This window comes from Silanimonas sp. (assembly GCF_027530345.1).
Lineage (GTDB): Bacteria > Pseudomonadota > Gammaproteobacteria > Xanthomonadales > Xanthomonadaceae > Silanimonas.
On the sequence record NZ_JAPZQK010000013.1, the window covers coordinates 1 to 57,671 of the forward strand.

At 68.6% G+C, this 57,671-nt stretch carries 47 protein-coding genes and 2 tRNA genes (1 of these 49 running past the window's edge); 18 read left to right on the top strand and 31 right to left on the bottom strand.

What is annotated here, in order from left to right; translation table 11 throughout:
* Positions 1–168: 168 nt before the first annotated feature.
* Positions 169–963, bottom strand: a complete 795-nt coding sequence (locus O9255_RS07490) for an alpha/beta hydrolase (RefSeq protein ID WP_297866233.1) — start codon at positions 961–963, stop codon at positions 169–171.
* A 523-nt stretch (positions 964–1,486) separates the two neighbouring features.
* On the opposite strand from O9255_RS07490, the gene O9255_RS07495 reads away from it, so the two are divergent.
* Both O9255_RS07495 and O9255_RS07500 read left to right on the top strand, forming a co-directional pair.
* The gene (locus O9255_RS07495) at positions 1,487–2,656 is read left to right on the top strand and encodes a hypothetical protein (RefSeq protein WP_297866234.1); all 1,170 of its coding nucleotides are present in this window, start codon (positions 1,487–1,489) and stop codon (positions 2,654–2,656) included.
* Positions 2,657–2,698: 42 nt separating this feature from the next.
* Entirely contained in the window at positions 2,699–3,910 is a 1,212-nt protein-coding gene (locus tag O9255_RS07500; protein ID WP_297866235.1) for a DUF1566 domain-containing protein, read from the top strand.
* A 30-nt stretch (positions 3,911–3,940) separates the two neighbouring features.
* Here O9255_RS07500 and O9255_RS07505 read toward each other — a convergent pair whose 3' ends face one another.
* Positions 3,941–4,543 (bottom strand): TetR/AcrR family transcriptional regulator, encoded by a 603-nt coding sequence (locus O9255_RS07505; protein ID WP_297866236.1) that lies wholly within the window; start codon positions 4,541–4,543, stop codon positions 3,941–3,943.
* A gap of 61 nt (positions 4,544–4,604) precedes the next feature.
* Here O9255_RS07505 and O9255_RS07510 point away from each other — a divergent pair, with 61 nt between their 5' ends.
* A complete protein-coding gene (locus O9255_RS07510; RefSeq protein ID WP_297866237.1) occupies positions 4,605–5,672 on the top strand; it encodes an efflux RND transporter periplasmic adaptor subunit in 1,068 nt (355 codons plus the stop codon).
* Positions 5,669–8,785 carry an efflux RND transporter permease subunit gene (locus O9255_RS07515; protein WP_297866238.1) on the top strand — a complete coding sequence of 1,039 codons (3,117 nt, stop codon included), beginning with the start codon at positions 5,669–5,671 and terminating at the stop codon, positions 8,783–8,785. The genes O9255_RS07510 and O9255_RS07515 overlap by 4 nt, the downstream gene beginning before the upstream one ends.
* Before the next feature lie 61 nt (positions 8,786–8,846).
* On the opposite strand, the gene O9255_RS07520 is transcribed toward O9255_RS07515, so the two are convergent.
* Positions 8,847–9,701 (bottom strand): NAD(P)H-binding protein, encoded by an 855-nt coding sequence (locus tag O9255_RS07520; protein ID WP_297866239.1) that lies wholly within the window; start codon positions 9,699–9,701, stop codon positions 8,847–8,849.
* 101 nt (positions 9,702–9,802) lie between these two features.
* On the opposite strand from O9255_RS07520, the gene O9255_RS07525 reads away from it, so the two are divergent.
* Both O9255_RS07525 and O9255_RS07530 read left to right on the top strand, forming a co-directional pair.
* Positions 9,803–10,756 carry a LysR family transcriptional regulator gene (locus O9255_RS07525; protein WP_297866240.1) on the top strand — a complete coding sequence of 318 codons (954 nt, stop codon included), beginning with the start codon at positions 9,803–9,805 and terminating at the stop codon, positions 10,754–10,756.
* Between the two features lie 134 nt (positions 10,757–10,890).
* On the top strand, positions 10,891–11,088 hold the full coding sequence (locus O9255_RS07530) for a YjfB family protein (protein WP_297866241.1): 198 nt from the start codon (positions 10,891–10,893) through the stop codon (positions 11,086–11,088).
* On the opposite strand, the gene O9255_RS07535 is transcribed toward O9255_RS07530, so the two are convergent.
* Both O9255_RS07535 and O9255_RS07540 read right to left on the bottom strand, forming a co-directional pair.
* Positions 11,079–13,187: an FAD-dependent oxidoreductase gene (locus O9255_RS07535; protein WP_297866242.1), complete on the bottom strand. Its 2,109-nt coding sequence runs from the start codon at positions 13,185–13,187 to the stop codon at positions 11,079–11,081. The genes O9255_RS07530 and O9255_RS07535 overlap by 10 nt on opposite strands.
* A gap of 6 nt (positions 13,188–13,193) precedes the next feature.
* Positions 13,194–14,249, bottom strand: coding sequence for an aromatic ring-hydroxylating dioxygenase subunit alpha (locus O9255_RS07540; protein ID WP_297866243.1), 1,056 nt, complete (start codon positions 14,247–14,249; stop codon positions 13,194–13,196).
* Positions 14,250–14,348: 99 nt separating this feature from the next.
* Here O9255_RS07540 and O9255_RS07545 point away from each other — a divergent pair, with 99 nt between their 5' ends.
* Both O9255_RS07545 and O9255_RS07550 read left to right on the top strand, forming a co-directional pair.
* Complete coding sequence (locus tag O9255_RS07545; protein WP_297866244.1) at positions 14,349–16,052, top strand: tetratricopeptide repeat-containing sulfotransferase family protein; 1,704 nt, start codon at positions 14,349–14,351, stop codon at positions 16,050–16,052.
* A gap of 49 nt (positions 16,053–16,101) precedes the next feature.
* The gene (locus O9255_RS07550; RefSeq protein ID WP_297866245.1) at positions 16,102–18,525 is read left to right on the top strand and encodes a TonB-dependent receptor; all 2,424 of its coding nucleotides are present in this window, start codon (positions 16,102–16,104) and stop codon (positions 18,523–18,525) included.
* Positions 18,526–18,685: 160 nt separating this feature from the next.
* Here the strand turns inward: O9255_RS07550 and O9255_RS07555 are convergent.
* The 4 genes from O9255_RS07555 to O9255_RS07570 all read right to left on the bottom strand — a co-directional run bounded on the left by O9255_RS07555 (position 18,686) and on the right by O9255_RS07570 (position 20,263).
* A tRNA-Glu gene (locus tag O9255_RS07555) sits at positions 18,686–18,761 on the bottom strand.
* A gap of 23 nt (positions 18,762–18,784) precedes the next feature.
* Positions 18,785–18,860 (bottom strand) — tRNA-Ala (locus O9255_RS07560).
* Positions 18,861–18,906: 46 nt separating this feature from the next.
* Positions 18,907–19,407, bottom strand: coding sequence for a DUF1249 domain-containing protein (locus O9255_RS07565; RefSeq protein ID WP_297866246.1), 501 nt, complete (start codon positions 19,405–19,407; stop codon positions 18,907–18,909).
* Positions 19,408–19,444: 37 nt separating this feature from the next.
* A complete protein-coding gene (locus O9255_RS07570; RefSeq protein WP_297866247.1) occupies positions 19,445–20,263 on the bottom strand; it encodes a pyruvate, water dikinase regulatory protein in 819 nt (272 codons plus the stop codon).
* 139 nt (positions 20,264–20,402) lie between these two features.
* On the opposite strand from O9255_RS07570, the gene ppsA reads away from it, so the two are divergent.
* Together ppsA and O9255_RS07580 are read left to right on the top strand one after the other, a co-directional pair.
* Positions 20,403–22,790 (top strand): phosphoenolpyruvate synthase, encoded by a 2,388-nt coding sequence (gene ppsA, locus O9255_RS07575; RefSeq protein WP_297866248.1) that lies wholly within the window; start codon positions 20,403–20,405, stop codon positions 22,788–22,790.
* A 5-nt stretch (positions 22,791–22,795) separates the two neighbouring features.
* Positions 22,796–23,722 (top strand): mechanosensitive ion channel domain-containing protein, encoded by a 927-nt coding sequence (locus O9255_RS07580; RefSeq protein WP_297866249.1) that lies wholly within the window; start codon positions 22,796–22,798, stop codon positions 23,720–23,722.
* 33 nt (positions 23,723–23,755) lie between these two features.
* Here O9255_RS07580 and O9255_RS07585 read toward each other — a convergent pair whose 3' ends face one another.
* Positions 23,756–26,701 (bottom strand): ligand-binding sensor domain-containing diguanylate cyclase, encoded by a 2,946-nt coding sequence (locus O9255_RS07585; RefSeq protein WP_297866250.1) that lies wholly within the window; start codon positions 26,699–26,701, stop codon positions 23,756–23,758.
* Between the two features lie 36 nt (positions 26,702–26,737).
* Positions 26,738–27,307, bottom strand: a complete 570-nt coding sequence (gene orn / locus O9255_RS07590) for an oligoribonuclease (RefSeq protein WP_297866251.1) — start codon at positions 27,305–27,307, stop codon at positions 26,738–26,740.
* A gap of 123 nt (positions 27,308–27,430) precedes the next feature.
* Here orn and O9255_RS07595 point away from each other — a divergent pair, with 123 nt between their 5' ends.
* Positions 27,431–27,904 carry a DUF2721 domain-containing protein gene (locus tag O9255_RS07595; RefSeq protein ID WP_297866252.1) on the top strand — a complete coding sequence of 158 codons (474 nt, stop codon included), beginning with the start codon at positions 27,431–27,433 and terminating at the stop codon, positions 27,902–27,904.
* Position 27,905: 1 nt separating this feature from the next.
* Here the strand turns inward: O9255_RS07595 and tadA are convergent, their stop codons facing one another.
* Both tadA and O9255_RS07605 read right to left on the bottom strand, forming a co-directional pair.
* A complete protein-coding gene (gene tadA / locus O9255_RS07600) occupies positions 27,906–28,391 on the bottom strand; it encodes a tRNA adenosine(34) deaminase TadA (RefSeq protein ID WP_297866253.1) in 486 nt (161 codons plus the stop codon).
* A gap of 811 nt (positions 28,392–29,202) precedes the next feature.
* Positions 29,203–30,213, bottom strand: coding sequence for an AraC family transcriptional regulator (locus O9255_RS07605; RefSeq protein ID WP_297866254.1), 1,011 nt, complete (start codon positions 30,211–30,213; stop codon positions 29,203–29,205).
* Between the two features lie 175 nt (positions 30,214–30,388).
* Between O9255_RS07605 and O9255_RS07610 the strand changes: the two genes are divergently transcribed.
* Genes O9255_RS07610 through O9255_RS07620 form a run of 3 tightly spaced genes read left to right on the top strand, consistent with a single transcriptional unit; the run spans position 30,389 to position 32,157 of the window.
* Positions 30,389–30,925: a hypothetical protein gene (locus O9255_RS07610; RefSeq protein WP_297866255.1), complete on the top strand. Its 537-nt coding sequence runs from the start codon at positions 30,389–30,391 to the stop codon at positions 30,923–30,925.
* 9 nt (positions 30,926–30,934) lie between these two features.
* Positions 30,935–31,624, top strand: a complete 690-nt coding sequence (locus tag O9255_RS07615) for an NAD(P)-binding oxidoreductase (protein ID WP_297866256.1) — start codon at positions 30,935–30,937, stop codon at positions 31,622–31,624.
* The gene (locus O9255_RS07620; RefSeq protein WP_297866257.1) at positions 31,621–32,157 is read left to right on the top strand and encodes a cytochrome b/b6 domain-containing protein; all 537 of its coding nucleotides are present in this window, start codon (positions 31,621–31,623) and stop codon (positions 32,155–32,157) included. Before O9255_RS07615 ends, O9255_RS07620 begins: the two co-directional genes overlap by 4 nt.
* A gap of 164 nt (positions 32,158–32,321) precedes the next feature.
* On the opposite strand, the gene guaA is transcribed toward O9255_RS07620, so the two are convergent.
* The 15 genes from guaA to ndk are packed head-to-tail and all read right to left on the bottom strand — an operon-like array spanning position 32,322 to position 48,481.
* Positions 32,322–33,890: a glutamine-hydrolyzing GMP synthase gene (gene guaA / locus O9255_RS07625; protein ID WP_297866258.1), complete on the bottom strand. Its 1,569-nt coding sequence runs from the start codon at positions 33,888–33,890 to the stop codon at positions 32,322–32,324.
* A 3-nt stretch (positions 33,891–33,893) separates the two neighbouring features.
* Entirely contained in the window at positions 33,894–35,348 is a 1,455-nt protein-coding gene (guaB, locus tag O9255_RS07630) for an IMP dehydrogenase (protein WP_297866259.1), read from the bottom strand.
* Positions 35,349–35,388: 40 nt separating this feature from the next.
* Positions 35,389–36,675 (bottom strand): TRAP transporter large permease subunit, encoded by a 1,287-nt coding sequence (locus O9255_RS07635; protein ID WP_297866260.1) that lies wholly within the window; start codon positions 36,673–36,675, stop codon positions 35,389–35,391.
* The gene (locus O9255_RS07640) at positions 36,672–37,166 is read right to left on the bottom strand and encodes a TRAP transporter small permease subunit (protein ID WP_297866261.1); all 495 of its coding nucleotides are present in this window, start codon (positions 37,164–37,166) and stop codon (positions 36,672–36,674) included. Before O9255_RS07640 ends, O9255_RS07635 begins: the two co-directional genes overlap by 4 nt.
* A complete protein-coding gene (dctP, locus tag O9255_RS07645; RefSeq protein ID WP_297866262.1) occupies positions 37,163–38,176 on the bottom strand; it encodes a TRAP transporter substrate-binding protein DctP in 1,014 nt (337 codons plus the stop codon). Before dctP ends, O9255_RS07640 begins: the two co-directional genes overlap by 4 nt.
* A gap of 13 nt (positions 38,177–38,189) precedes the next feature.
* Positions 38,190–39,083 carry a TRAP transporter TatT component family protein gene (locus O9255_RS07650; RefSeq protein WP_297866263.1) on the bottom strand — a complete coding sequence of 298 codons (894 nt, stop codon included), beginning with the start codon at positions 39,081–39,083 and terminating at the stop codon, positions 38,190–38,192.
* Between the two features lie 9 nt (positions 39,084–39,092).
* On the bottom strand, positions 39,093–39,983 hold the full coding sequence (folD, locus tag O9255_RS07655; RefSeq protein ID WP_297866264.1) for a bifunctional methylenetetrahydrofolate dehydrogenase/methenyltetrahydrofolate cyclohydrolase FolD: 891 nt from the start codon (positions 39,981–39,983) through the stop codon (positions 39,093–39,095).
* A gap of 57 nt (positions 39,984–40,040) precedes the next feature.
* A complete protein-coding gene (moeB, locus tag O9255_RS15265; protein ID WP_345781367.1) occupies positions 40,041–41,831 on the bottom strand; it encodes a molybdopterin-synthase adenylyltransferase MoeB in 1,791 nt (596 codons plus the stop codon).
* 15 nt (positions 41,832–41,846) lie between these two features.
* Positions 41,847–43,244, bottom strand: a complete 1,398-nt coding sequence (der, locus tag O9255_RS07665) for a ribosome biogenesis GTPase Der (RefSeq protein ID WP_297866265.1) — start codon at positions 43,242–43,244, stop codon at positions 41,847–41,849.
* A 4-nt stretch (positions 43,245–43,248) separates the two neighbouring features.
* Positions 43,249–44,466 (bottom strand): outer membrane protein assembly factor BamB, encoded by a 1,218-nt coding sequence (bamB, locus tag O9255_RS07670; RefSeq protein WP_297866266.1) that lies wholly within the window; start codon positions 44,464–44,466, stop codon positions 43,249–43,251.
* 3 nt (positions 44,467–44,469) lie between these two features.
* Positions 44,470–45,120 carry a tetratricopeptide repeat protein gene (locus O9255_RS07675; protein ID WP_297866267.1) on the bottom strand — a complete coding sequence of 217 codons (651 nt, stop codon included), beginning with the start codon at positions 45,118–45,120 and terminating at the stop codon, positions 44,470–44,472.
* Between the two features lie 57 nt (positions 45,121–45,177).
* Complete coding sequence (locus O9255_RS07680) at positions 45,178–46,095, bottom strand: RodZ domain-containing protein (RefSeq protein ID WP_297866268.1); 918 nt, start codon at positions 46,093–46,095, stop codon at positions 45,178–45,180.
* Entirely contained in the window at positions 46,092–46,874 is a 783-nt protein-coding gene (pilW, locus tag O9255_RS07685) for a type IV pilus biogenesis/stability protein PilW (RefSeq protein WP_297866269.1), read from the bottom strand. Before pilW ends, O9255_RS07680 begins: the two co-directional genes overlap by 4 nt.
* Positions 46,861–48,048 (bottom strand): 23S rRNA (adenine(2503)-C(2))-methyltransferase RlmN, encoded by a 1,188-nt coding sequence (rlmN, locus tag O9255_RS07690; RefSeq protein WP_297866270.1) that lies wholly within the window; start codon positions 48,046–48,048, stop codon positions 46,861–46,863. The genes pilW and rlmN overlap by 14 nt, the downstream gene beginning before the upstream one ends.
* 7 nt (positions 48,049–48,055) lie before the next feature.
* Positions 48,056–48,481 (bottom strand): nucleoside-diphosphate kinase, encoded by a 426-nt coding sequence (gene ndk / locus O9255_RS07695; RefSeq protein ID WP_297866271.1) that lies wholly within the window; start codon positions 48,479–48,481, stop codon positions 48,056–48,058.
* A gap of 247 nt (positions 48,482–48,728) precedes the next feature.
* On the opposite strand from ndk, the gene O9255_RS07700 reads away from it, so the two are divergent.
* From O9255_RS07700 to O9255_RS07710, 3 genes are all read left to right on the top strand, one after another.
* Positions 48,729–49,352: a TetR/AcrR family transcriptional regulator gene (locus tag O9255_RS07700; RefSeq protein ID WP_297866272.1), complete on the top strand. Its 624-nt coding sequence runs from the start codon at positions 48,729–48,731 to the stop codon at positions 49,350–49,352.
* 119 nt (positions 49,353–49,471) lie between these two features.
* Positions 49,472–51,841, top strand: a complete 2,370-nt coding sequence (locus tag O9255_RS07705) for a 3-hydroxyacyl-CoA dehydrogenase/enoyl-CoA hydratase family protein (protein WP_297866273.1) — start codon at positions 49,472–49,474, stop codon at positions 51,839–51,841.
* A gap of 20 nt (positions 51,842–51,861) precedes the next feature.
* Complete coding sequence (locus tag O9255_RS07710; RefSeq protein ID WP_297866274.1) at positions 51,862–53,058, top strand: acetyl-CoA C-acyltransferase; 1,197 nt, start codon at positions 51,862–51,864, stop codon at positions 53,056–53,058.
* A 68-nt stretch (positions 53,059–53,126) separates the two neighbouring features.
* Here O9255_RS07710 and O9255_RS07715 read toward each other — a convergent pair whose 3' ends face one another.
* The gene (locus O9255_RS07715) at positions 53,127–54,431 is read right to left on the bottom strand and encodes an FAD-binding oxidoreductase (RefSeq protein WP_297866275.1); all 1,305 of its coding nucleotides are present in this window, start codon (positions 54,429–54,431) and stop codon (positions 53,127–53,129) included.
* Positions 54,432–54,522: 91 nt separating this feature from the next.
* Here O9255_RS07715 and O9255_RS07720 point away from each other — a divergent pair, with 91 nt between their 5' ends.
* Positions 54,523–54,885: a hypothetical protein gene (locus O9255_RS07720; RefSeq protein WP_297866276.1), complete on the top strand. Its 363-nt coding sequence runs from the start codon at positions 54,523–54,525 to the stop codon at positions 54,883–54,885.
* 9 nt (positions 54,886–54,894) lie between these two features.
* On the opposite strand, the gene galU is transcribed toward O9255_RS07720, so the two are convergent.
* Both galU and O9255_RS07730 read right to left on the bottom strand, forming a co-directional pair.
* Entirely contained in the window at positions 54,895–55,776 is an 882-nt protein-coding gene (gene galU / locus O9255_RS07725; protein WP_297866277.1) for a UTP--glucose-1-phosphate uridylyltransferase GalU, read from the bottom strand.
* On the bottom strand, positions 55,773–57,671 hold the 3' portion of the coding sequence (locus O9255_RS07730; RefSeq protein WP_297866278.1) for a nucleoside-diphosphate sugar epimerase/dehydratase. 6 nt of this gene lie beyond the right edge of the window; the window shows 1,899 of its 1,905 coding nt (coding positions 7–1,905); its start codon lies off the right edge, out of view; the stop codon is at positions 55,773–55,775. The genes galU and O9255_RS07730 overlap by 4 nt, the downstream gene beginning before the upstream one ends.

Below are 57,671 nucleotides of genomic sequence, written 5' to 3' on the forward strand. Positions count from 1 at the left end.
GAGCAGAGCAAGCAGGGAATGGAAATCAGCGATGAACCAGTTCGCGATACTGTACGAAGACCGCTTCACCCTCGCGCCGCGCTGAGCGGAACGAGGACACATTCGGAAAACCGCCTCACACACAAAAATTCAGACAGCCCCCAATGCGGAGTCGGCTTGCTTGAATTGTCAGGCGCTACATGCCGCCAAGAATGGCTGTACTTCTTCCAGAAACAGTTCTGGCACCTCTGCAAATGAAGCGTGGCCACATGGCAGAGCTTTGAACTGCGCTGAAGGCATGCACCGCGCTGCCACCCTTCCGTCTCTTCCGGCTGGAATCACGGGATCGCGTTTGCCGAAGAGCAGCAATGTAGGCGCCTTGATCTTCGGCGCAACGGTTCGAAGGTCGTTGTCCGGCGTGGCGAAGCCACGCCAGACGGCACGATTGAGGATGATCTGTGGTGCTTCGGCCTGTGTTGTCGACGCGCGCTCCAGCATGGCCCGTGTCGTGGCCGTGCGGTGTTTGAGATACAGACTTGCAAAACAACGGGGCGGAAGAGAAAACCGGCTGCCCTGCAGCTTGCAGAAGTTGCGCGAAACCAGACCCGGGGTTGTGAATCCCCCCGGAGCAACCAGCACCAGACCGCGGACAAGTTCGTGTGACTCTGCGGCGAGACGCGCAGCGGCATTGCCGCCAAGGGAGTTTCCAATGAAGCAAGCGGGCGGCAATGCCAACGCTGCCAAGAACTCACGCAGGACTTGGTAGAAGAACAACACCCCGACCGTTTCGGGCTGTTGTGGAAGAGCCGATTGACCGTACCCCGGCCAGTCAAGTGCGAGAACGCGGTAGGTTTTTGAGAGTGCGGGAACAACGGCCTCAAAATCTTTGCTGTCGCCGGGGTTGGCGTGGAGCAAAACAAGCGGCACACCCTGCCCATGCTCGGTGTAGTGAACGGAGCCCGCAGGTAGCTTGATCGATGGCATGCCACCTCCTCAGGGAACGCCCGAACAACGCCGCCACTTTCGGCGAGGATGGGCCATCGCTTCAAGGGTGAGCCGGAGACTCGGCGAGAAGCCTCCCGACCCTATCGGTCGATCAGCGTCACGCTGGGCGTGCTGCGCCAGCCCTAGGCGCGCAGGGTGCGCGGCAGCGGATCGCCGTCGTCATGGGCGTCGACGAACACCGGGTAGCCGATGAGGTACTCGTGCAGGAACACGGCCAAGGCCTCCGGGTGCATGGCGGCGCGGTGCCGTAGTCGCAGCGCGAGGTCGGGGTTGTCGACGGGAATACCCTACAGCCGGATCAGCACCTCCCCGCCGAGGACCCCGGGGACGGGAAGCAGGTGGACAGGGCGACAAGGAGCAAGGCGGCGGAAGAGACACGGGACATCATGGCGGCAGATCCACGAACGCCCTGCCTGTCCCGGAAGTCACACGGGCATCAGGCACGGGCGCCGCGGGGCCCGGGTGAGCAGGATGGACGCCTGATCGCCAAGGAACGTTCCGGATGCGCCTCGCCCCGCTGGTCCTCGCCCTCGCCCTGTTCGCCCCCGCCCTGCCCGCCCTTGCATCCAATGACAAGGCAACGCCTGCGGCGACCTCGCCGATCCGCGTGGACGCACGCTGGCAAGCACTACCGACCGAGGCGTATCGCGGCAAACAGGACGACATCGTCTTCGTCGACGCCGAGAACGGCCTCTACGCGAACGGCCTGGGTCGCATCTTCCGCACGAGCGACGGCGGTCGTCACTGGGAGAAGGTGCACGACACGCCGGGCACCTATTTCCGCGCACTGGGCATGATCGACAAGCAGAACGGCTTTGCCGGGAACATCGGCACGGACTACTTCCCCGGCGTCACCGACACACGCCCGCTCTATCGAACCTCGGACGGCGGGCGCACATGGACGTCGATCGACGACCCGGTGGTGCTGGCGATGCGCGGTGTCTGCGCCATCGACATCGTGCATGAGCCTTTCGTCAACGCCGGCGAGTTGGGCCATCGCGCCGTCGTTCATGTGGGCGGCCGCGTCGGCGGCCCGGCCCACCTGCTTCGCAGCCTCGACGGCGGTGCCACGTGGTCGATGATCGATCTATCTGCTCAGGCCGGGATGATCGTTGACGTGAAGTTCTTCGACGCCCAGCGCGGGCTGGTGTTCGCTGCGACGGATGCGGCCATCGAGAAGGCGAACGCGCTCATCCTGAGCACCGAGGACGGCGGGGCGACGTGGACGCCGGTGTACCGTTCGATGCGCGGCTTCGAGATCACCTGGAAAGTCGCTTTCCCGACGCCCGAGGTCGGCTACGCGACGATCCAGTCCTACGACCCCGACCCGGCAACGTCGCAGCGCTACGTCGCCAAGACCACCGACGGCGGTCGCACGTGGACCGAGGTGTCCCTCGTGGACGATGCCGGTGTACGCGCCTTCGGTGTGGGCTTCCTCGACGCCGAGCATGGCTGGGTTGGCACCAACAAGGGCGGCTTCGAGACCCGCGACGGTGGCGCCACCTGGACGCCGGTGGACCTCGGCCGCGTGGTCAACAAGATCCGCGTACTGCACACGCCGGACGGACCGCTCGCCTACGCCGTCGGTGCCGACGTGTACCGTTTCGGTCCGCCCCTGGCCGACCTGCCGGCGCCGCCTGCCCCGAATCCTGCGCCGGTCACCAAGCCCTGAAATGAGCCACGTTGTGCGGGAAGTCCGCCGCCGGAGACCGCCATGCCCAAGCAAGCCCTTCGCCCGCTCGCCGCCTTCCTGGCGTCGGTGATCGTGTCCATCGCCTCGGCCGCCCCGGGCTATTCCATCGTCGGCACGCAGCAGGACCGCTGCTATGACATCGACGGGCGAACCATCCCCTGCCCCGTACCGGGGCAGGCGCTGGCCGGCCAAGATGCCGCGTCTGGCGGTGTTGCGGCGTCTTACGTCGACCATGGCGACGGCACCGTGTCCGACGCGGTCACGGGCCTGATGTGGGCGAAGGCGCCGATCGAGGACGTGGCCTTCGCGGATGCGGCCGCGATGGCAAAGGCGAGCCGATTGGGCGGACACGACGACTGGCGGGTGCCGACCGTGCGTGAGCTCTACTCGCTGATCGACTTCCGTGGTGGATTCACCGGCAACCCCGTCACGTCACGACCGTACATCGACACCCGGGCCTTCACCTTCGCTTACGGCGCCGGCACTGGCCTGGGCGATGCCGCTCGTGGACGAAGGCCGATCGACGTGCAGGAATGGACCTCGACCCGCTACGTGGGCCGGACGATGGGCCGCGACGAGACGGTGTTCGGCGTGAACTTCGCCGATGGCCGGATCAAGGGCTACCCGGTGATGGACCCCGCGAACCGGATGCTGACGCCGCATCGCCTGGCGCTGCGCCTCGTCCGTGGGCCGGCGTACGGGGCCAATGATTTTCATGCCCACGGCGAGATGGTCGAGGACCGCGCTACCGGACTGGCGTGGCAGCGCGGCGACAGCGGCACGGCCGTCTCGTGGGCCAAGGCCCTCGAGATCTGCGACCGGCTCGTGCTTGGTGGCTACGACGACTGGCGCCTGCCCACGGCGAAGGAACTGCACTCGATCATCGACACCACGCGTGTGCCGGCACTGGATCCGGTGTTCGACCTGTCCGATACGGCGGCTTACCTGTGGACATCGACCACCCATCTCGAGAGCCCGCCCCCGGCGGCGGAGACGGCGCCCTTCCATGCGCGGGGCGAGCTGGCCATCTACATCGCCGCGGGGCCGGCCCTCGGCAAGGTCGAATCGCCACCCGGTTCGGGGCGACGCGTCTGGATGGACGTGCATGGCGCCGGCGCCCAGCGCAGCGACCCGAAGACCGCGACGCCGGGCGTCTGGACGGAGGGCTTCGGCCCGCAGGGCGACGACATCCGAGGAGCGAACCTCGCGAAGTGCGTGCGACGGGCGCACTGAAGGGCGGATCGAGGCCTGCGCGCCTTGGCGTCACCAAGCTCGCACGACCGGCGCGACGATGTCCGCGGCCGGCGCGAAGGCGCCCGGGGGTTGGAAGTCGGTCATGCCGTCGATGGCAAGGCGCGACCAGCCGTGGACCACGGTCCAGATCGCGTTGGCGCGCTTGAGCAGGTCGATTTCGTCGAGGGTCGCCGGGGCCGAGGCCGCGGCCGTGGCTGCGACAAGGGAACCGAAACAGGCCATCGCCGCCTCGTGCAGGGGCGGGTGCTCCATGAGCGCGGGTTTCTCGATGCCGAACATCACCCGGTAGAGATGTGGGTACTCCACCGCGAAGCCGGTGTAGAGGTCGCAGAGCCGGATCAGGCGTTCCTTGGCATCGGGCTCGTGATAGGCGTCGAAGCGCCTCGTCATCTGGACGAAGCCACCGGCCGCGACCTCCGCGAGGATCTCGTCCTTCGAGGCAAAGTGCCGATAGGGCGCGTTGGCCGTCACCCCGGCCCGCTTTGCCAGTTCCCGGAGGCTCAAGGATTCATAGGCGCCCTGGTCCAGCGCCTTGCGGGCGACCTGCAGGATGGCCTCGCGGAGGTTGCCGTGGTGATAGGCGTTTCGGGGTTTCCGGACGAGTGTCGACATGGCTTGACGATAGCGCGAAACCGTAGTGTACACTATCCACATTGTGTACACGGGATACTTTATGCGCCAGCGTGCCCTGCCCCATCGATTCGCCCCGTGGATCGTGGCCGCCCTTGTCATGGCAGGCTGCTCCGCCGATGCAGACCGTCGCGCCGAGGCGTCGGCTCCGGTCACGGTCGTGGTGCAGGCGCCGCGGCCCGCTTCAACGTCGCTCCCGGTGCCGGCGATCGGCCGCCTCGAACGTGCCGAGGAATCGACGCTGGGCTTCCTTTCCGGCGGCGTGATCGATCGCATCGACGTGGACATCGGCGACCGCGTCCGACGCGGCCAGGTGCTCGCGACGCAGACCCCGACGGCCGTCGATGCCGTCCTCCAACAGGCGCAGGAGCAGCAAGCCCAAGCCCGCCGCGACCGGGAGCGCGCCGCCGAGCTGGTGCAGAAACAACTGCTGCCCCGCCAGGTTCTCGACGATGCCACCACCCGACTCATCGTGGCCGAGGCCCAAGTGCGAAGCGCGACGTTCGCCGCCCGGAACGCGCGGATCGTCGCCCCGGCGGACGGCGTGGTGCGGCAGCGGCTGGTCGAGCCCGGCGAAGTGGTCGGCGCGGGTGCGCCCGTCCTCGTGGTGAGCGGCGGTGATGCAGGATGGCGACTGCGGGCGACGGTCGCGGACCGCGACGGCCTCCGCCTCCGCATTGGCGATCAAGCGAGCATCCGCATCGACGCGATCGGCGGCCTCCCTTGGCCGGCCACCGTGGCGCGGATCGGCGGCGAGGCGGACGCGGCCAGCGGCGGCATCGTCGTGGACCTTGCCCTGACGGCACCGGACGGTGTGGACGCCAGGGCCCTGCGCAGCGGCCTCGTTGCCAGCGCGAGGATCGAGGCCACCTCGGATGCCGGATTGGCCGTGCCGACCTCGGCGCTTGTCGCCGTCGAGAAGGGGCGTGGGCGCGTCTTCGTCGTTCGTGAGGGGCGAGCGGTGCCGCTCGATCTCCTGCTCGGCGACGTCGGGTCCGAGCACGTCCGCGTGCTCGACGGCCTTGGCGCGGACGATGCGGTGGTCGTTGAAGGGGCTGCCTACCTCGCTGAGGGCACACCGGTCGCGCTTGCCGGCGAAGGTGCGCCGTGAGTCCCTGGTCCTTCGCCGTCCAGCGCTGGCAGTTCACCAGCGTCGCCCTGCTCTTGCTCGTGGCACTGGGCGCCTTCGCGATGGCGTCCATCCCCCGTCAGGAGGACCCGACCTTCCCGATTCCGCTCACCACCGTGATCGTGGCCTATCCCGGCGCCGACCCGGTGGACGTCGAGCGCCTCGCGATCGATCCCATCGAGGACGCCCTCGCTGAACTGGAGGACGTCAAGGAAATCCGTTCGACCAGCGAAAGCGGGCTGGGCGTGATCCAGGTCGAGTTCGAGTGGACGGTGACGCCGGACGACAAGTACGACGAGGTGGTCCGCGAGGTGAACGCCCTGCGCGGCACCCTGCCGGCCGGCGTGCGGGAGATCACGTTCCGCAAGGCCAACCCCGGCCTCGTGAACATCCTGCAGGTCGCGCTGGTCGCGCCGGCCGTCGATGGCCGCCGCCTCAAGCAGTTGGCCGACGATCTCGAGGAATCGCTGGAAGGCGTGCCCGGCATCCGTCGCGCGGAATCCTGGGGTTTCCCCGCGCCGGAGGTGCGCGCCACGCTCGATCTGCCCCGCATGGCCGCGCTCGGCATCGACGTGGCGACCGTCGATGCGGCGGTGGCCGGCGAAGGCGCGAGCGTCCCCGGTGGCGCGGTCGACGTCGGCCAGCGCCGCTACAACCTCAAGGGCACCGGCGACTACGCCAGCGTCGAGGCCGTCGCGAACACCGTGGTCGCGACCCGCAACGGCCGCCCTGTCCTGCTGCGCGACATCGCCGAGGTGCGTTGGGCCACTGAAGAACCGACGCATCTGGCGCGCTACAACGGCGAGCGGGCGGCCTTCGTCACCGCGAACATGAAGGACGGCTTCAGCATCTTCGACGTCCAGGACGGGCTCGACCGGCGTATCGCCGACTTCCGCGCCACCCTGCCCCCGGGCGTCCGGCTCGAGGTCGGCTTCGAGCAGGCCGACAACGTCGCCCATCGCCTGAACCGCCTTGGCCTCGATTTCGGCATCGCGCTGGCACTCGTCTCGATCACCCTGCTCCCCCTCGGGTTCCGCGCGGCCGGCATCGTCATGGTCGCCATCCCGCTGTCGCTGGCCATGGGCGTGGCCGCGCTGTGGTTCCTCGGCTTCTCGCTGAACCAGATATCGATCGCGGGTTTCGTGGTGGCGCTCGGCCTGCTGGTCGACGACGCCATCGTCGTGGTCGAGAACATCGCCCGCCACCTGCGCGAAGGAGCCGACCGCGTGCGCGCCGCGATCGAGGGCACGCGGCAGATCGCGCTGGCCGTGCTTGGCACCACGGCCGTGCTGATCCTCGCCTTCCTTCCCCTGCTCAACCTGCCCGAGGGGGCGGGCAAGTTCACGCGGGGCCTGCCGCTGGCCGTGGTGATGACCGTGGCCGCCTCGCTGCTGGTGGCGTTCACGGTCGTGCCCTTCCTTGCCAGCCGTTTCCTGCCGCGCGAATCGCACGGCGACGGCAACGCGCTGCTGCGCGGCCTGAAGTCGGCCATCCACCGCGTGTACGCCCCGGTGCTGGTGCAGGCCTTGGCTGCCCCGCGGCGTGCGCTGCTGCTCTGCACCGCGCTGTTCGTCGCGTCGCTGGCACTGGTGCCCTTCCTCGGGTTCTCGCTGTTCCCGGCCGCCGACAAGCCGCAGTTCCTCGTCAAGATCGACGCCGCGGAAGGCGCCTCGCTGGGCTCGACCGATCGCGCCTTGCGCTTCGTCGACGACGTGCTGGCCGAGACGCCGGGCGTGGTCCATCGCATGGCGAACCTCGGCCGCGGCAACCCGCTGATCTACTACAACGAGTTTCCCGAGGAAACGAAGACCACCGTCGGCGAAGTCTTCGTCTCGCTCGAGCGCTGGGACGGTGCCCGCTCCGAGGCCCTGCTCGAAGACCTCCGCCATCGCCTTGCGTCCTACCCCGACGCACGGATCACCGTCTCGCAGTTCCAGAACGGCCCACCGATCGAGGCTCCCATCGCCGTACGCGTGGTGGGCCCCGACCTCGCGACGCTGTCCGCATTGGCCCGCGAGGTCGAGACGGCACTGGTGGCCGTGCCCGGGGTCCGCGACGTCGATAATCCCTTGCGCCTGCCACGGATCGACCTCGACCTCGGTTTCGACACCCTGGAAGCGGGGCTGTTCGGCGTGCCCAGCCTCGACCTCGACCGCATGACGCGCCTCGCCACGTCAGGGGTCGAGAGCGCGCGCTTCCGCGACGAACGCGGCGATGACTACGCCGTGCAACTGCGCCTGCCGAGCGGCCCCCACCCCACGCCGGAGGTGTTGGACGATCTGTACTTCACCAGCCGCAGCACGGGTGCGGCCATCCCTTTCCGCCAGTTGGCCGAACCGCGGCTCGTGAGTGGCCCGAGCGAGATCCAACGCCTCGACCGCGAGCGCATGGTGACGGTCACGGCCCATGTGCGGCAGGGCTTCGTGTCGGGCGATGTCTCGGCGGCCGTCTACGACGCCCTTGGTGCGAAGGACTGGCCATCGGGCTACCGCATCGAGGCAGGGGGCGAAGCGGAAGCCGCCGCCAGCAGCCTCGGGGGACTCGGCACCGCGATCATCATCGCCACCTTTGGCATCCTCGCCGTGCTCGTGCTGGAGTTCGGCAGCTTCCGCAGCACGCTGATCGTCCTCGGCGTCGTGCCCTTCGGCATCCTGGGTGCCCTGGTCGCGCTGTTCGTCGCCGGCTATCCGCTCAGCTACATGGCGATCATCGGCTTCGTCGCCCTCGTCGGCATCGAGACCAAGAACAGCATCCTGCTGGTGGACTTCACCAACGAACTGCGCCGCGGCGGCATGGCGCTTGATGCTGCGATCGCCAAGGCCGGCGAACAGCGCTTCCTGCCGGTGGTGCTCACCTCGGTCACGGCCATCGGCGGCCTGCTCCCCTTGGCCGTGAGCGGATCGGCACTCTACGCCCCCCTCGCCATCGTGCTGATCGGCGGCCTGGTGAGCTCGACGGTGCTTTCCCGCGTGGTCACGCCCTTGATGTACAAGCTGCTGCCGCCGGCCATCGACGTCGACGTCGACGTGCCGCCGATCCTTTCGTCCCCACCGACGGCGGGCGTGGCTTCGGGGCGCTCGGACCCGACGGGCTGACGGAAGGCGTGCCCCGGCCGGCCGGGGCCACCCCACTGCGGGCGCGCGATCTTCCTTGGCGTCAGCGCCAGACGTGGGCGTGCCCGCGGACGAAGTCGGCGAACCGCAGGGGCGGACGTCCGGTCAGGGTCTGCACGCCGTCGGCGAGGCCCGCGCCCCAGCCGTTGCGCACGATCGCGTTCAGGCTGGTCAGCCAGTCGACGACGGCGGGCGGCATGCCTGACGTCGCCATCGCATCGCGGGCGGTGTCCAGAGGCACGTCGACGTACTGCACGGGACGACCGAGTTCCTGCGAGATGAGCGCCATCTGCTCCGCCTCCGTCAGCGCCTCGGGGCCGGTCAGGTCGTAGGTGCGTCCTTCGTGCGGGGCCGGGTCGGCCAACACCACGGCTGCAGCCGCCGCGATGTCGCGGACATCGACCACCGCCATCGCGCCTTCGCCGTGCGCGGCGTAGAGCGTGCCGGCGCGGATCGCCCCGGCGTTGAAGTTCACGTGGTTCTGCATGAAGAAGGTCGGCCGGAGGATCGTCCACGGCAGCCCGCTCTGCATGACGAGACGGTCGATCTCACCCTGCACACGGGCGATCGCCATCGGACTGTCCGGGTCGGCGCCCGCGCCCGAGGAACGCACCACGTGACGGATGCCCGCGTCACGGGCGGCCTTCAGCGCGTTGGCGGCCCACGCGAGCATGTCGGGCGCCAAGGGCAGCAGAAGGAACAGGGTGTCGAAACCACGCATCGCCTCGGCGAGCGTGTCCGGACGGGCGAAGTCGCCGACCACCACGGGCACGGGCGAGGCCTCGCTGGAGGGCTTCGAACGGAGCGCCGTGACGTCGGCGCCTTGGCGGAGGAGTTCGGCCACGAGGGCCGAGCCGATGGTGCCGGATGCGCCGGCGACGAGGATGCGATGGCTCATGACGATGTCCTTGCGGGTGTTGGGGTGGCAGGCATCCTGATCCGCGCGGGAAAAGACAGAAAGCCATAGAATGGAAACTCATCTTCAACCTGAATTTGAAAATGAGCGCCCCCAAGCTCCAGCGACTGGTTGCCTTCGTCGAGTCCGCGGCGAACGGCGGGTTCAGTGCGGCCGCACGCCGCCTCGACCTCACGCCCGCGGCCGTCAGCAAGAGCGTGCAGCGGCTCGAGGACGAGCTTGGCCTGCGCCTGTTCAAGCGTTCGACGCGCCAGCTGCGCCTGACTCCGGAAGGCGAACGCTTCCTCGCGCAGGTCGCCCCCGGCCTTCGACAGCTCGATGAGGCGGTGGCCGAGATGGCGCAGGACGCCAGCCTGCCGCGGGGCCGCGTGCGCATCTCCGCGCCGCCGGGGTTCGGGCGCCGCTATGTGCTGCCCTGCCTGCCGTCCCTCGCCGCGCAACACCCGCAACTGGACATCGAACTGAGCCTCGAGAACCGCAAGGTCGACCTGATCGGCGAGGGCTTCGACATCGGCGTGCGCGGCGGAACCCTCGAAGATTCAGGACTTGTCGCACGCCGTGTCGCACGCTTGCCCCTCGTGCTGGTGGCGTCGTCCACCTACCTCCACCGGCACGGCGCTCCGCCTTCCGCCGACGCCCTTTCCAGCCATCAGTGCATCGGCATACGCCTCGATGGCGGCGCCGAGATTCCGTGGCGGTTCCGCCGCGGCGGCCGCAGCCACGATCTCCGCCCTCGGGGTGTGCGCCTGTGGCTCTCCGACCCCGAGGCCGCGCTCGACCTCGCGCTGGCCCACGGCGGCATCGCCCAGGTGGGCCTGCACCACGCGATGCCCGGCCTGCGCAGCGGGCGGCTGAAAGCCTTGCTCATCAACGAGCATGACCCCGGCGACCGCGAGATCGCCGTGCACTACGCCCACCGGCAATACCTCGCCCCGCGCGTCCGGGTGGTCGTCGATGCGCTCCTGGACGCCCTCGCCGGCCACGACGATCTGCAGGCCGCACCCGGGCAACTCCCTGGTGCCTGGGTCGCGGGTTGAGCGCCGGTCGGGACAACCTGCTCATGCGCTGCGCCGTGAAGGCGAGCGCGTGAACCCGCGAGGCTTGGCATCGGCGGTCAAGTTTCTGCCGGCTCGGCCGATTCAGACTTCGATCCGAGAGGAACCATGACGACATGGACCCGATTTCCGCTGCCATCGTCCGCAGCGCGACGGCGCTCTCACAGGCGCAACTCAACCAGCAGGTGAGCTATGCCGTGCTTCGGAAGGCGATGGATGCCGAAGCCAGCACCGCCGCGATGCTGTTACAGGCCATTCCGCAACCGCCCCCGATGAACGGCACGAGCGGCGGCCTGGTGGACACCTACGCCTGATCGTGGTGGAAATGCCGGCGGAAGGCCACCTCGCTTTCGCGTGGCGCGCCAAGTTCCTGCGCGTGCCGGTGACCGGCGTAGACGGCGTGAACGATCATGCCTGGGCACTGGGCGTCGCCGATGCAATCGACCGTCAGGATGCCTGCATCGCGCCATTCGGGCTCGCGCTCGCGCAGCGCCAGGTACAGCGCATCCTCGGGTGAACGTGCGGTGACAAGCAGCACCGCGTCGCAGGCGAGGTGCTCATGACGACCTGTCCAGACGTCTTCCACGGTGACGCGGCCGGACTCGGCGGCGACGAGGTTGACCGACACCCGGGTTGCCACATCGAGGGCTGCCAGTCGCTTTCGTACGTGGCGGTACTCGAGGGTGTGACCACCCCAAGCGCCAACCACATCGTCAGGCGTGGCCAGAACGACAGGGTTGCCGCGTGCACGCAGGGCCTCCGCGGCCACGCCGGCGTAGTAACCGTAATCGTCATCGAAGACCAGCACGCGACCCTCGGGCCAGCGGCCATCCATGAGGTCATCCAGCGTAAACACCGGCGGATGTGCCGACACCGCAAGCTTCGCCGCGACAGGATCGGCCACGCTGATCGCGCCGCCCAGTGCGGCGATGCCCAGACCATTGCTGCGACCGTAGCCGTCACGGCGCCAATGGCAGCCGGTGGCGATCACCACGTGTTCGGCGCCGAAATCCAGCACGTCCTGCGCCGTCATCGGGGAATCGAGGTAGGTGGCCACGTTCGGCATTTTGCGGATCTGCCCGACCCGCCAATCGCGCACGCGGGCCCATTCGGCCAAACCCGGCAGCCGCGCCTCGCGCGTCACCCGTCCACCGAGCTCTCGGCGCGCTTCGGCGAGGTTGACCTCGTAACCGCGCTGGCCCAGCGCTCTCGCCGCTTCGAGGCCGGCCGGGCCGCCGCCGACGACGAGCACCCTCGCCTCGCGGTGCTTCGGCGCGATGCGCTCCGGGTGCCAGCCCTTGCGCCATTCCTCGCCCATGCTGGGATTCTGCGTGCAGCGGATCGGCGAGATGGTGTTGTCGCCGGAGACGCACACGTTGCAGCCGATGCATTCGCGGAGGTCGTCGAGGCGGCCTTCCTCGATCTTCCTCGGCAGGAAGGGGTCGGCGATCGAGGGCCGCGCGGCACCGATGAAATCGACGATCCCGCGGCGGATCTGCGAGACCATCGTGTCCGGCGAAGTGAAGCGCCCGACGCCGACCACCGGCTTGCTGGTGGTGCGCTTCACGAAATCGACGAAGGGCTCCTGCGCGCCCTCCCCGGCGAACCGCGAGGGCACGGAATCGTTGTACCAGGCCGCAACGTTCACATCCCAGAGGTCGGGCAACTCGGCCAGCATCGCGACGATGTCGCGAGCCTCGGCGAGTTCCACACCCTCGGGGCCCAGCATCTCCTCGGTGGCGAAGCGCAGGGCCACGCCGCAGCGGTGGCCGACGGCCTCGCGGGTGTCCTCGAGCAGTTCGCGCAGCAGCCGAACGCGGTTCTCGAGCGAGCCGCCGTATTCGTCCGTCCGATGGTTGCGGCGCCGCTGCAGGAAATGCATGGCCAACGAAAGGTCGTGCGCGGCGTAGACGTAGACCACGTCCATGCCCGCCCGCATCGCCCGCACCGCGGCCTCGCGGTGCCAGCGGCGGTAGTCGCGGATGTCGGCCTTGTCCATGGCCCGCGCCTGCGTGGGGTAGCCGTACTTCGAGGGCTGGTGCGAGGGCGCGATCAGCACTTCGCGCGAGAACAGGTTCGAGGCCGTGGGGCCGTTGTGCGTCAGCTCGATGGCCGCCAGCGCGCCGTGGGCGTGCACTTTGTCCGCCATCAGGGCCAGCGCGGGGATGTCGCGGTCGTCCCACAGCCGGGCTTCGACGAAGGGCGTGAGGTCGCCGCTGGGGTGGATCTCGCATTCCTCGGTGCTGATTACCGCCCAGCCGCCTTCCGCCTTCACCTCGCGCATGGCCGCGTGGGCCAGCGGCATCGCGTGGCCCATGCCGTTGCAGTGCGGCACCTGGAAGAAGCGGTTTTTCGCCACCACCGGGCCGATGGCCATCGGGGTGAACAACACGTCGTAGCGCGGGTCGCGCATCCGGGCTCAGTCCTCGCCGGCTGCGGCGTAGGCGGCACGCAGCAGGTTCTGGAAGTGCCACACCCCGCTCTCGCGCTTCGGGCACAGGCGGCCGGCCTCGTAGGTGCCGGAGGCGAGGCCCTTCTGCACCGCCTCGCAGATGCCGATGTCCTCCTCCTGCACCTCGTGGCTGAAGTCGCGGTCGGCGGCAATGCGCGCCTGCGCCTGCTCGTCCTCCAGATAGTAGTAATCGAACTCCACGCGGCAGCGGTCCGGGCCCAGCGGCAGGATGCGGTTGGTCTGCAGGCGCCCCGGCATGATGTTCAACATCACGTTCGGATAGACGAAGTAGTAGAAAGCGTCGCCGTCGCCGTACATCGCGCCGCCGTCGCGGATCGGCGAATGCTGCAGCGAGTGCCAGGCACCGAGCTCGGTGTCGTAGGCGCGGTAGTCCAGCACCTTCGACAGTCCCGGGTGGACGTGCGGCAGGTGGTAGCCCTCGAGGAAGTTGTCGACATACACCTTCCAGTTGCAGGCGATGTCGTACTGCTCGCGGCGCAGGAAGCGCATGGCCGAAAGGTCGATCGGGGCGATGCGTTCGGCGATGCCGGCGTACACCTCGTCGAACGGCGGTGTGGCGGGATCGATCGCCACGAACACCAGGCCCTGCCATTCGTGCACCCGAAGCGGCGGCAGGCGGATGGCCTTGACGTCGAAGTCCTCCGCGCCCTGCATCTCCGGGGCGGATTTCAGCTGACCGTCGAGCCCATAGCTCCAGCCGTGGTACTTGCAGTGCAGTGCACGCGCGCCCTTGCCGTTGCAGAAGGCCAGCGGCCCCGCGCGGTGCCGGCAGACGTTCGGGAAGGCACGAAGCACCCCGTCCGCGCCACGCACCACGAGCACCGGCACGTCGCCCACCTGCTCAACGACGTGGTCGCCAGGCTCGGCCAGCAGGCCCTGATGGGCCACGAGCTGCCAGCTGCGCGCGATGACCGCTCGCTGGTCACGGCGAAGCGCCGCTTCGCCCGCGTAGTACGTGGCCGGCAGTGCGCTGGCGCGCGCCAGCACCGCGTTGGACTCCATCCCCATCCTCCCCCCATCAGTCATGCCCGGTCCCGGTGGACGGCCATGCTCGCATGCCGTTAGATTGCCGTGACGAAAAAATGAAAGGCACGGCAGGCGATGCCAGCAGAGCCCCACGCGACGAGCGTACCGCAGGCCCCCAGCCGGCCCGATGCCGGCGTCGCCGCGTCGCCGCCGGGCCGACTCGCCCGACAGCTCGACGCCGCCAAACGCAACCCGCGATTGATCGCCGCGGCCAGCGCCTTGCAGACCAATGCCCTGCCCGACGCCGAGACCCATCTGCGCGAGCACCTGGCTATCGCGCCCGACGACGTCGCCGCGCTGCGGATGATGGCGGAGCTCGCCGCCCGCCTCGGCCGCCAGGAAGACGCCGAAGCCCTGCTCGAACGCTGCCTGGCCTTGGAACCCGGCTTCGACGCCGCCCGGCAGAACTACGCGATGGTCCTGCATCGCGGCAACAAACCCGAGCAGGCGCTGGCCGAGATCGAACGCCTGCTCCGCACCCAACCCGGCAACGCGCACTACCGCAACCTCAAGGCCGTGGTGCTGTGCCGCATCGGTGATTACGCCCCGGCGATCGCCCTGTACGAAGGCATCCTCCGCGAGCATCCGGGACAGTCCCGCCTCTGGCTGAGCCTCGGGCACGCGCTGAAAACCCACGGCGAGACGGCCCGGGCCATCGAGGCCTACCGCCGCGGCCTCGCCCTCGAGCCCGGCCACGGCGAGACCTGGTGGAGCCTCGCCAACCTCAAGACCTTCCGCTTCAGCGACGAGGACGTGGCAACGATGCAGCAGCAGCTCGCCCGGCGCGACCTCTCCGAGGACGACCGCCTGCAGCTGCATTTCGCGCTCGGCAAGGCCCACGAGGACCGCGCCGAGCCCGCCCTCGCCTTCGCCAACTACGACGAGGGCAACCGCCGCCGGCGCGCCCAGCTGCACTACTCGGCCGACGACACCACGGCACGCGTCGCCCGCATCGAAACCACCTGCACCGAAGGCTTCTTTGCCTCGCGCCGGGGTTTCGGCAGCGCGGCGCGAGATCCGATCTTCATCGTCGGCCTGCCCCGCTCCGGATCGACGCTGATCGAGCAGATCCTTTCCAGCCACTCGCAGGTGGAGGGCACCATGGAGCTCCCCGAGGTGATCTCCATCACCCGCGAGCTCCGCGGCAAGGGGCCGGACGGCCGTCCGCAGCCCTACCACGAGGCCTTGGCCGCGCTCGGCCCCGACCGGCTCCGCGAACTCGGCGAGCAGTACCTCGAGCACACGCGCATCCACCGACGCAGCGACGCGCCGCTGTTCATCGACAAGATGCCGAACAACTTCCAGCACATCGGCCTCATCCACCTGATGCTGCCGAACGCGACGATCATCGACGCCCGTCGCCACCCGCTGGCCTGCTGCTTCTCCGGCTTCAAGCAGCACTTCGCGCGCGGCCAGGCGTTCACCTACTCGCTGGAGGACATCGGCCGCTACTACCGCGACTACGTGCGCCTGATGGCGCATTACGACGCCGTGCTGCCCGGCCGCGTGCATCGCATCCACTACGAGTCGATGGTGGAGGACACCGAAGCCGAAGTGCGCCGGCTGCTGGATCACTGCGGCCTGCCTTTCGAGGACGGCTGCCTGCGCTTCTTCGAGAACACCCGTCCGGTTCGCACCGCGAGTTCCGAGCAGGTGCGTCAGCCGATCTACCGGGAGGGCGTCGACCACTGGCGCCACTTCGAGCCGTGGCTCGAGCCGCTGAAGGCCGCCCTCGGTCCGGTGCTCGACACCTACCCCGCCGTTCCCCCGTTCCATTGAGCCGCCACCCACCACCGCGTCAGCTATGCACGTCCACAGGGAGTCGACCATGAGTCATCGCATCCAACCTTCCGGCGCCAAACGGCCTCGGCCCTTGCCCAACCGCGGGCGGCTTGCCGTCGCGATCTATCTCGCCTTCGGCTCCGCCGCCTTCGCGCAGGCCCCCGAGCCGGAACGCACCGCGACGCTCGATGCGATCACGGTCACCTCGCAGAAGCGCAGCGAGAACCTGCAGGACGTGCCGATCAGCTTGCAGGTGCTCGACGCGCAGAAGCTCGACGAGCTCAACATCACCAATTTCGAGGACTACGTGAAGTACCTGCCCTCGGTCTCTTACGAGACGGGCGGCCCGGGCTTCGCGAAGATCTACATGCGCGGCGTGGCCAGCGGCGGCGACGGCAACCACTCCGGCTCGCTGCCGAGCGTGGGCGTGTACCTCGACGAGCAGCCGGTGACCACCATCCAGGGCCCGCTCGATATCCACGTCTACGACGTCGAGCGCATCGAGTCGCTGTCCGGCCCGCAGGGCACGCTGTACGGCGCCAGCTCGCAGGCCGGCACGCTGCGCATCATCACCAAGAAGCCGGACACCGCGGGCTTCGAGGCCGGTTATTCGGTCGGCGTGGACAAGACGACCAGCGGCGGCTCGGGCCACGTGGCGGAGGGCTTCGTGAACCAACCGCTCGGCGACAGCGCCGCGCTGCGCGTGGTCGCGTGGAAGGAGAAGGAAGCCGGCTTCATCGACAACGTGCGCGGCACGCGCACCTACCCGTCGTGGGATGCCGACTCCGGTGGCAATGGCACGGAAAACAACTTCGACCTCGCGCGAGAAGACTACAACAGCCTCGACACCGAGGGCTTCCGTGCCGCGGCGCGCTTCGAGCTCGGCGACCGCTGGACCATCACCCCCACCGTGATGCACCAGCGCCAGGAATCGCCGGGCTTCTTCGCCTTCGACCCGCAAGTGGGTGACCTCGCCGTCACGCACTTCAACCCGGAGGGCGGCGAGGACCGCTGGACGCAGGCCGCACTGACCATCGAAGGCAAGATCGGCAACTTCGACGTCACCTACGCCTACGCCAACCTCGACCGCGACGTCGACACCGAATCCGATTACAGCGATTACGCGTTCTGGTACGACACCCTCGCGGGCTACGGCGCGTACTTCTACGACAACGACGGCGCGCTGGTGAACCCGTCGCAATACATCCAGGCGCAGGACCGCTACAAGCGCGACAGCCACGAGATCCGCTTCAGCTCGTCGCAGGAGGACCGCCTGCGCTTCGTCGGTGGCTTCTTCTTCCAGCAGCAGGACCACGACATCCAGCAGCGCTACAAGATCGACGGCATCGCCGATTCCCTCGCCGTCACCGGCTGGCGCGACACGCTGTGGTTGACCAAGCAGTTCCGCCAGGACGACGACAAGGCGGTGTTTGGCGAAGTCGCCTTCGACATCAACGACCAGCTCACGGCGACGCTCGGTGGCCGCCACTTCCGCGTGGACAACCGGCTGAAGGGCTTCTTCGGCTTCAGTGCGGGCTACAGCAGCCGCACCGGCGAGGCCGCATGCTTCGACCAGACCGACTTCAACGGCGCGCCCTGCATCAACCTCGACAAGGGCGTGAAGGAGTCGGGGAACATCGGCAAGGCCAACCTGAGCTGGAAGATCGACGACGACCGGATGCTCTACCTCACGTGGTCGGAGGGCTTCCGTCCCGGCGGCATCAACCGCCGCGGCACCTTGCCGCCCTACCTGTCGGACTACCTGACGAACATCGAGTTCGGCTGGAAGACCACGTGGTTCGAGAACCGCCTCGCATTCAACGGCTCGCTGTTCCGGCAGGACTGGGAGGACTTCCAGTTCAGCATCCTCGGCGCCAACGGCCTCACCGAGATCAAGAACGCCAACCAGGCGCAGATCGACGGTCTCGAGATGGACCTGAACTGGGCCGCCACCTACAACCTCAACCTCAGCGCGGCGGTCGCGTTCTACGACGCCAAGCTGACCGAGAACTACTGCGGCTTCACCAACGCCAGCGGCGTCCCGGTCACGAACTGCCCGACGCCGGAAGCACCGAAGGGCACGCAGCTGCCGGTGACGCCCGAGTTCAAGGGCACGGCGCAGGCGCGCTACAGCTTCGACCTCGCCGACGGCGAGGCCTACTGGCAGCTGGCAGCGTCCCGCGTCGGCGAGCGCACTTCGGACCTCCGCCTCCGCGAACGCGCGATTCTTGGCAACCTCGCCGCGTACACCACGATCGATTTCTCGATGGGCTACCGCCGCAACGACTGGTCGCTGGACCTTTACGCCAGCAACATCGCCGACGAGCGCGCCGAGGTCTCCAAGTTCACCGCCTGTGCCGAGACGGTATGCGGTGCGCAGGGCGTGGTGCCGGAATACCCGAACGGTCAGGTCTACACCAACACCATTCGGCCCCGTTCGATCGGATTGCGCTTCTCGCAGTCGTTCTGATCGACGCAGGCTCACGGTGATCGCGTGAGAAGACGCCCCGGCTTGCCGGGGCGTCTTTTCTTCGCCGGGCACGTCGCGGCAGATCGGCGGCGTGGAGCGCCGGAAAGCGCGCAAAGACAAACGGCCCGCATTTCTGCGAGCCGTTGGAATCAGCCTGAGCTGGCGTCCCCACGGGGATTCGAACCCCGGTCGCCTCCGTGAAAGGGAGGTGTCCTAGGCCTCTAGACGATGGGGACGTTTAGAGGGTTCAACGAAGAAGTGGTGGAGCTAATCGGGATCGAACCGATGACCTCTACAATGCCATTGTAGCGCTCTCCCAGCTGAGCTATAGCCCCACCGATTCAGGAGAGGCGCGCATCATATTCAGCAGGATCGGCCGCGTCAAGCATCTGTCATCGACTGATTCGCTTCGACGTCATCTTCGGCCTGACGGAGCAGCGTTGAACGGGCGTGGCCGAGGCTTTCCAGGTAGCCCAGCCACTTGCTCAGGAAGCTGTTCATGCGCAACCGGTGGCCCATCATCACCTTCGGCGAGGGGCGCAGGCCGAGCACATCCTGCCAATGGCGCCCCACGTAGCAATTGGTGGCTTCCGCCTGCCGGGAATCGAGGTAGGCGCGCAGCACGGCCGACGGGTCCGGCGCGCCGGTGACGGGGTCCGTCATCGCGTAGGACAGCCGCAGTTCAACCGTGTGCGCGTGCCGCGCCAACAGCTCGATATGGACATCCAGACCATCGCCCACCCGTGAGACATGGCGGCCGACGGGCGCCTGCTTGAGGTCGATGATCCGGGCGATGCGCTCGAAGTTCTCGCCGTACAGGCCCATCAGCCACGCGAAGCGGCCGATGGCGGGGTACGGGAGCTCGCTGCGGTTCTGGCGCATTGCTGGAATGTAGAGGCGCCCTGCCCGGCCTTCAACCTCAGAAATGGCTGCGCTGGAAACCGAACTTCGCGACGATCTTCGAGGCGATCTCCTCGATCGACGTGTGCGTCGTGCTGAGCACCGGGATCTGCTCGCGCTTGAACATACCCTCGGCGATCGAGACCTCGCGGCGGCAGACCTCCAGCGTCGCGTAGCGCGAGCCGGGTTTGCGCTCCTCGCGGATCTTCTGCAGCCGCTGCGGGTCGATGGTGAGCCCGAACAGCTTGCGCCGGTGGCGGCGCAGCTTCTCCGGCAAGCGGTCGGAATCGAGGTCCTCGGGCGTGAGCGGGTAGTTCGCCGCGCGCAGGCTGTAGTGCAGCGCGAGGTACAGGCAGGTCGGCGTCTTTCCCGAGCGCGACACGCCGACGAGGAGCACATCCGCCTCGTCGTAGTCTAGGTCGGTCCCGTCGTCGTGAGTCAGCGCGAAATTGGTGGCGTCCATACGGCGCTCGTAGGCGTCGGGGTCGATGAGCGCGTGCGCCTGGCCCACTTTCGGCTGCCGCTTCTGGCCCAGCTCCGCCTCCAGCGGCGCCATGAAGGGTGCGAAGACATCGAGGATCAGTCCGCCGCTATCCGCCAGGGCGCGGGCCAACTCGCTGTCCACGACCGTATTGATGACGATCGGCCGGCTGCCGTGGCGCTCGCCGCCCTCGCGGATGGCCATCGCCGCCTGCCGGGCTTTCTCGAGCGTGTCGACGAAAGGCAGGCGCTGGCGCTCGAAGGGCTGCCCGCTGAACTGGGTCAGCAGGCTGTTGCCGATGGTTTCGGCGGTGATGCCGGTGCCGTCGGACACGAAATACACGGGGCGGGTCGCCATGGGCAGCGGTTCGGCTGGGGTGTGCCCTCGATTCTGCGTGGAAATCGGCCGGAAATCGCAGGAAAGGAAGGTCAAGCTTGTCCGCGGGGCGCCGCGCCCGGAAAATAGGCGTTTCCCCTCGCGGTGTGCCGGAGCTGCCTTGAACGCCCACGTCCTTTGGCTGAACGCCCTTCGTCTGACCGATCTTCCGCAGGTGGGGGGCAAGAATGCCTCGCTCGGCGAAATGATCGGCAACCTCGCCCAGCTGGGCGTCTCGGTGCCGGGCGGCTTCGCCACCACCGCCGACGCGTTCCGCGAATTCATCGCCGAGAACCACCTGCACGAGCGCATCTACTCGAAGCTCGGCACGCTGGACGTCGAGGACGTCGACGCCCTCGCGGCGGCCGGCAAGGAGATCCGCGGCTGGGTCATCGACGCGCCGCTGCCCAAGGCCCTCGACGCCGCGATCCGCGACGCCTACGTGCGCATGTGCCAGGAAGCCGGCGCCGCCGAGATCTCGGTGGCCGTGCGCTCCTCGGCCACCGCCGAGGACCTGCCGGACGCCAGCTTCGCCGGCCAGCAGGAGACCTTCCTCAACGTCACCGGCGCCGACGACGTCGTGCACAAGGTGAAGGAAGTCTTTGCCTCGCTCTACAACGACCGCGCCATCGCCTACCGCGTGCACCACGGCTTCAAGCATGAGGACGTGTTCCTGTCGGCCGGCGTGCAGCTGATGGTGCGTTCCGACGTCGGCGCCTCGGGCGTGCTGTTCACGCTGGACACCGAATCGGGCTTCCGCGACGTCGTATTCGTCACCTCGAGCTACGGCCTCGGCGAGACGGTCGTGCAGGGCGCGGTGAACCCGGACGAGTTCTACGCCTACAAGCCGAACCTCGAAGCCGGTCGCCCGGCCATCCTGCGCCGCACGCTCGGAAGCAAGCAGATCCGCATGGTGTATTCGAAGGCGGCGGGTGAGCGCGTTCGCACCGAAGACACGCCGGCCGAGCTGCGCGGCCGCTTCTCCATCAGCGACCACGACATCGAAGAGCTGTCGCGCCAGGCGCTGGTCATCGAGAAGCACTACGGCCGTCCGATGGACGTGGAGTGGGCGAAGGACGGCATCACCGGCAAGCTCTATATCGTCCAGGCCCGCCCGGAAACGGTGAAGTCGCGCGCCCGCACCACCCAGATCGAACGCTTCCGCCTGCAGCAGCGCGGCGAAGTGATCGCCCAGGGCCGCGCCATCGGCCAGAAGATCGGCACCGGCATCGCCCGGGTGATCCGCAGCGTCGCGGAGATGAACAAGGTGCAGCCGGGCGACGTGCTCATCGCCGACATGACCGACCCCGACTGGGAGCCGGTGATGAAGCGCGCCGCCGCCATCGTCACCAACCGCGGCGGCCGCACCTGCCACGCCGCGATCATCGCGCGCGAGCTGGGCGTGCCGGCCGTGGTCGGAACCGGTGATGCGTTGAAGGTGATTCCGGACGGCACGCCGGTCACCGTGAGTTGCGCCGAGGGCGACACCGGCTTCATCTATGCCGGCCAACTGCCGTTCGAGCGGGTCGTGGCCGACCTCGACAAGATGCCGCCCGCGCCGCTGAAGATCATGATGAACGTGGGCAACCCGGAGCGCGCCTTCGACTTCGCGCAGCTGCCGCACCAGGGCATCGGCCTCGCCCGCCTCGAGTTCATCATCGCCCGCCAGATCGGCGTGCACCCGCGCGCCCTGCTCGAGTACGACAAGCAGCCGGCCAACATCCGCGCGCAGATCGATCCGCTGATCGCCGGCTATGCCGACCCGGTGAGCTTCTACGTCGAGCGCCTCGTCGAGGGCATCGCCACGCTGACGGCAGCCTTCGCGCCCTACCCCGTCATCGTCCGCCTCTCCGACTTCAAGTCGAACGAGTACGCCAACCTGATCGCCGGCGCGGCGTACGAGCCGCACGAGGAGAACCCGATGATCGGGTTCCGCGGTGCCTCGCGCTACATCCACCCTGACTTCAAGGACTGCTTCGCGCTCGAATGCCGCGCCGTTCGCAAGGTCCGCGACGAGATGGGCCTGAAGAACCTGTGGGTGATGATCCCATTCGTGCGCACGCTCGAGGAAGGCCAGGCTGTCATCGACACGCTGGCCGCCAACGGCCTCGTGCAGGGCAGCAAATCGGGCAACCCGGACGGCCTGAAGGTCATCATGATGTGCGAAGTGCCCTCGAACGCCCTGCTGGCCGACGAGTTCCTCGACATCTTCGACGGCTTCTCGATCGGCTCGAACGACCTGACCCAGCTCACGCTGGGCCTTGACCGCGATTCCGGCATCGTCGCCAACCTGTTCGACGAGCGGAACCCGGCGGTCAAGAAGATGCTGTCGATGGCGATCTCGGCGGCTCGCGCCAAGGGCAAGTACGTCGGCATCTGCGGCCAGGGCCCGAGCGACCACCCCGACCTCGCCGAGTGGCTGATGGACCAGGGCATCGAGTCGGTGTCGCTGAACCCGGACACGGTCGTCGACACCTGGCTGCGCCTCGCCCAGCACAAGAAGGGCTGAGCGCGGTGACACCGATCCTGCCGACCTCGACCGCGGAAGCGGTCGGGCTCTGGGCCAAGCTGCAGTCGCGCTTCGAGAAGGCGGACTGGATGGGGCTGCTTGAGGCCTGGGGCCTGAAGCTGCTCTCGGTCCTCCTGATCCTCGTCGTCGGCGTCTGGATCGCGCGCAAGCTCAGCAACGGCCTCGCCCGCGTGTTGGAGCGCTCGAACGCCGATCCGATCCTGGTCGGCTTCCTGCGCAACATCGCCTACTTCGGCCTGCTGATCGTCGTGATCATCGCGGCGCTGGCACAGGCGGGCGTGAACCCCGCCTCCCTGCTGGCGGTGCTCGGTGCGGCTGGCCTCGCCATCGCGCTGGCATTGAAGGACTCGCTGTCGAATTTCGCGTCGGGCGTGATGCTGATCCTGCTGCGGCCATTCAAGGCGGGCGACTACGTCCAGATCGCCGGGCTGGAAGGCACCATCGAGCAGGTCCGCGTGTTCCAGACGCAGATGCGCACCATCGACAACCGCGTGATCGTGCTGCCCAACAGCCAGATCACCACGGCGCCGATCGTGAACTTCACCGGGCGCCCGACCCGCCGACTCGACCTCGTGGTGGGCGTCGGCTACGACGACGACCTGTCGGCGGCACGGGCGGCGCTGCTGGACGTGGCGAACGCCAACGAGCGCGTGCTGAAGGATCCATCCGCCGACGTGCTGGTGTCCGCGCTCGGCGAGAGCAGCGTGCAACTGACGCTGCGGGCGTGGGTGGCCACCAGCGACGTGCTGGCGGCGAAAAGCGAGCTGCTGGAGGGCCTCCATCGCGAGCTCCGCCAGCGTGGCCTGTCGATCCCGTTCCCGCAGCGCGACCTGCACGTGTACCACCACGGCACAGAGCCTTCGGGCCTTCCGAAAGCGGTGCAGGACGCGCTGGACGACGGCGACCGCTGAGTCGCCGCCGTCCGCCGGGCATCGCCCGGCGGCTCAGGTCTCGACGCGGTTCCGTCCGGCGCGCTTCGCGGCATACAGCCGCTCGTCGGCGCGATAGATCATCCGCTCGTGGTGCGTGAACCCCGTGCGGCTGGCCAGGCCGATGCTCGCCGAGGCGCGCGCACCGGGGGCGAAAGCACTGGTGTCGATGGCTTCGATGCGTCGGCGGATGCGTTCGGCGGAGTCGGCGGCCTGTTCAAGCGTGGCGTCGACGAACAGCAGGGCGAACTCCTCGCCACCCCAGCGCGCGAGGTTGTGGTCGCCGCCCATCACGTCCGACATCACTCGCGCGACCTCCTGCAGCAGCTGGTCGCCGGCCGCATGCGAGAAGTTGTCGTTGATGTCCTTGAAGTGGTCGAGGTCGAGCACGCCCAGGCACAAGGGCTTGCCGTCGCGCTGTGCCTCCGCGAAGCAATCCGCGAGACGTTCTTCCATGTGCCGGCGGTTCGGCAAGCCGGTCAAGGCATCCGTGCGCGCCTGGAGCTCGTAGGCGCTGCTCTGCTCGCGAACGGTCTCCGCGAGACGCTCCAGCTCGGTGTTCTGCCGCGTCAGCGTCTGCGTACGTTCCTCGACCATACGGCTGAGTTCCCGCTCGCGCTGTTGCAGGGCGTCCACCCGGAGTGCATAGCCCCAGTACAGGCCAAGGGCGAGCAACAGCCCGCCTAGCACGAGGAAGAGCGGCTGCTCCCAGAAGCGCGGCTGCACTTCGACATCGATGCCGATGACATCGCTGCTGGTGCCGCTACCGCGGGTTTCGGCGCTGACTTCGAACCGGTATTTGCCGGGCGGAAGGTGGTTGAAGCGCGCCGAACGCACCGCGCCGCTGTCGGTCCAGCCCTCGTCGAGACCCGCCATGCGGTAGCGGTAGCGGATCTGCTCGGGCATGCGGTAGCTGAGGCTGGCGAAGTCGATCTCGAGCCGGCTCTCCGCCGGGCTCAGCACGAGGCGCCCATCGGCCGGGCGGGGCTGCGTATCGACGCGGATGCTTTCGATGATCACCGGCGGCGGGGGGCGCTGGTAGCGCGCCAACTGGTCCGGCTGCACCACGCTGACGCCACGCGCGGTGGCGATCCACAGGCTGCCGTCGTCCGCGCGGATGGCGGCCGGGCCGGCACCCCCATTGCACTGCGCACTGGCGAGGCCATCGGCCTCCGCGAAGCTGAGCGCATCCAGCCGCTCGCGCCGCCCCGCGATCACTTCTTCCAGCTGCTGCCTCGGCACCTGCAACACGCCGCGGTTCGAGGTCAACCAGAAATTGCCGTAGCCGTCTTCGACCACCTGGAACAGCGTCGCGACAGGCAGGCCGTGGCGCACGCCGACGCCGCTGAGGACGTCGTCCTTCAGGCGAAGAAGGCCGCGATCGGTCGCGAGCCACAGGCTGCCCTCGCCGTCCTCATGGATGCCGAACACGTCCTGGGCGTCGAACCACTGCCGGATTGGTACCTCGCGGAAACGCTCGCCGTCGCGGACCGCCAGCCCGTTCGAAGTGCCGATCCAGAGCCGCCCATCGCGCCCTTCGTGCAGGGCGACGACGAAGTTCCGCGGCAGCCCGTCGCGTTCGTCGAAGCGGTCGATGCGGCCATCGGCGCGGCGCCGGAACAGGCCCGAACTGGTGCCGATCCAGAGGTCGCCATTCCGGGCCTCGAAGATCGCGCGCACCTGCGGTCCCAGCAGGCCGTCGCCGGCACCGAGCTGGTTGACCACCTTGCCGTCGCGCAACTGGTAGAGGCCCAACGAATACATGCCCACCCACACGCTGCCATCGCGGCCATGCGCGAGGCTGAGCACGGCTTCGTTACCGATGCCGCCCTCCTCCCGCGACACCGGCTCGATGCGACCGTCGTTCCAGCGATCCAAGCCGCCGCTGCTGCCGATCAGCACGCTGCCGTCGGGCAACTGCAGCACCGATCGCACGTAGTTGTCGGCCAGTCCCTGGTAGGTGTCGTAGCTGCCGAAGGGGGTGTCGGCGAAGCGCAGCAAGCCGGCATTGGTACCGACCCAGATCGAGCCTTCGCGGTCGACGAACAGGGCCGGCACGCGGTTGTTGGGCAGGCCGCCGGCGCGGCTGAAACGCTCGAGCCCGATGGGCTTCGCGCGAAACACGCCGCGGTTCACCGTGCCCGCGATCAGGCTGCCCTGTGGATCGATGGCGAGGCTCGGCACGGCGTCATCCGGGAAACCGGCCTCGTGCGCGCGGAACTCGCCGTTGCGGCCACGCCACACGCCGTGGTGCGTACCAAGGAACAAGCCGCCATCCGGTGCCGCAACGATGGCATAGACCGCACCTTGGGGCATGCCGTCCGCGGTGCCGAAGGCTTGGACGCGGTCGTCCTCGATGCGCACGAGGCCTTCCGCGCTGCCGGCCCAGACCACGTCGTTGGCATCGATCATCAGTGCGAACATCTGGCCCGATGGCAGGCCCTCGGCGACGCCGAACGGCGTCGCCGTTCCGTCCGGCGCGATGCGCACGAGGCCTTTGCTCTCGTGTGCCACCCAAAGGCGACCCTGCGCATCGAACTCGGCGCGCATGGTTTCCTCCTGCGCCAGGCCTTCGGCGACGCCGACGCGTCGCCACTCACCGTCCTCGCGGATCATCACACCGCCGCGCGACGTGGAGACCACCAACTTGCCCGGCACGCGGGTGGAGATGCTGCGGATGCCCTGGTCGGTGAAGGCTTCGACGTTCTGCGGCCCGAACAACGTGAAATCCTGGCCGTTGTAGCGGACGAGGCCCTCCCACGTGGCGAGCCAGAGGTAGCCGTCCTCGGTCTGGGCGATGTCATTGACCTGGTTGTGCGGCAGGCCGTTGCGCGTGGTCCAGACGTCGCGCGCGTAAGCCGCGAGCGGTTTCGAATCCATCGCGTTCGCCGTACCCGCGGCGAGCCCAAGGAACAGCGCCAGCCAACAGGCCAGCGCCGGTGCCAGTGCAGCAATCCGCATGCCTCCCTCCCGGTGCGTCGCGGATGGGCGCGCCGGTCAGCCGATCTGGCCGCCTAGCGCACCCATGTGGCGACGATAGTGCCTGAGTTCCTCGATGGACTCCCGCGCGTCCGCCAGGGCCGTGTGGGCGCCCTGCTTCTGCATTCCGTCGAGGACGCCGGGCGCCCAGCGGCGCGCGAGCTCCTTCACCGTCGAGACGTCGAGGTTTCGGTAGTGGAACCACTTCTCGAGCCGCGGCATCAGCCGGGCGAGGAAGCGCCGGTCCTGGCAGATGGAATTGCCACACATCGGCGACTTGCCGGCGGCGATCCACGGCGAAAGAAAATCGCAGGTCAGCGCCTCGGCCTCGGCCACCGAGTGCGGACTGGCCAGCACGCGATCCCACAGCCCGGACTTCCGATGCGTTCCGCGATTCCATTCGTCCATCGCCTCCAGCGTGGCGAGGTCATGGCGGACGGCCAGCGAGGGCCCCTCGGCCAGCACGTTGAGATCACGGTCGGTGACGATCGTGGCGATCTCGATGATGGAATCGGACATCGGGTCCAACCCGGTCATCTCGAGGTCGATCCAGATCAGGCGGGCGTCATCGGCGGCGGGCTTCGTCATCGCCGGAGTGTAACGATTCCGTTCAGGGCTCTGGCCGCGTACGGTGCCGCGCGCCCCCTGAATTGACGCCGTTTGTCAGTCTGCCGGGCGCTGCGCGATCATCCCGGCGTTCCGGAGACTCCGATGCCGCTGACCGATACCCTCGCCCACCCCACCGTCATTGGTGCGATGCTCGCCCCCGCCCTGTTGATGGCCGCTACCGGCTCGCTGCTGATTTCGGCCAACGCCCGGCTGGCCCGCGTCGTGGACCGCCTCCGGCTGCTTGTGCTCGGCGAGGGCGATCCCGACGGCGAAGCCCCGCCCCTGTCCGAGCACGAGACACAGATCGCCGAGCATCGCCGCCGCGCGGCGCTGGTGCTGCGCGCCTGCTGGATGCTTTACGTGGCGCTCGGATGCTTCATCGGCACCAGCCTCGCCCTGGCCGGCGGCGCGCTGGTGGAGGCCCGCATCGGGATCATCGCCACCGTGCTGGCCATCCTCGGCATGGGTTGCCTCCTCGGCGCAGCCGTCGCGATGGGCCGCGAGGTGAGCATGGCGGTGCGCAGCCTCGACACCGAACTCGACATCGCACTGGCGAAGCGCCGGCGCGGCGCTTGATTCACGCCTTCGCGCGTTTGGCGCGGAAGTAGTTCGTCAGCATGCTCGACGCCTCCTCGGCCAGCACGCCGCCCTCGACCGCCACGCGGTGGTTGTGGCGAGGGTCGGCGATGAGGTCGAAGACGCTGCCCGCCGCGCCGGTCTTGGGGTCGCTCGCCGCGTACACGACACGGGCGATGCGCGCATGCACCATCGCCATCGCGCACATGGCGCAAGGTTCAAGTGTGACGTAGAGGGTGGCACCGAGAAGGCGATGGTTGCCCAGTGCCTGCCCCGCCTTTCGCATCGCCACGATCTCGGCGTGGGCGCTCGGGTCATGCTCGGTGATGTTCCGGTTCCAGCCTTCGGCCAGCAGCGTGCCATCGGCAGCCACCAGCACGGCACCGACAGGCACCTCGTCGTCCTCCACGCGGGCCCGTTCGGCGAGGCGCAATGCCTGCGCCATCCATCCGAGGTCGACGGCGGACTGCGCTGGATCGGCGGGCATCGTGGCGTGGCGGACGGCGGCAAGTGCCTTCAGGATACCCGCTCCAAGGTGACGGAGCTGCCCCACGGCTGCCGCGGGTCGCACGCCTCAGTGGGCGTGTCGTCGACCCGGGTCGTCGTCAAGCAGATGGACTGCGCCTGCGAGGGTGATGTGGCGAAGCAAACAAGGCCCAAGGTGGTGGCGAAGGCGATGGCACGGCGCGAAGCGAACGAAGGCATGTCTGGTGGCTCCCTTGTGGATGAGGTCGGAACGCGTCGAACCGGCCGCCCAAACCCATCCTCCATCGCCACCTGAACCACCCCGCGTTCCGTGACAGGGGGCAGCGCTTGACGCCTGTTGGCATGCCCATGCACTCCGGGGCGTCCTACTCCCACTCGAACAGCCACGATTCCTGCAATCCCTTGGGGACACGCGGCCTCGCCCGCGGAAGCGCGGTTTGCCGTCTCAGGACTACCGGCGCTCTACAGAAGTCCAGCCCCGGCGCGAGTTTCCGGGCGATCGGCACGGGATGCACCTTTCGGGATCTATCAAGGACGATGGGGTCTTGCAGGGGCTCGAATGCACCGATGCGCCGACATGAGCATGTGGGTGCCTGCGTGCTGCATTCGCTGGTGGTTGGCATCCAGAGAAAAGGGATTTTCCTTTGACTCGGCGAATGCACGTCCTAACCTGCGTATCGGAACATCGAGGCGATCAGCATCTGCGTCTCCGCAAAGCCTCGCAGCCGGCCGCAGCCGCTTGGGCTGCCCAGCAGCCACCGACACCCTTACCGGCTGGCCCTCGTCTCCCGCGCGTTGACCAACGCGCCGGTTCAGGGATCATGACGCGCGAACGATGCACGGAACTCCCCGGGTGAGCGCCCGAGCAAGCGCTTGAATACCCTGGCGAAGGCTGAAGGGTCGCCGTAACCGACGCCCATCGCGATACTGGCGATGCTGTCTTGGCTTTCTCGAAGTCGCTGCGCCGCCAGTTGCAGGCGCCACCACTGCAGGTACTCGGCAGGCGTCTGGCCCATGCAGGCCCGGAAGCGCTGGAAGAAGGCTGTGCGTGACAGGTGGGCCAAGCCGGCCAGTTCGGGCAGCGTCCAGCGGTGCTCTGGCTGGGCGTGCAGGGCCGTGAGCGCCGGGGCCAGCCGTGGATCCGACGCCGCGGCCAGCCATCCCGCGGCGGGTGTTGCATCGAAAAGGGCTTCACGGAGCGCCTGGATGAAGAGCACCTCGGCGACCCGGCGCAGCACGGCCGACGAGACGCCTGCGGTGTTCTCCGCCTCCGCCCGAACCAGTGCGAGTAAGGGCGCGAGGCGCCTACAGGCGGTCGTGCCAGAGCGCAGGACCATCATGGCGGGAAGGCCAGCCACGACGGCTTGGGCCATGCGCATGTCCGCAACAAAGCTGGCGGTCAACAGTTGCGTGCGAGTTCCGCCGCCGCCATAGACCAAAGTGGTGGCATTGCGGTCCCGCCGGTCCACGCCGGCGATCGCGGCGACTGGCGTGGCTTTGCGGCCCGAGCGGTCGCTGAGAGCGTGGATCTCGTCGCGGGGCAGCACGACGACGTCGCCCGCTGACAGTCGCACGCTGGCAGGCTCGCCCACCAGCGACACCACGCAATCGCCCTCGAGCACCGCGTGGATGGCCGCCAGGCGCCCGCCCGGCAACTGCAGCGCCCAAGGCGCGCTCAGTTCGCTGACGCAGAAGAACCAGCCGTGAAATCGCAGCGCATCCAGCACCTGCGCGATCAGCACCGCACGCGGTGAACGATCGGCATCGTCGAGCGCATTCGCAGCCGCGCGGTGCGGCACCAACCGACCTATCGTGGTGACCATCGGGGTTTGAGGAGCACGTTGGATGAATCAAGTCTCTCACGCAGGCCGGCGCCGTATGCTGGGCTGGATGGCGCGCGCAGCTGCTGCGCTGCCGCTAGTAGCGCAGGCTCGGGGCTCAGACCGATTGAAACCCACACCGGCTGTCACCGTCGGCCCGTTCTACCCGCCTGATCCCATGGGGTTGCCGTTCTTCAGAGCCCGAGCGCTCAGCCCGCTGCCCCAGGGCAATGATCTGACATCCGGCACCGGGGGGCGTCGCGCAGAGGGCAAGCGCCTGCAACTTCACGGCCGCGTGCAGAACACCGCAGGGCAGCCGCTCGCGGGGGCCCGGGTCGAGATCTGGCAGGTGGATGCTCGGGGCCACTACGCGGTGGAGACCGGCGCCGATCGCGACCCCGGTTTTGCCGGCTACGGCGTGCACCTTGTCGGCGAGTCGGGCCGCTACACGTTCACGACCATCCGGCCGCGCGGCTACGGTCGCTATGGCGGGCTCATCCAGCGCGCCGCCCACATCCACCTGAGGGTCTCGGTGGCCGGCCGGGCGCCACTGGCCACTGAAGTCTGGTTCGCGGACGAGCCAGGCAACGAGCGCGACTCGTTCGTCAGCCGTATCACTGACCCGGAACTGCGGGACCGGATGCTCGTCCGCCTGACGCCGGGCAGCGACGGCATGCCAGCGGGCACGTTCGATGTCGTGCTGCCGGATGCGTGAGGAGTGACGATGAGACTCGTGGTGTTCGGCGCCTCGGGCGCTACCGGCCGGCACGTCGTGACGCTGGCCTCGGAGGCAGGATGGTCAGTGCGGGCCGTCGTGAGGTCTAAGCATCAGCGCCTCGCGCTGACGGGTGCGGGGGAGTCCACGGTGGGCGACCCGACCGACCCCGACTCGGTCGCTGCAGCGATAAGCGGCGCCGACGCCGTGGCCGTGTGCCTTGGGATCTCGCGCCGTACGCGCTCACCCTTCGCGCCCCTGGTGTCGCCGCCGGATCTCACGTCGCGCTCGATCGGAGCCATCGTGCAGGCCATGCAGCGCGCGGGCGTGCGCCGTATCGTCTATGTCAGCGCCTTCGGCGCGGGTGACAGTTGGGCTCAGATCCCGTGGTGGGGCCGAGCCTTCCTGCGCTTGAGCCAGGTGCGCCACTCGATGGCGGACCACACTCGCAGCGAGAGTCTGTTGTCCAGCTCCGCGCTCGATTGGACTTCACTCCGACCGATGCTGCTGGACGATGCATCTGGCGCCTTGCCTGCGCGAGAGATGCGCCCGGGCGACTCCCTGCTCGCCAAGCTCTCGCGCGAGTCGCTCGCGCGCACGATCGTGGCCGTGCTGGGCGACCCGTCGACTCACGGCCGGAAGGTGCCGCTTGTACCTGCTGCGGCTCCCACCCCAGGCACCGATGGGAGCCCGGCATGACGGTTGACCGCTACCACCCCGCGCTCGTGGTTCTGCACTGGATCCTCGGTCTGCTGATCCTGCTGGGGCTCTTCATGGGGACCTTCTCCTTGGAGAGGCTGCCGAATTCAGACCCGTCCAAGCTCGATAGCCTGAGGGGCCACATGATCAACGGGGCCGTGATCGGATGTCTGATGGTCGTGCGGCTGATCATCCGGGCGCGTACCCGACGCCCGGTGCCGGCGACGACCGGCATGGACTGGGCTGACGCCATCGGTCCCTGGACGCACCGCGCGCTGTACGGGCTGGTGTTCGCAATGGTCGCAAGCGGCGTGGCGCTGGGCGTGAACACCGACCTTCCGGCCATCGTCTTCGGCGGGTCCGAGAAACCCCTGCCCGCCAGCTTCGATGGTTCGTGGATGCGCGTGCTGCACGCGATTGCCGCCAAGTTGCTGGTGGCGCTGATCGTGCTGCACATCGCGGCTGCGCTGTGGCATCAATTCGTTCGCCGAGATGGGCTTCTGCGGCGCATGGGCTTTGGCATCCATCGGTAAGGATGCCCCGCAGCCTCACGCATTTCCTGGGCTCTGGCTCGTGCGCAATGCGCACGAGCTTGTCGTAGGCGTGCATCGCTTCGTAGGCGTGCATCGCTGGCACGCGGCAATCCGCCAAGCCTGCGTCTCAATGCACGTTGATCGCTCGCGATCGATCCCGAAGCCTACTCCCACTCAATGGTGGCGGGCGGCTTGCCGGAAATGTCGTAGACCACGCGGCTGACGCCGCGCAGTTCGTTGACGATGCGCCGCGCCACCACGTCGAGCAACTCGTACGGCAGGTGCGCCCAGTGCGCGGTCATGAAGTCGATGGTCTCGACGGCGCGCAGCGCGATCACCCACTCGTAGGCGCGGGCATCGCCGACCACGCCGACCGACTTCACAGGCAGGAAGACCGCGAAAGCCTGCGAGGTCTTGTCGTACCAGCCCGCCTTGCGCAGCTCTTCGATGAAGATGGCATCGGCGCGGGCGAGGATCTCGGCGTACTCGCGCTTCACTTCGCCGAGGATGCGCACGCCCAGGCCCGGGCCCGGGAACGGATGGCGGAACACCATCTCGCGCGGCAGACCGAGCTCGACGCCGATGCGGCGCACCTCGTCCTTGAACAGCTCGCGCAGCGGCTCGACCAGCTTGAGCTGCATGCGCTCCGGCAGGCCGCCCACGTTGTGGTGGCTCTTGATGACGTGGGCCTTGCCGGTCTTGCTGCCGGCCGACTCGATCACATCCGGGTAGATCGTGCCCTGCGCCAGCCACTTCACGTTGGTGAGCTTCTTCGATTCCTCCTCGAAGATCTCGATGAAGAGACGGCCAATGATCTTGCGCTTGGCCTCCGGGTCCTGCACGCCGGCCAGCTCGCCGTAAAAGCGATCCGCCGCGTTGACGCGGATGACCTTGACGCCCATGTGCTGGGCGAACATCGCCATCACCTGGTCGCCTTCGTTCCAGCGCAGCAGGCCGGTGTCGACGAACACGCAGGTCAGCTTCTCGCCGATGGCTTTGTGCAGCAGCGCGGCCACCACGGACGAATCGACGCCACCGGACAGGCCCAGCAGCACCTCGTCATCGCCGACCTGGGCACGCACGCGGGCGATCTGGTCCTCGATGATGTTGGCCGCCGTCCACAGCGTGGCGCAGCCGCAGATCTCCGCCACGAAGCGGCGCAGCTGCTCGGTGCCCTGCTTGGTGTGCGTCACTTCCGGGTGCCACTGCACGCCGTAGTAGCGGCGGGACTCGTCGGCCATCGCGACGATCGGCACGCTGTGCGTGCGCGCGGTGATCTTGAAGCCTTCCGGCAGGCGGGTGACGCGGTCGCCGTGGCTCATCCACACATCGATGCGCGGCGGCGAGCCCGGGTGGTCCTTCTGGTCATCCAGCAGGCGGCAGGCCGAGGCGACTTCCACTTCGGCGTAACCGAACTCGCGGTCGTGGCCGCCTTCCACCAGGCCACCGAGCTGCATGGCCATCGTCTGCATGCCGTAGCAGATGCCGAGCACCGGCACCTTCAGGTCGAAGACCGGCTGCGGCGCGCGCGGCGAACCGGCTTCCGTCGTCGACTCCGGGCCGCCCGAAAGGATGATGCCCTTCGGCGCGAACTTGGCGATGTCGGCCGGGTCGTGGTCCCAGGCCCAGATCTCGCAGTAAACGCCCAGCTCGCGGACGCGGCGGGCGATCAGCTGCGTGTACTGCGCGCCGAAGTCGAGGATCAGGATCTTGTCGCTGTGGATGTCGGTCATCGCTTACTGCCGGTAGTTCGGCGGTTCCTTGGTGATCTGCACGTCGTGCACGTGGGCCTCGCGGGTGCCAGCGTTGGTCACGCGGACGAAACTCGGCTTGGTGCGCATCTCTTCGATGCTGGCGCAGCCGACGTAGCCCATCGAGGCGCGCAGGCCACCGGCGAGCTGGTGCACCACGTTGGCGAGCGGGCCGCGGTAGGGCACGCGGCCTTCGATGCCTTCGGGCACGAGCTTGTCGGCGTCGGAGGCGTCCTGGAAGTAGCGGTCCTTGCTGCCCTGCTGCATGGCGCCGAGGCTGCCCATGCCGCGGTAGCTCTTGTAGCTGCGGCCCTGGAAGAGTTCGATTTCGCCCGGCGATTCCTCGGTGCCGGCGAACAGGCCGCCGATCATGATGCTCGAGGCACCGGCGACGATCGCCTTGGCGATGTCGCCCGAGTAGCGGATGCCGCCATCGGCGATCAGCGGGATGCGGCCCTTCAGCGCGTCGGCCACCATGCCCACGGCGGTGATCTGCGGCACGCCCACGCCCGCGACGATGCGCGTCGTGCAGATCGAGCCCGGGCCCACGCCCACCTTCACGGCGTCGGCGCCATGCGCCTCAAGCGCCAGCGCGGCATCGCCGGTGACGATGTTGCCGCCGATGACCTGCAGGTGCGGGAAGGTCTTCTTCACCCAGGCCACGCGGTCGAGAACGCCCTGCGAATGGCCGTGCGCGGTGTCCACCACGATGACGTCGACGCCGGCGGCGACGAGGGCCTCGACGCGCGCTTCGGTGTCACCACCCACGCCGACGGCCGCGCCGACGACGAGGCGCTCGCTCGAGTCCTTCGCGGCGTTCGGGTTGTCGCGGGCCTTCTGGATGTCCTTGACGGTGATCAGGCCGCGCAGCGCGAAGGCGTCATCGACGACGAGCACCTTCTCGATGCGGTACTGGTGCAGCTTGGCGAGCACCTCTTCATCCGTAGCGCCTTCGCGCACGGTCACGAGGCGATCCTTGCCGGTCATGATGCTGCTCACCGGCGCGTCGAGGCGGGTCTCGAAGCGCATGTCGCGGCCGGTGACGATGCCGACGAGCTGGCCGTTATCCACCACCGGCACGCCGGAGATGCGGCGGGCGGCGGTGAGCTTCAGCACCTCGCCCACGGTCGTGCCCGGGGTGACGGTGAACGGCTCGCGGATGACGCCGGCCTCGAACTTCTTGACCTCGGCGACCTCGGCGGCCTGCCGTTCCGCGCTCATATTCTTGTGGATGATGGCGATGCCGCCGAGCTGCGCCATCGCGATGGCGAGCCGCGCCTCGGACACGGTGTCCATGGCGGCGGCGACGATCGGGAGGTTCAACGAGAGGCCACGCGTCAGGCGGGTGGCGAGGGAGACGTCCTTGGGCAACACGGCCGAATGGGCCGGGATCAGGGAGACGTCGTCGAACGTGAGGGCTTCCGCCTGGATGCGCAGCATGGACTGCTCCGGAACTGGGAAGCGCGACATTCTAACCGGTTCAGCCCCCGCCCAGCAGGCCCAGCGACAGGGCCGGCCACCACGTGATGACCAGCACCGAGGCGCCCAAGAGGAGCAGGAATGGCGCTGTGGCGCGGACCAGTGTGGTCACGGGGACCTTGAACCGGTAGGACGCGATGAACAGGTTCATACCGACCGGCGGCGTGAAATAGCCCAATTGCAGGTTGGCCAGCATGACGATGCCCAAATGCGCCGGGTGGACCCCGAACTGTGCCGCCAGCGGCATCAGCAGCGGGGTGAGGATGACGATGGCCGAGAAGATGTCGACCAGCATGCCCACCACCAGCAGGAACACGTTCAGCACCAGCAGGAATTCCAGCGGGCTGTCGATGTGGTTGCTGACGAGGGCATAGAGCCGGCCCGGCACGTCCTGGTCGATGAACCAGTTGGACAGGGCGCGCGCGGCACCCAGGATCAGCAGGATGGCGCCTACCATGCGCATCGCCTCGGCCATCACGCCCGGCAACTGGCGGAAGGCCAGTTCACGACGCACCAGCACCGTCACCACCAGCACATAGGCGGCGGTGAGCGCCGCCACTTCGCTGACCGCAAGCACGCCTTGGTAGATCGCGGCCAGCACCACCACCGGCAAAGGCAGCTCCCAACGCGCATCCTTCACGGCCGCCCACAGTTCACGGGCATCGAAAGCCTTGCCGGTCGAAGGCACCGCCCGTCCCACCCACATCGCATGGGCGGACAGCACGACCAGCATCAGTGCCCCCGGCAGGAGGCCGGCGAGAAACAGGTCCTGCACGCTGACCGTGGGATTCGTGGCGATCGGCGCCGCGATGAAGCCGTACAGGATCAGCGGCAGCGACGGGGCGAACAGCAGGCCGAGGCTGCCTGCCGCGGTGACGAGGCCGAGGCTGTAGCGGTCCGGGTAGCCGGCGGCCTTCAAGGCCGGATACAGCAGTGCGCCCATCGCCACCACGGTGACGCCCGAGGCGCCGGTAAACGCAGTGAAGAACGCACAGGCAACGATCGCGACAATCGCCAGGCCGCCCGGAAGGCTGCCAAGCAGCGCGTCGGAGAGCCGCACGAGCCGCTTCGGCGCACCGCTTTCGCTGAGCAGGTAGCCCGCCAGCGTGAACAGCGGAATCGCAATCAGGCCCGGCATGTCGCCGAGACCGTAGAACTCCGTCAGCGCCGCCTGTTCATAGCCCGCCGCCTGCAGGCCGACGAGGGCGATGCCGAGGATCACCGCGAACAGCGGCATCCCCAAGGCCGCGAGCAGCAGAAGCAGGCCGATCTGCAGCTCGAGGCTCACGGCGCAGGCTCGTCGATGGGCCGGGGCGCGAAGGCCGACAGCACGAAGCGCACGGCCAGCAGGCCGAAACCGAAGGGCAGCACCAGCATCGGCACCCAGCTTTCGATACCGGCCACGAAGGGCAGCGGGAACTCGCGCTCGGACACCATCAGGCCCCAGCCCACCCAAGCCGCCCAGCCACAGAGCGCCGCAGCGGCGAACTGCGTCAGCACGTGCACGGCCCGCCACGCCGCATCAGGCAGCAAGCGCGGAATCGCATCCACGGCAATGTGGCGCTGCTGGCGCGCCGCCCCCAAGGCACCGAGCATCGCCAGCCAGAGCACGCCAGCACGACTGATCGCCTCAGCCCAGGCCAGCCCTTCGTCGAAGCCCACGCGCAGCACGATCTGCACTACAGCCAGAACCAGCAGGCTCCCGAGGGCCGCGGCAAGCAAGGCGTCCTCGGCACGATGCAGCGCGCGGAGGACGGGCTGGAGCGCGCCTTGGCTCAAGGCTGGCCGCCCGCCGGGGCCGCCCCTGCCGCCTTGGCGTCGCGAATGGCCTTCAGGATGGCTGGGCTGATGCCCTGCTCCGCCTCGAGACGGGCGAGCACCCGACGGCCGACTTCGCGGAAGTATTCGGCGTCGGTCGGCGTCGGCGTCACGACGGTGAGACCCTGCTTCTTCATCGCCTCGAGCGCCGCGACGTCGTCGCGGCGGATCGTCTGGTCGACCCGTGCGGACGCCGCCTTGAAGATGCGGTCGACGATGGCCTGGTCGGCGGGGGCGATGCGCGCCCACGCGCGCTGGTCGACGACGATGAAGCCCACCACGTAGACCAGCGGCAGGTCGTAGAGCGACTTCAGGCGGCCATGCCACTGCAAGGCCACCGTCCCGGCCGGCGTGTTCGCCACCATGTCGACCATGCCGGTCTGCAGGCTGGTGAAGACGTCACCGATCGGCAGCGGAATCGGGCTGGCGCCGCCCTCGCGGAAGGTCATCTCGGCGATGGCGTCGTTCTGCGGCACCCACAGCTTGGCGCGGCGGACATCCTCGACGCCGGCCATCGGCTTGGCGCTCATCAGGTAAGCGAAGCCCACGCCCGATGCACCGAGCATGTGGAAACCGCGCTCGGCGAAGCCGGAGGCCAGCAGAGGATCGACCTTCGGCCGCACGCGGTCGATTTCCGCCCAGTTCGCGAACATGAAGGGCAGCGTGTAGACGGGCGCGTCCGGGTAGACCAGCGACAGCTCGCTCGAGGTGAGCACCCCACCCTGCAGCTGGCCGCCCTGGCGGATGCGGCGCAGCACGGCCTGGTCATTGCCCATCACGCCGCCGGGGAAATAGCGGATCTCCACGCGGCCGCCGGTTTCGGTCTTTACCTGCTCGGCAGCAGCACGCAATTCCCGCATCCACGGCGAACCGTCGGGGGCCAGCGTGGCGAGGCGCAGGGTCTGGGTCTGGGCGAACAGCGCCGGGGCGAGCGCCAGCAGCAGGATCGGGAGCAGGAAACGACGGATCATCGGGGGGCGTCCTTCAGAAATAGTCCTTGCCGGACTCCAGCAGCGCCTTCGCGCGCACCTGGGCCAGCGTGTTCATCAGCGTGTAGCGCGGCGCCTTCGGGTCGGCGGCCAGCACCTCGTTCAACAGGCGATCGTGCAGGGCCTGGTCGAAGACCAGGCGCGCGTGGAACTCCGCCATCAGCGTCTTGGCGTACAGATTGCGCCCTTCCGAGGCGTCGATCGCCTGCTGGAAGTAAGCCTTGCCCAGCTCGGGCTTGCCGCCGACGGCCTCGGGCCGAAGCGAGTTCAGGACGCCGAGGTAGACCAGCGGCAGCCCGCCGTCGTGGTTCGCATCGATGGCGACCACCCGCTGGAGCAGGGCCTCCACCTTGGGCAGGTCGGCCACCGCGCCCCAGTCGTCGCGATTCGCCTGGATGTAGCCGGCCCAGGCCGCGGCGAGCCCATACATCAGGCCGATGCGCTCGTCGCCCACGCCCTTGAGCGCGGCGGCGAAGTCGTCCGGGTTGCCTTCGAGCGTCGCGCAGAGTGCGTCTTCCTCGAGGCAGGTGGCGCGCTTGGCGTAGGCGAGCGCCTTGGCGGCCAGGCGCTGGGCGCGCGCGGCATCGGAACCCGTGAAGTTGCCCGCGTAAGCGCCATTGAGATTCGCCGCTGCAAGCAGGGTGCCGACGTTTTCGGGGTCGCCTTCCAACAGGCCGTCGAGCAGCAGCAGGTAGGCCGGGAGACCGTCGCGGACGGTGGACGGGTCATCGGCGTTCAGCACCGCACTGCCGAGATTGTCGGCGAGGCGCTGCGTCGCCTTGCCCACGATCGAGCTGCAGCCGGCGGCGAACAGCACCAACAGGCCAAGGCCCGCCGCGCGCAGCGCGGAGTGGCTCGGAACGGCGTCAGCATGGGTCGAAACGGTCATGCGGCCAGCCTATCGGGCGTAGGTGTAGAGCTCGTGACCAGGGCGGTCGGCGGCATCGGCGGCTTCGATGGTGTTCTGCATCAGGGTGGCGACCGTCATCGGCCCCACGCCGCCAGGCACCGGGGTGATCCAGCTCGCGCGCTCGCGCGCCACGTCGAACCCGACGTCGCCGACGAGGCGCCCGTCGTCCATCCGGTTGATGCCGACATCGATGACGACCGCGCCGTGCTTCACCCACTCGCCGGGCACGATGCCCGGACGACCGACGGCAACGACGAGGATGTCGGCCTGTTCGATCTGCCGCTGCAGCACCTCGCGCGGCGTGAACTTGTGGCAGGCGGTGACGGTGCAGCCCGCGATCATCAGCTCGAGCACCATCGGGCGGCCCACGTGGTTGCTCACGCCGACGACGACGGCATTCGCTCCGCGCACCGGCCGGTCGGTATAGCCCAGCAGCGTGGTGATGCCGCGCGGCGTGCACGGGCGAAGGCCGAACTGCCGCAGCGCGAGGCGGCCGACGTTCTCCGGATGGAAGCCGTCGACGTCCTTGCGCGGGTCGATACGCTGGATGATCTCGCGGCCGTCGCGGCCGCCGGGCAGCGGCAGCTGAAGCAGGATGCCGTGGATGGTGGGATCGGCGTTGAGACGGTCGATCAGGGCAACGAGCTCGGTGTCGCTGGTGTCGGCCGGCAGGTCGAAGTCATGCGCCTCGATGCCCACCTTCAGGCAGGCGCGGCGCTTGTTGCGCACGTACACCGCCGACGCCGGATCGTCGCCCACCAGGACCACCGCAAGGCCCGGCCGCGACTGGCCGGCGGCAAGCCGGGCCTGCACGCGGGCGGCGAGATCATCGAGCAAGCGGTCGGCGATGCCTTTGCCGTCGAGCAGGCGCGCACTCATCGGGGATTCGGGTCCGTGCTGGAAAGCGGCGCATTATCGCATGCCACCTTCAAGCCGTTAGCGCGAAGCGCAAAAGGTCTCGATTGCGGCGTAGCCGTCGAACACAGCGTGGGCACCACAGCCCGGGCAGTCGGGATCGGCCGGGAGCGCCAATTCGCGGAAGCGCATGCCAAGCGCATCGACGGTGAGCAGGCGTCCCACCAGCGGATCACCGATGCCCAGCAGCAGTTTCAGCGCCTCGGTGGCCTGCAGCATCCCGATCAGCCCCGGCAGCACGCCCAGCACCCCGGCCTCGGCGCAGTTCGGCGCGGCGTCGGCGCCCGGCGGCTCCGGGAACAGGCAGCGATAGCAGGGCGCCCTGCCCCGCTGGCGGCCGGCGTCGAACACCGACACCTGGCCCGTGAAGCGTTCCACCGCGCCGTACACCAACGGCAGCGCCAACTCGCGGCAGGCGGCGTCGACGAGGTAGCGCGTGGCGAAGTTGTCGCTGCCGTCGATAACGACATCGGCGCCACGCAGCAGGGCCTCGACGTTCTCCGGCGCCAACCGTGCCTGCACGCCGTCCACGCGCAGGCGGGGATTCAATGCCAGCAGCCTCTCGCGGGCCGAGACCACTTTCGGCAAGCCCACGGCGGCGTCGGTGTGCAGGATCTGGCGCTGCAGGTTGCTCCGCTCGACCCGGTCGTCGTCGACCAGAACGAGCGTGCCCACGCCCGCGGCCGCGAGGTAGAACGCCGCAGGCGAACCGAGCCCGCCGGCGCCGACCACCACCACGCGCGAGGCCATCAGGCGCTGCTGGCCTGCGGCACCGACCTGGGCCAAGCGGAGGTGGCGGTCGTAGCGCGCGAGCGCATCGGCGTCGAAGGCCGGGGTGGCCGCGGAAGCACCTCCAGACGCGAGGGGGAATCCGGCGGACCGCCAAGCGTCGAAACCACCGCGGACGCTGGCCACGTCGACGACTCCCCGCCCACGCAGCAGCGCCGCCGCGCGCTGCGACCGTTGGCCGCGCGCACAGATCAGCACCAGCGGAGCACCGTCCACAGGAAGCGCGGCGCCACTGCCTTCCAGAGTCGAAAGCGGCAGCGGCCGCGCGCCGTCGGGCAAGCCGAGGGCATGTTCCTCGGCCTCGCGCACGTCGTAGAAGTGCGCACCCGCACCCACCAGGGCCGCCACCTCGGCCACCTCGCACTCCGGCGGAAACGCGCTGGCCACGCCCTGCATGGCGTCGATCAGCGCCTCGCCGGTCACCGGCCACATCGCTTCAAGGCGCTCCGGATCGTCGGGCAACACCAGAAGCACCGAGCGCGGGGCGCGCTCGCCGAATGGCGCGGCGATGGCACCGTCGATCAGGGCCGAGAGCCGGGAGGCACCTTCCCCACCCGCCTCCGAGCACGCGATGACAAGGTCAAAGGCCTGGGCCGCGTCGTGGATGGACGATGCAGCGCGCTGCGGGTCGCCCGGCAGGATGGGCCAGGCGACGGGATCGAGGCCCATCGTCTGCAGCAAGGCCAGCAGGACAGGACGGGCGGCATCGTGGCGCTCGCCCGCGCCGAGCGCCTGCCCTGGCGGACGCAGGGCGTCACCGCTGCTGAAGACCGCGACGGTTGGCCGCCGTGCGCACGGCACCTCGGCGAGGCCGCGCGCGGCCAAAATTCCAAGGTCGGCGGGGCGCAGCCGATGCCCCGCGGGAAAAGGGGTTCCGGAAAGCGCAGCAGCGGGAATGCCTTCCGCCAACACGCGGCCCCGCGCGCGGGCCAGCGGCACGCGTTCGGCGTCCGTGCGGTGGGCAGCCCCCAATCGCCGCAGCGACGAGGACAGCAAGGAAGGATCGACGGGCCGGGCGGCCATGGAACGGCCGCGCCGTCAGCGCTTCTTGGAGAAGCGCATCAGCCGGCGGCGCTTCGCCACCTGCCGTTCGGACAGCACGTTCTTCTTGCCCTCGTAAGGGTTGTCGCCCTCACGGAACTCGAACCTCACCGGCGTGCCGACCAGCTTGAAGCGCTTGCGGAAGAAGTTCTCGAGATAGCGCCGGTAGCTTTCCGGCAACCCTTTCAGGCGCGAGCCGTGCACGATGAAGGTCGGCGGCGTGCTGCCACCGGAGTGGCCATAGCGCATTTTGGGCGCATGGCCGCGCACCGACGGCGGCGGATTGCCTTCGTAGGCCACTTCCAGGGCGCGGTTGATCTCGCTGGTACCGAACGTCTTCGTCACCGACGCATGGGCACGGTTCACGGCCTTGAACAACTCGCGCAGGCCGCTGCCGTGCAAGGCGGAGATGGTGATCCGCTCGGCCCACGGCGCGAACATGAGCTTGCGTTCGAGCAACACGCGGTTCTGCTCGCGCTCGTAGGTGCTCAGGCCGTCCCACTTGTTCACCGCGACGACGAGGCCGCGACCAGCTTCCAGCACGTGCCCGAGCACGGTCGCGTCCTGGTCGGTGATGCCTTCCGTGCCGTCCACCAGCACCACGGCGACCTGGCAGTGCTCGATCGACGCCAGCGTCTTGAAGGCGCTGAACTTCTCGACGGCCTCCTCGACCTTGCCGCGGCGCCGTAGGCCCGCGGTGTCGATCAGCCGATACAACTTGCCGTCGCGCTCGAGGTCGACGGCGATGGAATCCCGCGTGGTGCCCGGCACGTCGGAGGCGATCATCCGCTCTTCGCCGAGCATGCGGTTCACCAGCGTGCTCTTGCCGACGTTCGGACGGCCGACGAAGGCGACGCGGATGCGCTGCGGATCGTCTTCCAGCACCGAGAGGTCGCGATCCGCCGGCAGCCGGGACTGCACGAGCTCGACCAGATCCGGCACGCCACGCTGGTGGGACGCTGCGAGTGGGAGTGCATCCGCGATGCCGAACTTCGCGAACTCCGCCATGCAGTCGGACTCGTCGAGTCCATCGGTTTTGTTGACGGCCAGCACCAGCGGTTTGCCGGTCTTGCGCAGCCAGCCGATGATCTCGCGATCGAGCGCGGCCAGCCCCTCGCGGGCATCCACGACGAAAACGACGAGGTCCGCTTCCTCGACACCCGCGCGCGCTTGCTTGGCGGTGGCACCGGCGAGGCCGATCTCCTCGCCCGACAGACCGCCGGTGTCGACGATGGCAAAGGGACGCGCCGGTTCCAGCCGGCACACGCCGTAGTGGCGGTCACGCGTGACGCCGGGCTGGTCGTGGACGAGCGCGTCGCGCGTGCGCGTCAGTGCGTTGAACAGCGTGCTCTTGCCGACGTTCGGCCGACCGACCAGCGCGACAAGGGGCAGCATGCGATTACTCGACGACGCGATAGGCCGCGAGGCGGCCTTCGTCGGTCACGGCGACGACCGTGCCCGTCGGCGTGACGATGGGCGTGGCGACGATGCGCGCATCACCCACGCGCTCGCGTGCGATGAACGAGCCGGTGCGCGGGTCGAACCAGTGCAGGTAGCCTTCGAGGTCACCGACGACGGCGTAGGTGCCGGCGAGCACAGGGCCGGTGGGCTGGCGGCGGATCAGGGCTTCCTGGCGCCAGAGGGCGCTGCCGCTCGCGCGATCGAGCGACCACAGCGTGCCGCCCTTGTCGGCCACGAGGACGCCATCAGCCGTGAGATCGATGCTGTTGGCGCCGCCGTTGTCGCGCGTCCAGGCGATCTGGCCCGAGGAAATCGCAATCGCCGCGGTGATCCCACGGACACTGCTGGCATACACCGCATCGGCGCCGACGGCGAGGTCGCCGTCGATGTCGACGAGGCGGTCCAGCTCGCTGCGGCCTTCCGGCTCGGCGACGGGCGCTTCCCAGACCGGGAGGCCGTCATCGGGACGAAGCGCCACGACCGTGCCGTCGTCGTTGCCGACGAGGATCAGGCCCGCGGCGGCCAGCGGCGTGCTGGCACCGCGCGAGCTCAGGGTCGGAATGGCCCGGTCGAACGCCCAGCGCTGCTTGCCGTCCGCCGCATTCAGGCCGAACACCCGCCCATCCTGCGACCGCACCACCACCAGACCGTTGGCGATCAACGGCATGGCGAGCACTTCGGCCGACGCCTGAGCCTCCCAGCGCGGCTCGCCGCTTTCGGCGGACACCGCGAAGACGGCACCGCTGCGGCCGGCGACGACCACGAGGCCCTCGCCCACGCCGACGGAAGACTGCAGCCCGCCTTCGCGGACGCCGCTCTGCCACAGGCGCCAGCCGCGGCTGTTCGAAAGCGCCTCGAGATCGCGCTCCCAGCGCTCGTCGCCGGTTTCGACGTCGATGGCGCGAAGGTCGCCGCCATCGGCGACGACGTACAGGGTGCTGCCGTCGAAGCCGGGACGCTGGCGGAAGCCGAGGCTACCCTCGCCATCACCGAGCGATTCCGACCAAAGCTTCTCGACCTCTCGGGCGCCTTCGATCTCAACGAGCTTGGTCGGATCGGTGGACTTCGCCTTGTCGGTCCGGAACCAGTCGCGGACGGTGGTGCAGCCCGGGAGGACGAGCGCGGCGACGATGGCCAGGCCGAGGAGCTTGCGCATGGATCAGGCTTCCGGTGTAGTGGAGCCGCCGGTATCGGCGAGCTTGAGTTCGAGGAGGACACGCGTCGGCGAAGCGACGTCGGTACCCGTCAAGGCCTTCTGGTAGGCATCGCGGGCGTCGTCGCGCTTGCCTTGGCCGGCAAGGGCGTCGCCACGCAGTTCGTCGCGGAGCGCGGCGTAGCCGTCGAGGTCGATGCCCTCGAGCCGCGCCAGCGCCGCGTCATGGCGACCGAGCACCAGTTCGGCGCGAGCGGCGCGCAGGAGGAGCAATTGGCGCAGCGTTTCGTCGCGCGTGGTCGGCAGTGCGCCTTCGAGCGCCTTCAGCGCGTCCTCGGCCTTGTCCTCGTTGACGAGGGCGGCGCTGCGACGCAGTGCGGCGAGCGCGGGATACGGCGTCTCGGCGTAGTTGGCCGTCAGCGATGCGGCAAGGCCGGCCGCCTGTTCGGCTTCGCCGGCTTCCTGCGCGGTGAGGAAGCTTTCGAACTGCTTGGCGGCCTCGAGCTTCTGCGCATCCTGCCGGCCCTGCCAGGTCTGGAAGCCGACGATGGCGGCGAGGCCGATCGCGATGCCGCCCAGCACGGAGCCGCCGTTGTCACGAAGCCATTTGCGGACGCGTTCGCCCTGTTCGTATTCGTCGATCTGGTCGTTGGACATGAGCCGTCACCGCGGCAACCGCGGCTTGTCAGGGGATGGGGCGAGGCCCCCGCGGCTTCAACGCGCGACGGCCTCGATCGAGCCGTCGGAGGATAGCGCAAAGCGGGCGACGTTCGCGGCGCGCACCGTGTCGAGGTTCACGCGCGAGCCATTCAGCACGACTTCCGTCGCCTCGACATTGCCGATGGTGACGCGGCCGATGTCGGCGGCGGCAAATCGGCGCGCCTCCCCGTCACGGGCGAGCGCACGCTCGACCACGCCGCCGTCGCGCCCGAAGACCTCGATCCAGCTGTCACCAGTGAAGCGCAACTCGAGCTGCGGCGCCGAAGGCAGCACGCCGGCGAGGCTGGCGGACACCGGGGTCGGGCCGGGCGACGCGGACGGGGATTCGACGGGCAGGTCGGTCGGCGCCAAAGTAGCGACCGCCTCGGTGCCGGGGGGAACGACCGGAACGACGGCGTCGCCGTCATCGGCCAGGGCCGATTCGGCCGTCGTGGACGGCGCTGCAATGGCGGGAGACGGCACCTCCGCCCTCGCGGCCGGCGCAACGATCTCGGTGGGGACCGGATCGAGAGGGCGGTACTCGGCCGGACCGGAGGCGGTCCGCGACAGTGCGAGGTAAACGAGAGGCAGGACGAGCAGGCTGCCGCCGACGTAGGCCGCGTTGCGCATCGACACGTCGGCGATGCGGCCCATGCGGGACACGGACACCTGCGGACGGAGAACCGGAGCCTCGACGCGCTGGACGACCTCGTCGAGATCAACACTCACGCCCAGGCGGCTGGCATAGCGGCCGACGAGATGACGGGCGAACACCGGTGCGCCAAGACGCGCCCAGTCGCCGCGCTCGATGCCCTCGAGCACCGCGCGGGGATTCTTGAGTTCACGCGCCAGCGCTTCGATCTCGAGGCCTTGCTGGAGGCGCGCGGCCTTGAGGCGCGCGGCGATACCGTGGTTCTGGTCCGAAGTGCTCACTGTTTCGAACTACCCGTGTCGGAAGGGGGCGAGCTGGCTTCGACCTCGGCAGCAAGGGTCGCCAACTGGTTGCGGTAACGCTCTGCCGCGCGGGCATCGCCCGCGGCGGTTTCGATCTCGATGGCCAGGGCCAACTCCGGCGCCGTGAGCGGCGCCACGGCCTCGCGGCGCTGGAGGAAGGCCCGCGCTTTCAGGGCATCGCCACGGCGATGTTCGAGCCGCGCCATGCCCGAAAGCGCCTGCGCCTGCTGGGGTGCCAACGTGAGCGCGGCCCGGAAATTGAACTCGGCCTGTTCGTCGCGCCCGGCTTCGGAGGCACAACTGCCCGCGTTGGCCAAGGCTTGCGTGGGCTGCCGGTAGGCCTCGTCGGCGACCGCATCACTGAACGCCTTGAGGGCCTCGTCGGTCCGCCCGGCCCGGCACAGCCAGGCGCCATAGGCGTTGAGCACGGGCCCACTGCCCGGCGACATTCGAATTGCCTGTTTGTAGTCTTCGCCCGCCTCGAGGCCCCGCCCGAGCGCCTCGAGGGCGGTACCGCGCATCACCCTCGCCTGGGCGCTGCGCGAATCCGACTTCACGGCCAGCTCGGCCTCGACCAGCGCGCCAGCGGCATCGCCGCGCTCCAGCAAGGCTTGCGCGGCATTGATCGAGCTCTGGGCGATCGGCGAGGTGTGGCGAACGGACTCCGCCCCACCGGATCGCGGCGCGGGCGCGGAAGCGCAGCCCGCGAGGACGAGGGCGGAGAGGACCAGCGAGAGGAGGCGATCAGGCCGCCGCATCCGCGCTGCCCTCGAGCTTGCGGCGGAATTCGGCCTGTCGGCGCGTCTTGTCCATCACCTGCCCCTTCAGCTGGCCGCAGGCGGCATCGATGTCGTCGCCGCGGGTGCGGCGCACCATCGTCAGGATGCCGGCATCGAGCAGTTTCTTCTGGAAGGCACGGATCTCCGTTTCGCCGCTGCGCTCGAAGCGCGTGCCGGGGAACGGATTGAACGGAATCAGGTTCACCTTCGCGGCATGGCCGTCCTGCGCCTGACGGCAGAACTGGCGCATCAACGCCGCGAGCTCGCGGGCATGCTCGGGCTGGTCGTTCACGCCCTTCATGAGCGTGTACTCGAAGGTGATCGAATCGATCTTGGTGGATCGCACATAGCGCAGGCAGGCGGCCATCAGCTCGGCGATCGGGTACTTCTTGTTCAGCGGGACGAGCTGGGTGCGCAGTTCGTCGTTGGCCGCGTGCAGCGACACCGCCAAGGCTACGTCGCAGCGCGTCGCCAGCTGGTCGATCATCGGCACCATGCCGGCGGTGCTCAAGGTCACGCGCTTGCTGGCCAAGCCGAAGCCGAGGTCGTCGCGCATGAGGCTCATAGCCGTCACGACGTTCTCGAAGTTGAGCAAGGGCTCGCCCATGCCCATCATCACGACGTTGGTGAGCTTGCGGTCCTTGTGCGGGACATTGCCCAGGTGGCGCGCCGCGACGAACACCTGGCCGATGATCTCGGCGGCGGTCAGGTTGCGGTTGAAGCCCTGTGTCGCGGTTGAGCAGAACTGGCAGTTCAGTCCGCAACCGACCTGGCTCGACACGCAGAGCGTGCCGCGGTTCTTGTCCGGGATCAGGACGGTCTCGACGGCATTTCCCGCATCCATGCCGAGCAGCCACTTGTGCGTGCCGTCGGTGGAGGGCTTGTCGAACATCACCTTCGGCGGGCGGGCCTCGCAGCGGTCTTCCAGCTTCGTGCGCAGCGCCTTGCCGAGATCCGTCATGCCACCGAAGTCGGTGACATGGCGGTGGTAGATCCACTTCATCACCTGGTGGGCGCGGAAGCGCTTTTCCCCGAGCTCGCGCTCGAAGAAGTCCTCCGCGGCCACGCGGTCGAGGTCGAGCAGATTGACGCGCGCCACCGACGCCGGAGGAACCGGCGGAAGCACTACGGCAGGAGCGTCAACCGTGCCCATCGGTGCTTCAGCGCGCGCAGAGCTCGGTGGCGCTGAAGAAGTACGCGGTTTCGATCGCGGCGTTCTCGAGGCTGTCCGAACCGTGGACGGCGTTCGCGTCGATCGACTGCGCGAAATCGGCGCGGATCGTGCCCGGCGCGGCGTCCTTCGGGTTGGTGGCGCCCATCAGATCACGGTTCTTGAGCACAGCGTTCTCGCCTTCGAGAACCTGGATCATCACCGGGCCCGAGATCATGAACTCGACCAGCGCGTTGAAGAACGGGCGCTCCTTGTGCACCGCATAGAAGCCTTCGGCCTCCTTGCGCGAAAGGTGCTTCATCTTTGCCGCGACGATCTTCAGGCCGGCGTTCTCGAAACGCGCGTAGATCTGGCCGATCACGTTCTTCGCGACGGCGTCGGGCTTGATGATGGAAATGGTGCGCTCTACGGCCATGGTTGCAAACCTTTGTCAATAGGAAAACAGCTAAGGCGCAGAGTATAGGCAGCGAATGTCAAAAAAGACAGCGGGTTACGGCACATTCCGCAGTCCGGACTGAGGGTGTGAAGACGCCCGGAACCGGGCCGCGCCCGGCGCCACCCGCCTCAGGAAGGCTCGCGATCGTCCGCTTGATTCAATCAAGCACTTGACAGCCGCCCTTGCGCGGCCGGAGCATCGAACGAGCGTTTGAAACGAGGCCCGCATGAGCACCACCCACTTCAACACCAAGGAACGCATCCTCGGCGCCGCCGAGGAGCTGTTTGCCATCCACGGCTTCTCCGGGACCTCGCTCCGCCAGGTCACCAGCCGCGCCGACGTGAACATCGCCGCCGTCAACTACCACTTCGGCTCGAAGGAGAACCTCGTCAACGAGGTCTTCCGCCGCCGGATGGACGACATGAGCGAAAAGCGGCTGAAGCACCTCGTCGAGGCCCGCCAGGCCCACCCGGGCAACCTCGAGGCCGTGCTCCGCGCCTTCATCGAGCCGCCGCTGGCGCTCACGCTGGATCGCCAGCACGGCGGCGCGGCCTTCGTGCGCGTCCTGGCCCGCGCCTTCGCCGAGAAGAACGACGGCCTGCGCAAGTTCCTCTCGGACAACTACGGCCACGTGCTCCGCGAGTTCGCCAAGGCGATCGCCGAGTGCGTGCCGGGGCTCCCCAAAGAAGATCTCTACTGGCGCCTCGACTTCGTTGCCGGCGCCCTGACCTATGCCATGGCGGATTTCGGCCTGATCAAGCGCCCCGCCGGCACCAGCGAAAAGCAGCACTGCGAAAAGGCCGCCCAACAGCTGGTGCGGTTCGCCGCCGCCGGTCTCCGGGCCGGCTGAGGCCCGACCGGGCCACCCGGCCCCGGGTTGACCATACGGCGGCGTATCTTTAACGTACGGCGGCGTACGCTCCAGCGTTCCACCCGATTTTCCCGTTCTCCTCCCCACCGGAGTTCCTCATGTCCCAGCTTCGTATCCGCAAAGTGGCGGTGCTCGGCGCCGGCGTGATGGGCGCGCAGATCGCCGCCCACCTCGTCAACGCCGACGTCGACACGCTGCTCTTCGACCTTCCGGCCAAGGAAGGCGACAAGAACGGCATCGTCCAGAAGGCCATCGCCAACCTCGGCAAGCTCTCCCCGGCCCCGCTGGCCGCCAAGGGAAAGGCCGCCGCGATCATCCCGGCGAACTACGAGCAGCACCTCGCGCTCCTCGCCGACTGCGACCTCATCATCGAGGCGATCGCCGAGAAGATGGAGTGGAAGAAAGACCTTTACGAGAAGATCGCTCCGCACGTGGCGCCGCATGCCATCGTCGCGTCGAACACCTCGGGCCTGTCGATCAACGGCCTCGCCGACGCGATGCCGGCGGCGGTTCGCCCGCGCTTCTGCGGCGTGCACTTCTTCAACCCGCCGCGCTACATGCATCTCGCCGAACTGATCCCGTGCAAGGGCACCGAGGCCGGCGTGCTGGAAGGCCTCGAGACCTTCCTCACGACCACGCTCGGCAAGGGCGTCGTCTACGCCAAGGACACGCCGAACTTCATCGGCAACCGCATCGGCGTGTTCTCGATCCTCGCCGGCATGCACCACACCGAGCGCCTCGGCCTCGGCTTCGATGAAGTCGACGCCGTCACCGGCCCGCTGATCGGCCGCCCGAAGTCGGCGACCTACCGCACCTGCGACGTGGTCGGCCTCGACACCATGGCGCACGTCATCAAGACCATGCGCGACACCCTGTCGGACGATCCGTGGCACGCGTACTTCAACGCGCCGGCCTGGCTGCAGGCCCTGATCGCCAAGGGGGCCCTGGGCCAAAAGACCGGCGCGGGCTTCTACACCAAGAAGGGCAAGGACATCCTCGTGCTCGATCTGGCCAAGCAGGATTTCCGCCCCAGTGGCGCGGAAGCGAATCCTGAAGTGGTCGAGATCCTGAAGATCAAGAATCCGGCGGAGAAGTTCGCCAAGCTGCGCGCGCACTCGCACCCGCAGGCGCAGTTCCTGTGGTCGATCTTCCGCGACCTGTTCCACTACGCCGCCTTCCACCTGTACTCGATCGCCGACACCGCCCGTGACGTCGACTTCGCCATGCGCTGGGGCTACGGCTGGAACCTCGGCCCGTTCGAGACCTGGCAGGCCGCCGGCTGGCAGCAGGTCGCCGCGTGGATCGCCGAGGACATCGCCGCCGGCAAGACCATGGGGACCGCCCCACTGCCCGCGTGGGTGACCGACGGCCGCGCCGGCGTGCACGGCAAGGACGGCAGCTTCAACCCGGCGCGCAACGCCGCCCTGCCCCGCTCCTCGCTGGCCGTCTACGGCCGCCAGCGCTTCCCGGAAACCGTCATCGGCGAGGCCTCGGCCAACCCGGGCACGACGGTGTTCGAGACCGACGCGGTTCGCCTGTGGACCGACGGCGACGGCATCGCGGTGCTGAGCTTCAAGAGCAAGATGAACACCGTCGGCGACGGCGTGCTGGCTGGCGTCCTGCAGGCGATCGACATCGCCGAGAAGGACTTCCGCGGCATGGTGATCTGGCAGCCCAAGGGCCCGTTCTCGGCCGGTGCCGACCTCGCTGGCGCTCTCGGCGCCCTGCAGGCGGGCAAGCTGGACGAGTTCAATGCGATGGTCGCCACCTTCCAGGCGGCCAGCCAGCGCATCAAGTACTCGCTGGTGCCGGTGGTCGCGGCCGTCCGTGGCCTCGCCCTTGGCGGCGGCTGCGAGTTCCAGATGCATTCGGCCCGCACCGTGGCCCACCTCGAGAGCTACATCGGCCTCGTCGAAGCGGGCGTCGGCCTGCTCCCCGCAGGTGGCGGCCTGAAGGAGTTCGCCGGCCGCGCTTCGGCCAAGGCGAAGAACGGCGACGTGTTCGCCGAGCTGAAGCCGCTGTTCGAAGCCGTCGCGATGGGCAAGGTCTCGGCCTCGGCCTTCGAAGCCAAGGAACTCGGCCTGCTGCGCGAAAACGACCTCGTCGTCTTCCACGAGCACGAGCTGCTGCACGTGGCACGCCAGACCGCGCTGGGCATGGCCGAGGCCGGCTACCGCCCGCCGCTGCCGAACCGCACGATCACCGCCGCCGGCGACGTCGGCATCGCCACGTTCAAGATGATGCTGGTGAACATGCTCGAGGGCCGGATGATCAGCCCGCACGACATGGAGATCGCCACGCGCATCGCCACCGTTCTCTCCGGTGGCGAGATCGACCGCGGCGCGACCGTGGACGAGGACTGGCTGATCCGCCTCGAGCGCGAGCACTTCGTCGCGCTCGCCCAGATGCCGAAGACGCAGGAGCGCATCGCGCACATGCTGAAGACCGGCAAGCCGCTGCGTAACTGACGGACGACGAGGACAATCCCATGAGCAAGCAAGTTCAAGACGCCTACATCGTCGCCGCCACCCGCACCCCGGTCGGCAAGGCCCCGCGCGGCTACTTCCGCAACACCCGTCCCGACGACATGCTCGCGCACGTGCTGAAGAGCGTCGTGGCGCAGGCCCCGGGCATCGACCTCTCGCAGATCGACGACGCGATCATCGGTTGCGCCATGCCGGAGGGCGAGCAGGGCATGAACGTGGCGCGCATCGGCGTGCTGCTGGCCGGCCTGCCGAACACCATCGCGGCGCAGACCATCAACCGCTTCTGCTCCTCCGGCCTGCAGGCCGTGGCGCTGGCGGCCGACCAGATCCGCCTCGGCAACGCCGACCTGATGTTGGCCGGCGGTACGGAATCCATGAGCATGGTTCCGATGATGGGCAACAAGGTGGCCATGGCCCCGAGCGTGTTCGACAACGAGCACGTCGCCATCGCCTATGGCATGGGCATCACCGCCGAGAAGGTCGCCGAGGAGTGGAAGGTCAGCCGCGACGACCAGGACGCCTTCGCCGCCGAATCGCACCGTCGCGCACTGGCCGCCATCGCCGCGGGTGAGTTCAAGGCCGAGATCTCGCCCTACGCCGTGCGCACCCGCGTGCCGGTGCTGGGCGGCAACACGGTGAAGCTGGTCGAGAAGTCCATCGACACCGACGAAGGCCCGCGTGCCGACACCTCGGTCGAAGGCCTCGCCAAGCTGAAGCCGGTGTTCCGCATGGGCGGCTCGGTGACGGCGGGCAACAGCTCGCAGATGAGCGACGGCGCCGGTGCGGTGCTGCTGGCCTCCGAGAAGGCGATCAAGCAGTACGGCCTGACCCCGCTCGCCCGCTTCGTCAGCTTCTCGGTCGCCGGCGTGCGCCCGGAAGTGATGGGCATCGGCCCGATCGAGGCGATCCCGAAGGCGCTGAAGCAGGCCGGCCTCACGCAGGACCAGCTCGACTGGATCGAGCTCAACGAAGCCTTCGCCGCGCAGGCGCTGGCCGTCACCCGCACTTGCGGCCTCGACCCGTCGAAGATCAACCCGCTGGGCGGTGCGATCGCGCTGGGCCACCCCCTGGGCGCGACCGGTGCGATCCGCACCGCGACGATCGTCCACGGTCTGCGTCGCCGCAAGCAGAAGTACGGCATGGTGACGATGTGCATCGGCACCGGCATGGGCGCTGCGGGCATCTTCGAAGCGCTTTGACGATCGGCCGGCGGTCACGCCGGCTCGGTCGGAAACGGAAAGGCCCGGCATCGCCGGGCCTTTCTCGTTCAGGGGCGCCCTGCCCCGCCCTCGCGCCAATCCTTCCACGCGTCCTTGGCCTGCAGCCACCAGTAGGTGGCCTGTGCGCCGGCAAAGCCCCAAGGCTTCATCGCGGAGGCGAGGCCGTAGGGCGCGTAGGCCTGCCACGTCGGATCACCCTCTGCGATGGCGGCCGCCAGCACCTCGCCCGCGACCGTGGTCGGCGCCACGCCGTGGCCGCCGAAGGCCTGCGCATGCCAGAGGCCCTCGTCCAATCGCCCGATCTGCGGCATCTCATGGCGGGCGTAGCTCATCAATCCCGACCAGGCATGGTCGACGCGCACACCGTCGAGCTGCGGGAAGACGCGCAGCACGTCGCGACGCAACAGGCGCTCGACATCCGACGCGTCGCGATCCCGGACCGAGATCCGTCCCCCCCAGAGCAGTCGCGTGTCCGGCAGCAGACGGTAGTAGTCGAAAGCGAATCGCGTGTCGTAGACGGCGGCCTGCGTCTCGAGCACTTCCGCGGCACGCGGCCCCAAGGGTTCGGTCACGATCACGTAGGTGGCGATGGGCAAGACCGAGGCATCGACCTTGGGCACCAGCCCAGCGAGGTAGCCGCCACAGGCCAGAACGACGTGCTCAGCGTCCACCGAGCCACCCGGTGTCTCGACGCGCCAACCGCTGCCCTTGGGTCGAAGCGCGGTCGCCGGGCTGCCGTCGTGAACCGTCGCCCCAAGGTGGCGAAGCGTGCCAGCCAGGCCGCGCGCGTACTTCAACGGGTGGAAGTGGAAGGCCTGCGGTTCGAACAGGGCCGCACTGTAGCGCTCGCTCTTCACCTGTCGCCGCAGGCGCGCGCGGTCCACCGGCTGCCAATGCGTGTCGAAGTGCGTCTCCAGCAAGTGGCGACGGCGCTCCAGCACGTCGCCGTCGCGGAACCAGTTCGCCCAAAGCACGCCACCGTCGATCCGGTCGCAGTCGATGGCGTAACGCTCGGTGCGGGAACGTACGAGGGCGACGGCATCCTGGGTCCGACGGTACGCCGCCCGTGCCGCCTCCCGGCCGAGATCAGCGAGCAGGTCGGCCTCGCCGCGCGAATAGCCGGCGAAGACGAAACCACCGTTGCGCCCGGAGGCGCCGTAACCGACCGTTTCGGCTTCGAGCACGACGACGTCGGTGACGCCGCGCTCCACCAACCCGAGCGCGGTGTTCAGTCCAGCGTATCCGCCGCCGATGATGCAGACGCGCGCTTCCGTGGCGCCGCGGAGCGGCGCGGCCTCCAAGCCGGGCCCGGTGGTCGCGCGGTAGTAGTCGGTGGCGGTGCGTTCAAGCATGGGCGGGTGGCGCGGGAGGCGATAGCATCAGGACTCCCCTGCATCTTTCCCGCCGACGATGTCGCCATCAAGCCCACCGGACCGCACCCGCGTGATCCTCGTCGTACTCGCCGGCGCCTGCGTCGTGGTCGGCCTGATGTGGGGCCTGCGATGGGTGTTCGAGGACCGCGTGGTGGCGGGGCGCTTGAGCCCCGAAGCGTCCCTCGAGGCGATGGCGGACTTCGTGGCGATGCTCCAAGCCCTCGCCGCCATGATCGCGGCCTTGCTGGCGGCGCTGCTGGCGTGGATCGCAAGACGCACGCGCGAGACGCGCCAATGGCCGCCCTCGGGCCGATGGCCGGCTCCACGCGCCATCGGGGACCTCGAGATCCAGCGGTACACGACGCGTCTGCACGCCGGGGCCGTGGTGTCCGGCGCCGCGGCCATCGCGGCGCTGGCCGCCGCTCTCGGCTGAGTCGCGCCGTCAGCCCTTGGCCAAGGCCTGACGCATCAGCGCCTTCGCCGCATCGCGGAGGTCGTCGTCTTCGAGCGCGTACTGCAGGGTCGCTTCGATCAGGCCGATGCGGCTTCCGCAGTCGAAGCGACGGCCTTCGAAACGATAGGCCAGCGTCTTGTGCGCCTTGAGCAGGGCCGCGATGCCGTCGGTGAGCTGGATTTCCCCGCCAGCGCCCGGTTTGGTCGACTCCAGCAGTTCGAAGATTTCCGGCTGGAGCACGTAGCGCCCCACCACGGCGAGGGTGCTGGGCGACTCCTCGGGGCGCGGCTTCTCGACGATGGCGCTGATTTCGCCGTGGCGCCCGGTGAAATCACGCGTCGCGACGATACCGTAGCTGCGCGTCTGTTCGATCGGGACGTCCTGCACCGCGATCACGCTCGCCTTCTGCTGCGTCGCCAGTTCGACGAGTTGGCGGGTCGCGCCGGCACCCCGGCTCCAGATCAGGTCGTCCGGCAGCAACACCGCGAACGGCTGGTCGCCGACCACCGGTCGGGCACAGAGCACCGCATGGCCGAGGCCAAGGGCTTCCGCCTGGGTCACGAACACCGCCCGAACATGGCGCGGCAACACGTCGCGGATCGACGCGAGCAGTTCGGACTTCCCCGCGCGCTCGAGCTTCTGCTCGAGCTCGTAGGCCTTGTCGAAGTAGTCAGCGACGGAGTGCTTGTAGCGGTTCGTCACGAAGACGAGCGTGTCGCAGCCGGCTTCGATGGCCTCGTCGACGGCATATTGGATCAGCGGCCGATCGACGACCGGGAGCATCTCCTTCGGCACCGTCTTGGTGGCGGGAAGGAAGCGCGTGCCGAGGCCGGCGACGGGGAAGACCGCACAACGGACGCGCGCACTCATGGCGTGCGGCCGCCGCGGATGACCTGCGGGCGGAACGGCCCGGTGATGCGGCTCGCGGCCGTGGCGGCGAATTCGGGGATGGCTTCGGCAATCACGCGTCGGATCTCACTGTCGTCGTCGCGCTGCACGGCTTGGCGCAGCGCCTTCAGGGTAGCGTCCACCTCGGCGAGGTCGACGGGCCGTGGTTCGGCCAGGAAAATCTTCGGATGCACGGTCTGCGAGTAACTCTCGTCGGCGTGGAACAACTCCTCGTGGAGTTTTTCGCCGGGCCGCAGGCCGGAGTAGCTGATGTCGATGTCGCGGTACGGCGCGAAGCCGGCCAGCCGGATCATCTGTTCGGCAAGCACGCGGATCAGCACCGGACGGCCCATATCGAGGGTGAAGATGCCCGAGGCCTCGCGCAGGGTCGTGGCCTGCAGGATCAGCTGGCAAGCCTCGGGAATCGTCATGAAATAGCGAGTGACGTCCGGGTGCGTGACCGTCACCGGTCCGCCGCGACGGATCTGCTCGCGGAACAGCGGCACGACGCTGCCTGCCGAATCGAGCACGTTGCCGAAGCGAACGGTGACCAGCCGCGTCGAGGAGCCTTCGCAGCGCGCGAGGCAGGCCAGCTCCGCGAGGCGCTTGCTGGCTCCCAGCATGTTGATGGCGTTGACGGCCTTGTCGGTCGAGATGAGCACGAGGGTCTTCACCGCACCGGCGACGGCCGTCCTCGCTACCACTTCGGTCGCGAACAAGTTGTTGCGCACCGCCTCGCGCGGCTGCGCTTCAAGCAGCGGCACGTGCTTGTAGGCGGCGGCATGGAACAACTCATCGGGACGCCACAGCTCGACGAGTCGGCGCATCAGCGCCTCGTCGCCGCAGTCGCCGAGCACGTACTCCGCCTGCAGCCGGGGGAAGCGGGCACGCAGGTCGAACTGCAGCTCATGGAGCGCCAGCTCGGAGCGTTCCACCAGAACCAGTTGGCCGACGCCGACATTGGCGCATTGGCGCGCGAGCTCCGAACCGATCGACCCGCCCGCGCCGGTGATCAGCACCGAGCGACCAGCGAGGGTTTCGCGGATCGCGTCCCAGTCCGGCAGCACCGGATCACGCCCGAGCAGGTCCTCGATGGCGACATCCTTCAGGGCGCCGTGCATCCACTGGTCCTGCAGCACTTCCTCCGGGGCGGGCATGCGACTGAAGCGCAGCTTCAGTCGCTCGCACTGCGCCGCGATGCGGCCCAGCTGCTCGCTCTGGTCACCCGGCAGGGCGATCGCGACGTGCGTGACCGCCGCTTCCTCGGCGATATGCGCGAGGTCCTTGATGCGGCCCAGCACCGGCAAACCGTAGATCTTGGCGCCCTGGATGCTGCCATCGTCGGCGAGGAAGCCGACCACCTGGTAGCGATCGCTGCGCTGGAGGTCGCGTGCGAGGCTTTCCGCCGTCGGGCCGGCACCGAGGATCAGCAGGCGTTCGCGCTGTCCCGCCGCGGCGCGCAGCGCCTGCCCGTCCTTCCACGCGCGATAGAGCAACCTCGGCGCCCCCAAAAGGACCGCCAAGGCCACCGGGTAGAGCACCAGCGCCACGCGTGGCACGCCTTCCGCACGATCCCGGAACAGGAACAGCAGGATGGCGACGAGCAGGCCACCGAGCATGGTGCTGAAAAGGATGTTCTTGAGGTCCGGCAGGCTGGCGAACCGCCACAGCCCCCGATACAGCCCCATGCGCCAGAACACCGTCAGCTGCACGGCGACCACGATGGCGGTCTCCACGAGGAACCCGTGCATCGGCACGCTGGAGCCGATGGATGCGTAACGCAGGGCGATCAGCGCCTGCCACGCCAGCACGACCATGAGCACGTCGTGCAGCACCACGAGGACGCGGCTGATCGGGAAGCGGGGTGGACGGGGGGA

Coding starts and splice junctions, on each gene's coding strand:
- O9255_RS07490 (WP_297866233.1), bottom strand. CDS start 963: ATGCCATCGATCAAGCTACCTGCGGGCTCCGTTCACTACACCGAGCAT.
- O9255_RS07495 (WP_297866234.1), top strand. CDS start 1,487: ATGCGCCTCGCCCCGCTGGTCCTCGCCCTCGCCCTGTTCGCCCCCGCC.
- O9255_RS07500 (WP_297866235.1), top strand. CDS start 2,699: ATGCCCAAGCAAGCCCTTCGCCCGCTCGCCGCCTTCCTGGCGTCGGTG.
- O9255_RS07505 (WP_297866236.1), bottom strand. CDS start 4,543: ATGTCGACACTCGTCCGGAAACCCCGAAACGCCTATCACCACGGCAAC.
- O9255_RS07510 (WP_297866237.1), top strand. CDS start 4,605: ATGCGCCAGCGTGCCCTGCCCCATCGATTCGCCCCGTGGATCGTGGCC.
- O9255_RS07520 (WP_297866239.1), bottom strand. CDS start 9,701: ATGAGCCATCGCATCCTCGTCGCCGGCGCATCCGGCACCATCGGCTCG.
- O9255_RS07525 (WP_297866240.1), top strand. CDS start 9,803: ATGAGCGCCCCCAAGCTCCAGCGACTGGTTGCCTTCGTCGAGTCCGCG.
- O9255_RS07530 (WP_297866241.1), top strand. CDS start 10,891: ATGGACCCGATTTCCGCTGCCATCGTCCGCAGCGCGACGGCGCTCTCA.
- O9255_RS07535 (WP_297866242.1), bottom strand. CDS start 13,187: ATGCGCGACCCGCGCTACGACGTGTTGTTCACCCCGATGGCCATCGGC.
- O9255_RS07540 (WP_297866243.1), bottom strand. CDS start 14,249: ATGGAGTCCAACGCGGTGCTGGCGCGCGCCAGCGCACTGCCGGCCACG.
- O9255_RS07545 (WP_297866244.1), top strand. CDS start 14,349: ATGCCAGCAGAGCCCCACGCGACGAGCGTACCGCAGGCCCCCAGCCGG.
- O9255_RS07550 (WP_297866245.1), top strand. CDS start 16,102: ATGAGTCATCGCATCCAACCTTCCGGCGCCAAACGGCCTCGGCCCTTG.
- O9255_RS07565 (WP_297866246.1), bottom strand. CDS start 19,407: ATGCGCCAGAACCGCAGCGAGCTCCCGTACCCCGCCATCGGCCGCTTC.
- O9255_RS07570 (WP_297866247.1), bottom strand. CDS start 20,263: ATGGCGACCCGCCCCGTGTATTTCGTGTCCGACGGCACCGGCATCACC.
- O9255_RS07585 (WP_297866250.1), bottom strand. CDS start 26,701: ATGCGGATTGCTGCACTGGCACCGGCGCTGGCCTGTTGGCTGGCGCTG.
- orn (WP_297866251.1), bottom strand. CDS start 27,307: ATGACGAAGCCCGCCGCCGATGACGCCCGCCTGATCTGGATCGACCTC.
- O9255_RS07595 (WP_297866252.1), top strand. CDS start 27,431: ATGCCGCTGACCGATACCCTCGCCCACCCCACCGTCATTGGTGCGATG.
- tadA (WP_297866253.1), bottom strand. CDS start 28,391: ATGCCCGCCGATCCAGCGCAGTCCGCCGTCGACCTCGGATGGATGGCG.
- O9255_RS07605 (WP_297866254.1), bottom strand. CDS start 30,213: ATGGTCACCACGATAGGTCGGTTGGTGCCGCACCGCGCGGCTGCGAAT.
- O9255_RS07610 (WP_297866255.1), top strand. CDS start 30,389: ATGGGGTTGCCGTTCTTCAGAGCCCGAGCGCTCAGCCCGCTGCCCCAG.
- O9255_RS07615 (WP_297866256.1), top strand. CDS start 30,935: ATGAGACTCGTGGTGTTCGGCGCCTCGGGCGCTACCGGCCGGCACGTC.
- O9255_RS07620 (WP_297866257.1), top strand. CDS start 31,621: ATGACGGTTGACCGCTACCACCCCGCGCTCGTGGTTCTGCACTGGATC.
- guaA (WP_297866258.1), bottom strand. CDS start 33,890: ATGACCGACATCCACAGCGACAAGATCCTGATCCTCGACTTCGGCGCG.
- guaB (WP_297866259.1), bottom strand. CDS start 35,348: ATGCTGCGCATCCAGGCGGAAGCCCTCACGTTCGACGACGTCTCCCTG.
- dctP (WP_297866262.1), bottom strand. CDS start 38,176: ATGATCCGTCGTTTCCTGCTCCCGATCCTGCTGCTGGCGCTCGCCCCG.
- O9255_RS07650 (WP_297866263.1), bottom strand. CDS start 39,083: ATGACCGTTTCGACCCATGCTGACGCCGTTCCGAGCCACTCCGCGCTG.
- folD (WP_297866264.1), bottom strand. CDS start 39,983: ATGAGTGCGCGCCTGCTCGACGGCAAAGGCATCGCCGACCGCTTGCTC.
- moeB (WP_345781367.1), bottom strand. CDS start 41,831: ATGGCCGCCCGGCCCGTCGATCCTTCCTTGCTGTCCTCGTCGCTGCGG.
- der (WP_297866265.1), bottom strand. CDS start 43,244: ATGCTGCCCCTTGTCGCGCTGGTCGGTCGGCCGAACGTCGGCAAGAGC.
- bamB (WP_297866266.1), bottom strand. CDS start 44,466: ATGCGCAAGCTCCTCGGCCTGGCCATCGTCGCCGCGCTCGTCCTCCCG.
- O9255_RS07675 (WP_297866267.1), bottom strand. CDS start 45,120: ATGTCCAACGACCAGATCGACGAATACGAACAGGGCGAACGCGTCCGC.
- pilW (WP_297866269.1), bottom strand. CDS start 46,874: ATGCGGCGGCCTGATCGCCTCCTCTCGCTGGTCCTCTCCGCCCTCGTC.
- rlmN (WP_297866270.1), bottom strand. CDS start 48,048: ATGGGCACGGTTGACGCTCCTGCCGTAGTGCTTCCGCCGGTTCCTCCG.
- ndk (WP_297866271.1), bottom strand. CDS start 48,481: ATGGCCGTAGAGCGCACCATTTCCATCATCAAGCCCGACGCCGTCGCG.
- O9255_RS07700 (WP_297866272.1), top strand. CDS start 48,729: ATGAGCACCACCCACTTCAACACCAAGGAACGCATCCTCGGCGCCGCC.
- O9255_RS07705 (WP_297866273.1), top strand. CDS start 49,472: ATGTCCCAGCTTCGTATCCGCAAAGTGGCGGTGCTCGGCGCCGGCGTG.
- O9255_RS07710 (WP_297866274.1), top strand. CDS start 51,862: ATGAGCAAGCAAGTTCAAGACGCCTACATCGTCGCCGCCACCCGCACC.
- O9255_RS07715 (WP_297866275.1), bottom strand. CDS start 54,431: ATGCTTGAACGCACCGCCACCGACTACTACCGCGCGACCACCGGGCCC.
- galU (WP_297866277.1), bottom strand. CDS start 55,776: ATGAGTGCGCGCGTCCGTTGTGCGGTCTTCCCCGTCGCCGGCCTCGGC.